This window comes from Synechococcus sp. CS-1332 (genome assembly GCF_025127995.1).
In the GTDB taxonomy this organism is placed as follows: domain Bacteria; phylum Cyanobacteriota; class Cyanobacteriia; order PCC-6307; family Cyanobiaceae; genus Cyanobium.
Window position 1 is genome coordinate 1 of sequence record NZ_JAHLYP010000043.1, and the last position, 45701, is coordinate 45701.

37 protein-coding genes are annotated in these 45701 nt (G+C 67.5%); 13 read left to right on the forward strand and 24 right to left on the reverse strand.

Annotated elements, in window-relative coordinates:
- Positions 1-116 precede the first annotated feature (116 nt).
- Positions 117-743 (forward strand): phytochelatin synthase family protein, encoded by a 627-nt coding sequence (locus tag KQ305_RS10725; RefSeq protein WP_399231343.1) that lies wholly within the window; start codon positions 117-119, stop codon positions 741-743.
- Here the strand turns inward: KQ305_RS10725 and KQ305_RS10730 are convergent.
- The 11 genes from KQ305_RS10730 to KQ305_RS10780 all read right to left on the reverse strand — a co-directional run bounded on the left by KQ305_RS10730 (position 715) and on the right by KQ305_RS10780 (position 15581).
- The gene (locus KQ305_RS10730; RefSeq protein ID WP_259725403.1) at positions 715-1671 is read right to left on the reverse strand and encodes a glycosyltransferase family 2 protein; all 957 of its coding nucleotides are present in this window, start codon (positions 1669-1671) and stop codon (positions 715-717) included. The genes KQ305_RS10725 and KQ305_RS10730 overlap by 29 nt on opposite strands.
- Positions 1672-3261, reverse strand: a complete 1590-nt coding sequence (locus tag KQ305_RS10735) for an alkaline phosphatase family protein (RefSeq protein WP_259725404.1) — start codon at positions 3259-3261, stop codon at positions 1672-1674.
- A gap of 59 nt (positions 3262-3320) precedes the next feature.
- Positions 3321-4436 (reverse strand): glycosyltransferase family 4 protein, encoded by a 1116-nt coding sequence (locus tag KQ305_RS10740; RefSeq protein WP_259725405.1) that lies wholly within the window; start codon positions 4434-4436, stop codon positions 3321-3323.
- A 16-nt stretch (positions 4437-4452) separates the two neighbouring features.
- A complete protein-coding gene (purF, locus tag KQ305_RS10745; protein ID WP_399231347.1) occupies positions 4453-5988 on the reverse strand; it encodes an amidophosphoribosyltransferase in 1536 nt (511 codons plus the stop codon).
- Complete coding sequence (gene purL, locus KQ305_RS10750) at positions 5988-8363, reverse strand: phosphoribosylformylglycinamidine synthase subunit PurL (protein ID WP_259725406.1); 2376 nt, start codon at positions 8361-8363, stop codon at positions 5988-5990. The genes purF and purL overlap by 1 nt, the downstream gene beginning before the upstream one ends.
- A 28-nt stretch (positions 8364-8391) precedes the next feature.
- On the reverse strand, positions 8392-9234 hold the full coding sequence (locus KQ305_RS10755) for an RNA methyltransferase (protein WP_259725407.1): 843 nt from the start codon (positions 9232-9234) through the stop codon (positions 8392-8394).
- A 4-nt stretch (positions 9235-9238) separates the two neighbouring features.
- The gene (dnaN, locus tag KQ305_RS10760; protein ID WP_259725434.1) at positions 9239-10411 is read right to left on the reverse strand and encodes a DNA polymerase III subunit beta; all 1173 of its coding nucleotides are present in this window, start codon (positions 10409-10411) and stop codon (positions 9239-9241) included.
- A 399-nt stretch (positions 10412-10810) separates the two neighbouring features.
- A complete protein-coding gene (locus KQ305_RS10765) occupies positions 10811-11779 on the reverse strand; it encodes a class I SAM-dependent methyltransferase (protein ID WP_259725408.1) in 969 nt (322 codons plus the stop codon).
- A 54-nt stretch (positions 11780-11833) separates the two neighbouring features.
- Positions 11834-12892, reverse strand: coding sequence for a threonine synthase (gene thrC, locus KQ305_RS10770; protein WP_259725435.1), 1059 nt, complete (start codon positions 12890-12892; stop codon positions 11834-11836).
- Positions 12893-12986: 94 nt separating this feature from the next.
- On the reverse strand, positions 12987-13622 hold the full coding sequence (locus tag KQ305_RS10775; RefSeq protein ID WP_259725409.1) for an alpha/beta hydrolase: 636 nt from the start codon (positions 13620-13622) through the stop codon (positions 12987-12989).
- Between the two features lie 18 nt (positions 13623-13640).
- On the reverse strand, positions 13641-15581 hold the full coding sequence (locus tag KQ305_RS10780) for an AarF/ABC1/UbiB kinase family protein (RefSeq protein WP_259725410.1): 1941 nt from the start codon (positions 15579-15581) through the stop codon (positions 13641-13643).
- A gap of 104 nt (positions 15582-15685) precedes the next feature.
- Here KQ305_RS10780 and recN point away from each other — a divergent pair, with 104 nt between their 5' ends.
- A complete protein-coding gene (gene recN / locus KQ305_RS10785) occupies positions 15686-17404 on the forward strand; it encodes a DNA repair protein RecN (RefSeq protein WP_259725411.1) in 1719 nt (572 codons plus the stop codon).
- Positions 17405-17530: 126 nt separating this feature from the next.
- Here the strand turns inward: recN and KQ305_RS10790 are convergent, their stop codons facing one another.
- Positions 17531-19129 carry a B12-binding domain-containing radical SAM protein gene (locus KQ305_RS10790; protein ID WP_259725436.1) on the reverse strand — a complete coding sequence of 533 codons (1599 nt, stop codon included), beginning with the start codon at positions 19127-19129 and terminating at the stop codon, positions 17531-17533.
- A gap of 469 nt (positions 19130-19598) precedes the next feature.
- Entirely contained in the window at positions 19599-21965 is a 2367-nt protein-coding gene (locus tag KQ305_RS10795; protein ID WP_259725412.1) for an HAD-IC family P-type ATPase, read from the reverse strand.
- A gap of 58 nt (positions 21966-22023) precedes the next feature.
- Here KQ305_RS10795 and KQ305_RS10800 point away from each other — a divergent pair, with 58 nt between their 5' ends.
- Positions 22024-23970 carry an amylo-alpha-1,6-glucosidase gene (locus KQ305_RS10800; protein WP_259725413.1) on the forward strand — a complete coding sequence of 649 codons (1947 nt, stop codon included), beginning with the start codon at positions 22024-22026 and terminating at the stop codon, positions 23968-23970.
- Here KQ305_RS10800 and KQ305_RS10805 read toward each other — a convergent pair.
- The gene (locus KQ305_RS10805) at positions 23936-25333 is read right to left on the reverse strand and encodes a glutamate decarboxylase (RefSeq protein ID WP_259725414.1); all 1398 of its coding nucleotides are present in this window, start codon (positions 25331-25333) and stop codon (positions 23936-23938) included. The two genes, KQ305_RS10800 and KQ305_RS10805, sit on opposite strands and share 35 nt — an antisense overlap.
- A gap of 71 nt (positions 25334-25404) precedes the next feature.
- Positions 25405-27192, reverse strand: a complete 1788-nt coding sequence (locus KQ305_RS10810) for an autotransporter outer membrane beta-barrel domain-containing protein (RefSeq protein ID WP_259725415.1) — start codon at positions 27190-27192, stop codon at positions 25405-25407.
- Between the two features lie 279 nt (positions 27193-27471).
- On the opposite strand from KQ305_RS10810, the gene KQ305_RS10815 reads away from it, so the two are divergent.
- Genes KQ305_RS10815 through KQ305_RS10835 form a run of 5 tightly spaced genes read left to right on the forward strand, consistent with a single transcriptional unit; the run spans position 27472 to position 33532 of the window.
- Positions 27472-28425, forward strand: a complete 954-nt coding sequence (locus KQ305_RS10815) for an AraC family transcriptional regulator (RefSeq protein ID WP_259725416.1) — start codon at positions 27472-27474, stop codon at positions 28423-28425.
- A gap of 14 nt (positions 28426-28439) precedes the next feature.
- Complete coding sequence (locus KQ305_RS10820) at positions 28440-29000, forward strand: DUF4334 domain-containing protein (protein ID WP_259725417.1); 561 nt, start codon at positions 28440-28442, stop codon at positions 28998-29000.
- A gap of 59 nt (positions 29001-29059) precedes the next feature.
- Entirely contained in the window at positions 29060-29995 is a 936-nt protein-coding gene (locus tag KQ305_RS10825) for an oxidoreductase (protein ID WP_259725418.1), read from the forward strand.
- Positions 29996-30046: 51 nt separating this feature from the next.
- Positions 30047-33037 carry an excinuclease ABC subunit UvrA gene (gene uvrA / locus KQ305_RS10830; protein ID WP_259725419.1) on the forward strand — a complete coding sequence of 997 codons (2991 nt, stop codon included), beginning with the start codon at positions 30047-30049 and terminating at the stop codon, positions 33035-33037.
- A 3-nt stretch (positions 33038-33040) separates the two neighbouring features.
- On the forward strand, positions 33041-33532 hold the full coding sequence (locus KQ305_RS10835) for a TerB family tellurite resistance protein (RefSeq protein WP_259725420.1): 492 nt from the start codon (positions 33041-33043) through the stop codon (positions 33530-33532).
- A gap of 4 nt (positions 33533-33536) precedes the next feature.
- On the opposite strand, the gene KQ305_RS10840 is transcribed toward KQ305_RS10835, so the two are convergent.
- Together KQ305_RS10840 and purT are read right to left on the reverse strand one after the other, a co-directional pair.
- Positions 33537-34466 carry an LCP family protein gene (locus tag KQ305_RS10840; RefSeq protein ID WP_259725421.1) on the reverse strand — a complete coding sequence of 310 codons (930 nt, stop codon included), beginning with the start codon at positions 34464-34466 and terminating at the stop codon, positions 33537-33539.
- Positions 34467-34601: 135 nt separating this feature from the next.
- The gene (purT, locus tag KQ305_RS10845) at positions 34602-35807 is read right to left on the reverse strand and encodes a formate-dependent phosphoribosylglycinamide formyltransferase (RefSeq protein WP_259725422.1); all 1206 of its coding nucleotides are present in this window, start codon (positions 35805-35807) and stop codon (positions 34602-34604) included.
- A gap of 68 nt (positions 35808-35875) precedes the next feature.
- On the opposite strand from purT, the gene KQ305_RS10850 reads away from it, so the two are divergent.
- Complete coding sequence (locus tag KQ305_RS10850) at positions 35876-36082, forward strand: 5'-phosphoribosylglycinamide transformylase (RefSeq protein ID WP_311134346.1); 207 nt, start codon at positions 35876-35878, stop codon at positions 36080-36082.
- Between the two features lie 53 nt (positions 36083-36135).
- On the opposite strand, the gene KQ305_RS10855 is transcribed toward KQ305_RS10850, so the two are convergent.
- The 3 genes from KQ305_RS10855 to KQ305_RS10865 form a co-directional block, all read right to left on the reverse strand.
- On the reverse strand, positions 36136-36384 hold the full coding sequence (locus KQ305_RS10855; RefSeq protein ID WP_259725423.1) for a hypothetical protein: 249 nt from the start codon (positions 36382-36384) through the stop codon (positions 36136-36138).
- A 62-nt stretch (positions 36385-36446) separates the two neighbouring features.
- A complete protein-coding gene (gene mraY, locus KQ305_RS10860) occupies positions 36447-37523 on the reverse strand; it encodes a phospho-N-acetylmuramoyl-pentapeptide-transferase (protein WP_259725424.1) in 1077 nt (358 codons plus the stop codon).
- Between the two features lie 34 nt (positions 37524-37557).
- Positions 37558-37809, reverse strand: a complete 252-nt coding sequence (locus tag KQ305_RS10865; protein ID WP_216907275.1) for a DUF3134 family protein — start codon at positions 37807-37809, stop codon at positions 37558-37560.
- A gap of 51 nt (positions 37810-37860) precedes the next feature.
- On the opposite strand from KQ305_RS10865, the gene KQ305_RS10870 reads away from it, so the two are divergent.
- Together KQ305_RS10870 and KQ305_RS10875 are read left to right on the forward strand one after the other, a co-directional pair.
- Positions 37861-38118, forward strand: a complete 258-nt coding sequence (locus KQ305_RS10870) for a hypothetical protein (RefSeq protein WP_259725425.1) — start codon at positions 37861-37863, stop codon at positions 38116-38118.
- A complete protein-coding gene (locus KQ305_RS10875) occupies positions 38118-39374 on the forward strand; it encodes an argininosuccinate synthase (RefSeq protein WP_259725426.1) in 1257 nt (418 codons plus the stop codon). Before KQ305_RS10870 ends, KQ305_RS10875 begins: the two co-directional genes overlap by 1 nt.
- Here KQ305_RS10875 and KQ305_RS10880 read toward each other — a convergent pair.
- From KQ305_RS10880 to KQ305_RS10895, 4 genes are all read right to left on the reverse strand, one after another.
- Positions 39337-40071, reverse strand: coding sequence for a hypothetical protein (locus KQ305_RS10880; RefSeq protein WP_259725427.1), 735 nt, complete (start codon positions 40069-40071; stop codon positions 39337-39339). The two genes, KQ305_RS10875 and KQ305_RS10880, sit on opposite strands and share 38 nt — an antisense overlap.
- 57 nt (positions 40072-40128) lie before the next feature.
- On the reverse strand, positions 40129-40491 hold the full coding sequence (gene rpsF, locus KQ305_RS10885) for a 30S ribosomal protein S6 (protein WP_259725428.1): 363 nt from the start codon (positions 40489-40491) through the stop codon (positions 40129-40131).
- A gap of 93 nt (positions 40492-40584) precedes the next feature.
- Positions 40585-41052, reverse strand: coding sequence for a Tic20 family protein (locus tag KQ305_RS10890; protein ID WP_259725429.1), 468 nt, complete (start codon positions 41050-41052; stop codon positions 40585-40587).
- 36 nt (positions 41053-41088) lie between these two features.
- Entirely contained in the window at positions 41089-42003 is a 915-nt protein-coding gene (locus KQ305_RS10895) for a shikimate dehydrogenase (protein WP_259725430.1), read from the reverse strand.
- Between the two features lie 176 nt (positions 42004-42179).
- Between KQ305_RS10895 and dnaK the strand changes: the two genes are divergently transcribed.
- Both dnaK and KQ305_RS10905 read left to right on the forward strand, forming a co-directional pair.
- A complete protein-coding gene (gene dnaK, locus KQ305_RS10900) occupies positions 42180-44084 on the forward strand; it encodes a molecular chaperone DnaK (RefSeq protein ID WP_259725431.1) in 1905 nt (634 codons plus the stop codon).
- A 120-nt stretch (positions 44085-44204) separates the two neighbouring features.
- Complete coding sequence (locus KQ305_RS10905) at positions 44205-45545, forward strand: hypothetical protein (protein ID WP_259725432.1); 1341 nt, start codon at positions 44205-44207, stop codon at positions 45543-45545.
- The last annotated feature ends 156 nt before the right edge of the window (positions 45546-45701 follow it).

Sequence of the window (45701 nt, forward strand, 5' to 3'; positions counted from 1 at the left end):
CCACACCGCAGTAGGCGAGGTTGGCCTGGGTGAGGAACTGCTCGGCCAGGGGGCCGTAGTCGGCCCTGGCGGCGCCGTTGGCGGCCGGGCGTCTGCGGGCGGCGCCGATCCCCCTGATGGAGCCGGCGGGCATGGACCTGCTGGTGGCCAACGGCGCCGCCAGGGCCGACTACGGCCCCCTGGCCGAGCAGTTCCTCACCCAGGCCAACCTCGCCTACTGCGGTGTGGCCAGCGCCGCCATGGTGCTCAACAGCCTCGCCGTACCCGCCCCGGCCGTGCCGGGCTACGGCCGTTACCGCTTCTGGACCCAGGACAACGTCTTCGAGGTGCCTGCCGGCAGCCAGGTGGTGAGCGCCGAGGTGGTGCGGCGCCAGGGCATGACCCTGGCCGAGCTGGCCGGTCTGCTGGGGGCCCACGGGGTGAAAGCCGAAGCGATCCACGGCGACCAGCTGAGCCTGGAGCAGTTCCGCGCCCTGCTGCGCGCCAACCTCAGCCAGCCCGGCGACCGCCTGCTGGCCAACTACCTACGCCCGACCCTCGGCCAGGCCGGCGGCGGCCACATCGCCCCCCTGGCCGCCTTCCATGCCCCCTCCGACCGGGTGCTGATCCTCGACGTGGCCCGCTACCGCTACCCCTCGGTGTGGGTCCCCGTCGCCGACCTCTGGGCCGCGATCCGCACCACGGACACCACCTCGGGCCGCAGCCGTGGCCTGATCACGATCCGGCGGACCCCCGGCACCTAAGGCGCTGCAGCCGGTGACGGACTCTTCGGGTGAATCGCTGCGTTGCCAGGACAACGGCACGGAGTGGAAGCCCATGGGAGGCCGCCAAGAGGCAGGACCTGAGCCCATCCACCACATCATTGGTGTCGAAATAAACCTCAGCGAATCGAAGCTGGTTGCAGGCATGGACCCGACGGATGGGAGGGATGAGATCCCGCCTCGCCGCCCCATAGCGAGCGTAGAAACCCTCCACGCGGGACATCACGCTTCGTTCACGGAGCCGGAGATTCCTAGGACTGGTGAGCTGATCGGGCGAACCCTCCTGCTTGATCACCAGGGGCAGCTCGGTGTAGACCGTGGTATAGCCGGCTCCCAGGCAACGGAGATACAGATCGATGTCGACGCCGACCCGGTGGCGCTCCTCGAACAGACCGACGTCGTCAAAGACACGACGGGGGAACAGCAGGGCCGAAGGACCCGAACGCAGGTAATGCCTGCCGATCAGCAGCATCTGATGGATCGGCGACATGTAACGCTTCAGATCAGGCGCCTGAGGCAGGACTTCGGATCGATCCTGCGAGCGCACCTCGACGCCGCTGAGGGCGATGGAAGTGGAGGGGTGCCTCTGCAGCGCTGACATCTGGACGCTCAGGTAGTCGGGCTTCCAGACATCGTCGGAATCAAGAAACGCAATGAAGTGGCCTCGCGCCGCGCGAAGGGCATGATTGCGAGCGGCGCCGTGACCGACATTGCTGGTCAGTTCGATCAGCCGGACATCGGGATAATGCTCCCGAACGAACGCGACGGTATCATCCTGCGAGCCGTCATCCACGACGATGATTTCCATCGTACCCCCATAGGTCTGGGAGTACACGGACTGGAGAGCGTCGTTGATCCAGTGGACGCGGTTAAAGGTTGGAATGATGACCGAGACATCAACGGCCGTCATTCACTCACCCCGATGGACGGATTGGTCCCCATGTCTGACGATGGCCTGATCAATGCAGGCAATGCACTCGCCTTCGGCCTCAGGGAGCGGAACATCCAGCAGGCGCGCCAGGGTGGGGGCGAAATCAAGAGCTGAGATGGGGTCACGCAGGCCTCCCGATGGCACCCCTGGACCCGAGATAAAGACAACACCCTCCGGCTTGTGATCCCCGGTGCGGACACCAGAATAGGAATTGTGGAGCAGACCAATCTTTTCGGAGGTAATCGAATGGGGAGACTCCCGTCGATTCCACTCCACGATCAGGTCCGGCAGATCGCTGAGGTGAGGGCCCCGATAAAAATCTGACGTGCGCAGGACCTCCCGCACCAACGGTTCGCCCGTATCGACATACACAATCGCCTTGAGATCGTCCTTCAGCTGCTGGCAGACCTGCTCGTACGGCTCCCCCCTTGTCACCTTCCCCTGCGGCTCTCGGCCCACAAGGTTGATGCGGATGGCGCCGCAAGCATCGTTGTTGCTGAGCACGAAGTGCCGGCGGTCCTCGACATGGAGCGTCACCGCGGCAGAGTCAGGGATGGGGAAGGCCAGGTCTGGTTGAAGCAGCTTTCGCAGGCGCCACACCAGCCAGTCGGGACGCCGGGAATACGACCGCACTTTCTTGGCAAGAGTGGAGCGCAGGCTCTTCCGCGCCGGCGTGGACCGCTTCGCGGCATCGTGCTGATCCAGGCGCAGGAGAATGCGCTCCAGAAAGGAGCCCACCCCATCCTGTGGCCCTATGCCATGACTGCTGTAGACAAAGACGTAGGTGTCCTTGTCGACTTCGGCGATCAGCCTGCCGATGGAAGCATCCAGCGCCCGGTAGGCCTCCAAGAGAGGATCGCCGAGGGAGTCGGCCAGTGGCCGATCATGAAGGGCATGTCTGGCGTCATGGAGATGCCAGCATTGGTGGCCCACACAATGGGGCTCTGTGAAGACGGTAAGAAACAGATCCCAGTTTCCCTGACGAAGATATTTCGCTGACAGCTGCTCCTTGGACGTCGTTCTGGCGATCATGGCGTCCATGAAGAAACGGAAGCCTTCGGGTGTTCGCGTGATGTCGTTACACCTGGGAATCGGGTTGACTCCAAACTCTGCCTTCACCTCAGAGACAAGCCCAGGAGGGTAGGCATGGAAGACATCCGATTGGTTGGCCTTGTGCACTCCCCAGTCAGTGATCTGGATCCCATTGATCGGCGCAGACGGGGGAGTCAAGGGGACGTCGATGATGGCCACCCGTCGTCCTGATGCACTCAGGATGTCCCAGAACCGATCGCCCTCGAGGTCGAAGCAGTTGTAGCGGTAGGTCTCATACGTTCCCGTTCTCAGCTGGCTGAAGTTGTAGCGACCATGGCTGGCGGGCGAGACACCTGTGGCGAAGGAAGGCCAGACGGCACCCACATAGAAACCGACAGGCACGGTGGTGAGGCCCCAGGCCGAATGCTCCAGCAATCCCGAGAAGGTTGGCAGCAGGCCCTCACGCGACCAGCGCAGGATCAGATCCTTGTCCGCCGAATCGATGCCGATGAACAGGATCCTGGTGGGGCTGACCACGGGAGCTGAATCCGCCTAAGACCACATGCAGCCATCATGCAGCGCTGTGGCAAGACAGCTCACCGTGGGGCCGGTGTCGGCGCCTCCGCAGCATTCACCGCCTCCAGGAACCGTTCCGCCACCCGGTCCCAGCTGAACGGCACCACATGAGCGCGGCCGTAGGCGCGGCAGCGCGCCTGCAAGGCCTCATCGGTGAGCAGATTCAGCAGGGCCCCGGCCAGTCCCGGCGGATCCCGCGGCGGCACCAGCAGCCCGGCCCGGCCGTGGGGCACCACCTCGGGGATCGCCGTGGCCGTGGTGCTCACCACCGGTAGGCCGCTCGCCATCGCCTCGAGGAACACGATCCCGAAGCCCTCCTGGATCGAGGGAAGGCAGAACACCGCACTGCGGCGGTACCACTCCCGCACGGCGCCGTCGTCGGCCAGGGCCCCCAGCAGCTGCACCACCGAAGCCAGCCCCAGCCGCTGCACCAGCTGCCGCAGCGCCCCGTGCTCCGGCCCATCGCCGATCACCACCAGCCGGGCACTCGGAAGCCGTTCGTGCACGCTCTGGAAGGCCGTGATCAGATCCCCCACCCGCTTGCGCGGGTACTGGCGCGCCACGCACAGAACCGTGTGCGGTTCGCGGGCGCCGTCGAGGGCGGCCAGGGCGGCGGCGTCTCCGCCCGCCGGATTCCAGAGCCCAGTGTCGATGCCCTCCGGCACCAGCCGCAGCCGCTCGGCCGGCACGCCGTAGTGGGCTTCGATGCGCTCGCAGCAGTAGCGGCTGGTGGAGAGCACCCGCGGCGCCCGCCGGGCGTTGAGGCGCTCCAAGCGGGACAGGCCCCACAGCATCAACCGCGGCCAGCCGTTCTCGCAGCGCGACTCCTCCGCCAGCACCCCCTTGATGCAGCACACATAGGGCACCGGGCAGCGGTGCGCCACCCGGAAGCCGTCGATGTCGAAGCCCACCACCAGGTCGTAGCGACCCGCCGCCGTCGCCAGGCGCCGGGGCAGGGTGAGGTTGAACCAGAGCCTGCGCAGCAGCAGGTTCCGGGGCCAGGCGCCCTGGGGCACCAGCCGCTCCACCGAGTGGCCCCGGGCGATCAGGGCCGCCGACAGGCCGCCGATGGCCGCCGCCGTGCCACTGCCCTCGGCCACATCCTGCAGCCAGGAATCAAGAAAGGCGATGCGCATGCTGCGGCCGCCGGGCCTACACCCGTACCGCCAGGCCGGTGGGCTCGAGCATCAGCTTGCTGTTGCGCACCTCCTCATCCATCTCGATCGGGTAATTGCCGTCGAAACAGGCGGTGCAGAAATGGCTGGAGTTGGCGTGGGCGGCCTCCACCATGCCCTCCTTGCTCAGGTAGCTGAGCGAGTCGACACCCAGGTGCCGCTCGATCTCCTCGAGCGTCAGCCGGGCGGCGATCAGGTGGTCCTGGGTGTCGGTGTCAATGCCGTAGAAGCAGGGGTGGGTAACGGGGGGCGAGCTGATCCGCATGTGCACCTCGGTGGCACCGGCATCCCGCAGGGCCGCCACCAGCTTGCGGCTGGTGGTGCCGCGCACGATCGAGTCATCGATCACCACCACCCGTTTGCCGCAGAGCACATCCGGCAGGGGGTTGAGCTTCACCCGGATGCCCGCCTCACGCATCGCCTGGGTGGGCTGGATGAAGGTGCGGCCCACATAGCGGTTCTTGATCAGACCATCGGCGAAGGGAATGCCGCTGGTGTGCGAATAGCCGATCGCCGCCGGGATGCCGGAATCGGGCACACCAATCACAATGTCGGCCTCCACCGGGTTCTCCCGGGCCAGCACCTCGCCGATCCGCACCCGGTAGCTGTAGAGCGATTCGCCGAAGAAACGGCTGTCGGGCCGGGCGAAATAGATCATCTCGAAGATGCACAGCTTGCTGGGCTCCTCGCTCCAGCGCTGCCGCTCAGGGATCGGATCGGCCTGGCGGAAGTGGATCAGTTCGCCGGGCTGGACATCGTCAACGAAGCGGGCGCCGATGATGTCGAGCCCGCAGCTCTCGCTGCTGGCCACCCACTGGCCCTGCTCCGGTTCGCCCAGCCTCCCGAACACCAAAGGCCGGATACCGTGGCCATCCCGCAGGGCGAAAAGGCCGTCGGGGGTGCCGATCACCAGGCTGAAGGCGCCGCGGCAACGGGCCGCCGCGGCCCGGATCGCCGCATTCCAGCCCAGGCCGGACCCCACCGCCTCCTGAAGAGCGAAGGCGATCAGCTCCGAATCGGTGGTGGAGGTGAATTCACCGGCCAGGTGATCGAGGGAGGCCCGCAGCTCCGACGCGTTGACCAGATTGCCGTTGTGGGCCAGGGCGAAGGGGCCCAGGCGGGTCATCAGCACCACCGGCTGGGCGTTGCAGACCTTGCTGCTGCCGGTGGTGGAATAGCGGTTGTGGCCGACCGCCAGCTGGCCCGGCATCCGCTCCAGCACCTCCTGGTCGAACACCTGGCTGACCAGGCCCATGTCCTTGTGCAGCCGCACTTTCACATCGTCGAAGACGGCGATGCCCGCCGACTCCTGGCCCCGGTGCTGCAGGGCGTACAGCCCGAAATAGGTGAGGTTGGCCACCGCCTGATCCGCCGCCAGCACGGCGAACAAGCCGCAGGCTTCCTCCGGCTTGTCGGGGCGGTCACTGTCGGTGAATCCCTGGTCATGCGCATCGCGTTGATCGGCGCAGGGCACAGGGCGTCTCACCAGGGACAGACGTTCATCTTGACCCATTACCTGTCGGGTGGGGGCCCGGCTTTCCGCAACCGGCCGGGGATCGCCTGCTCGTAGGTGTCGCGCAGCTTCTCCACCGCCAGCTCCAGCAGCGGCTGGCCGCCCCGGGCCACGCTGAGGCGCCCGTCAGACGTCACGCGGCCCAGTGCCTGGGCCGGCAACGGCTCACTGGCCTCGGCCGCCGCCGCCAGGGCCGCGCGCCAGGCCGCCTCCTGATCCGGCGCCACGCTCACCAGCAGCCGTGCCCCGCCTTCGGCGAACAGCAGCCGATCGGGCCGTCCTTCACCGGCGGGCAGCTCCAGACGGGCGCCCAGGCCGGAGGCGATGCAGGCTTCCGCCGCCGCCACCGCCAGACCCCCATCGGAAAGATCGTGGGCGGAGCGCACCAGGCCCGCGGCGATGGCCTGGCGCAGGAAGCCCTGCACCCGCCCCTCCAGGGCCAGATCCACCAGGGGTGGGCGGCCCGTGAGTCGGCCGTGCATCACCTCCAGATAGCTGCTGCCCCCCAGCCCCAGGCGGCCGTCGCCGCTTTCCTCCAGCGGCACCCCCAGCAGCCAGATGGCATCACCGGCCTGACGCCAGGCCAGCCCCGTCACGTGGGCCAGGTCGTGCACCAGCCCCACCATGCCCACCACCGGGGTGGGGTGGATCGGCTGCATGCGGCCGTCCGGCAGGCGGGTCTCGTTGTACAGCGAGACGTTGCCGCCGGTGACCGGCGTGGCCAGGGCGCTGCAGGCCTCTGACAGGCCCCGGCAGGCCATCGCCAGCTGCCAGTAGCCGATGGCGGTGTCGGGGGAGGGGAAATTGAGGTTATCGGTGACGGCCAGGGGCTCGGCGCCGGTGCAGGAGAGGTTGCGGGCTGCCTCCGCCACCGCCGCCATGGCACCACGCTCTGGATCCAGGGCCACCCAGCGGTTGGGGCAGTCCACCACCGCCGCCACGCCGCGCGTCGCCGCCGCCATCGCCCCCGGCCCCTGCTGGGGCCGCAGCCGGATCACGGCCGCATCGGCCCCCCCGGGCAGCACCACGGTGTTGGCCTGCACCTGGTGGTCGTACTGGCGGTACACCCAGCGCTTGCTGGCGATGGTGGGGTCATCCAGCAGGCGCAGCAGCACGTCACCCCAGCCCAGCAGACCTTCCGCCAGGGAAAGGCCGCTTGCCTCGGCCGCCGGCAGCTCGGCTTCGCTCCAGGTCCAGTGGGCCTGGATGTCGGCGGGGGGTTCGGCGAGCAGCTCGTGGTGGTTGATCGGCGTGTCGTCAGCCAGGGCGCTGGCGGGCACCTCGGCCGCCACTTCACCGTGCTGCAGCACCCGCACCACGTTCTCCTGCAGCACCCGGCCCACCACCGCCGCCTGCAGACCCCAGCGGCGGAAGCGGGCCATCAGGGGCTCCTCCCGCCCTGCCGCCACCACGAACAGCATCCGTTCCTGGGATTCCGACAGCAGGAATTCGTAGGCGCTCATGCCGCTTTCCCGCGCCGGCACCCGATCGAGGTCGAGTTCGATGCCCAGGCCCCCCTTGGCCGCCATCTCCGAGCAGCTGCAGGTGAGGCCGGCGGCGCCCATGTCCTGGGCCGCCACCACATCGCCGCTCTGGAAGGCCTCCAGGCAGGCCTCGATCAGCCCCTTCTCCAGGAACGGATCGCCCACCTGCACGGCGGGCCGGTTGTCGAGGGAGGCCTCGGTGAGCTCGGCACTGGCGAAGCTGGCACCGCCCATGCCGTCGCGGCCGGTGGTGCTGCCCACGTAGACCACCGGATTGCCCACGCCCACCGCCCCGGAGCAGACGATGTCGTCGGTCTCCATCAGGCCCAGGGCCATGGCGTTCACCAGTGGGTTGCCGCCGTAGCTGGGGTCGAAGGCCACCTCACCGCCCACCGTCGGCACGCCGACGCAGTTGCCGTAGTGGGCGATGCCGGCCACCACCCCCTCCATCAGCCCCACGTTGCGCTCGTCCTCCAGCGGCCCGAAGCGCAAGGCGTTGAGCAAGGCGATCGGGCGCGCCCCCATGGTGAAGATGTCCCGCAGGATGCCCCCCACCCCGGTGGCCGCCCCCTGGAAGGGCTCCACCGCCGAGGGGTGGTTGTGGCTCTCGATCTTGAAGGCCAGCCGCTGGCCCTCGCCCAGATCCACCACCCCGGCGTTCTCGCCCGGCCCCACCAGGATGCGGGGCCCGCTGGTGGGGAACTGGCCCAGCAGGGGTCGGGAGTTGCGGTAGCAGCAGTGCTCCGACCACATCACTCCGAACATGCCCAGTTCGGCCCGGTTGGGGGGCCGGCCGAGGCGACGCACGATCTCGTCGTAATCGCTCTGGCTCAGGCCCTCCTTGCGTAGGGCCTCCGGCACCGAGAAGGACGGGGTCGAGGCAGGAACCACCGGGGGGCGCGGCAACGGCCCTCCAGTATCAGATCCAGGGGTCGTCGGCTTCGCGGGGCTCCCGGCCCCGGTAGCGGTCGCGGCGGGGCGCCGGCTGCTCCGGCGGCGGCTGGCTGGGCGGTTCCGAAGGCTCCTCCGGTTCCTCCTCCTCGGGCCATTCCTCGAGCGGGTCCGGCTCGTCGCGGTCGCTGGCGTAGCGCTCGTCCGAATAGGGGTCCCGCTCACGTTCCGGCCAGGGGATCTCCTCGCGGAAGGCCTCCGGCCAGGGGGGCTCCTCCAGCCAGCCCTCCAGCCGCTCCTCGACGCGGCCACCCACCTCCTGCACCTGCTCCTTCCAGCGGCGCGAGCGGCGCAGCAGCTGCTGGCGCACGCTGGCCCGGGCCACCGGCAGGTCATCAAGGCCCCGCAGGGCGGTGAACACCCGGCCGGGCTGCTGGTCGACGATGCGGTCGGGGCTCAGGCGCCAGCGGCTGGTGCCTGGCAGGCGCGGATCGCTGCGGGCCACCAGATAGTGGAGGATGCGGCCGCTGCGCAGCTCCACAGCGGCATCGGCCACCAGGCCCAGGGGCACGTCATCGGCTCCGGTGAGGGCCGCATCGATCAGGGTGGGCAACCGTTCGAGGGTGGCCGCGTCGGTGTCCGCCGGCTCCCCCTTCACGAACACCTCCAGCTCCCCCAGCCCCCGCAGCTGGTCGAGCCGCCAGACCAGCCGCCGCTGGGCGAAGGCCGAGGGCCGGCTGGCCCAGCCCAGCAGGCGGTGCACCGGTGGATGCATCCAGGCCAGCACCCCCGATCCACGCTCAAGGCCCTGATCACAACGCACCTGCCGCCGCAGCAGATCGCTCAGCAGCAGCTGCTCGGGGAGAGTCACGCGCTCAGCTGGTGCGGATCTGGACCGGCATCACCAGGTAGGTGAAGGCCTCTTCAGCCCCCACCGGCGCCAGCACGGCCGGGGTGGTGGCGGCGTTGCACTGCAGCACCACCTGGTCGGAGCCCATGGCCTTGAGGCCATCGAGCAGGTAGCGGACGTTGAAGGCGATCTCGATCGCTTCCCCCTCGATCGTGGCCGCCAGGGACTCCGAGCCACTGCCCACGTCCTGGGCGTCCGCCCGGATCGTGGCCGTGCCGGCGGCGGGGTCAGCGCTGATCTTGACCACGTTGTTGTGCTGGTCGGCCAGAACCGCCACCCGCTCCAGGGCGGCGATGAAGGCGCGACGGTCGAGCACCAGGCGGCGCTGGAACGACGGGGGGATCAGCTGGCGATAGTTGGGGTAGGTGCCATCGAGGCTGCGGCTGGTGAGCACCTGGTCGGCGGAGAGCACCACCACCTGGCCCCGTTCGCAGAACAGGCTCAGGGGCTCCTGGGAGCCGCGCCCCGACAGGATCCGCTCCAGCTCCCGCAACGACCGGGCCGGCACCGTGACGGCGAAATCCTCGCCATCGGTGCCAGCGGCCTCCGCCTCGGGGCTGGCGGCGGCCTCCACCGCATGGGAAAGACGCTGCACGGCCAGCCGGTGGCCATCGGTGGCGGCGCATTCCAGGCCTTCGCCATCCAGGCGCAGGTGCACGCCGGTCAGGAGTTGCTTGTTCTCATCCGGGCTGCTGGCGAACAGGGTGGCCCGCAGCCCCTTCACCAGGGCCTCGGCATGGAAGCGAATCGGGGTGCCGCTCTGGGCCAGGGGCAGATCGGGATAGTCGTCGGCGGGCATTCCCCGCATCCGGTAGCTGCCCGAGAGGTTGGTGAGCTCCAGCTGCTCCTCACCTTCCGGGCAGCTCAGGCTGATCGGACTGTCGGTGGCCAGGCGGGCCACAATCTCGCCGAACATCTTCGCTGGCAGGGTGATGGCGCCGCTGGTCTCGACGGCGGCGGGCAGGCTCGTCTGGATGCCGAGGCTGAGGTCGAAGCCGGTGAGGCTGAGGCGGCCAGTGCCCGCATCGGCGGTGAGCAGCACGTTGGCCAGCACCGGGTGGGTGGGCCGCGTCGCCACCGCCCGGCTGACCAGTTGGAGGCTGGCGTTGAGTTCAGCCTGGGAGCAGACCAGCTTCATGGAGGGTGCCGGCGACGGCGGATCGGCGTTCTCGAGGCCCCACGGTTTCACAGGGCGCGGCAAAGCGCAACGGGTGGTCTCCCGACTGTCCAGAGGATCAATCAGGGTTGGAAGAGAAGAAAAACAGCCCGTCGCCGTAGGGGCGGGGGAAAACGGGCAAAGAGGCTGTCTTCCCTTGTCGCAACTGGGTTATTTCGGGCGGAGGGTTGGGGAATGGGCCGAACAAGCGAGCGGTTTTGAGGTGTTTTCCACCGAATCCCGGGCCTGGGGAATTCGCCGCCCGCCCAGGGGAGATCCCCATCCCCGCTCTCTCCCGGCAGCACGGGGGGAAAGTCCCAGGATTTCCCCAGACGGTTGGGCCACCGGCAGGCACCGATCTGTGCGGGCGCGTCGGCGAACTCAGTGGGCCGGCTTGTGGGTGGCCAGCAGCCGCAGGCAGGGGCCCTGGCACCAATGAAAATCAATGGTCTCGACCCTCAGATCCAGCACGTGCAGGTTCTTTTGAAGCACAAGGGCCTCGAGGGAGCGCGGTGTGTAGAGGTTGATGTGTTCGTGGGCTTTCAGACGCCGTTCATTGTTGATGACTTTCTGAATCAAATCCGCACTGTTAAACTCAATCGGAACCTCCAAATAGAGGACCCCACCTTTGTTCAGATGGGCTAAAGGCACTTCAAGGAATTGGAGCGGATCATAGATATGTTCAAGAACATGCATGATTTGAATATAGTCAAATTTTACAGATTCATCCATGGCGTTGAGCTTGGTTACGCCCTCAACGGCATCCCAACTAGAAATATCGTAGACATAGCGCCTTGCATTGAGGAAAACGTTTGGCAAAATCATGCCGTCGGAACCTCCCCAGTCTAAAATCGATTTAAAGGAGTCTAATGGTAGTGAGTGGTTCTGAAGAGACTGAACCAGATATGGATTGAGAGAGCTAAGACGACAGGCAGCCTCATCAGGGCCACCAATAAATTGTCCGACTGACTTGATATAGCCGGGATGGAAGCGTTCCCAGTCTTGCTGATAAGTCTCTAACCTGTAGTCGTGATACATGGTTGCGAGTTGTGAATCAGTCAGCTGGTGAAAGATTGAAAAAAACTCGCATGAGTGACAGATCATGGAATCGGTTGTGTTCCACGATGACACTTCAGTGTCAATGCAATGCCTTGCCACAAAGGAGAGAAATCCAAACAGAAAACGGTCGATGATCCGCATTTTCTTCCCTGCTCTCAGGCGCGTACTTGTGACGCGAGCAGTCGTCTGCAACCCGTAAACTCGATAGGAAAAGAAAGGGTCTAAATCACAACCACTTTCGATAACACTGACATGCGATGAACCGCAATTACGACAGATCTTTTCAAGCATCTGTGGCTCTCGTTGCGGGATAGGTGGATACGAGGGGCCGCCCATTGTGCCCACTCAGAAGCCCATCACCTTGGCCACGGTCTCGGTTTCGGGGGCGATGCCCGTGTGGAAGGTGGCGTCGTTGTTCTCGATCGCCGTCGTCGGGTCCTTGAGACCGTTGCCGGTCAGCACGCACACCACCGTGGCGCCGGCCGGCACTTCCTCCCGTCGTTTGAGCAGACCCGCCACCGAAGCGGCGCTGGCCGGTTCGCAGAAGATCCCTTCCCCCTGGCCCAGCAGCTTGTAGGCCTCGATGATCTCGGCGTCGGTGACGGCCATGAAATCGCCGTTGCTCTCTTTGCGGACGTTGAGCGCGTTCTCCTTGTTCACAGGGTTGCCGATGCGGATCGCCGTGGCGATGGTGTCCGGCTGCTCCACCGTGTGCCCCAGCACCATTGGTGCGGCACCGGCGGCCTGGAAGCCCATCATTCGCGGCAGGACCGTGCTGTGACCCGCCTGGCGGTACTCCTTGAAGCCCATCCAGTAGGCGCTGATGTTGCCGGCGTTGCCCACCGGGATGCAAAGCCAGTCGGGAGCCTCACCAAGGGCGTCGATCAGCTCGAAGGCGGCCGTCTTCTGCCCCTGGAGCCGGTAGGGGTTGAGCGAGTTCACCAGGGTCACCGGGTAGCGGTCGGCCACATCCCGCACGATCGCCAGGGCCCGGTCGAAGTTGCCCTGCACCGCCAGCACCTCAGCGCCGTAGAGCAGGGCCTGGGCCAGCTTCCCCTGGGCCACGTAGCCATCCGGAATCAGCACGAAGGCCCGCATGCCGCCCCGGCTGGCGTAGGCCGCCGCCGCCGCCGAGGTGTTGCCGGTGCTGGCGCAGATCACCGCCTCTGAGCCCGCTTCCTTGGCCTTGCTGATGGCCATCGTCATGCCCCGGTCCTTGAAGGAGCCGGTGGGGTTGAGGCCGTCGTACTTGAGAAACACCTTCACGCCCCGGCCCACCCGTTCGGCGATCACCGGCGCCGGAATCAGGGGCGTCGCCCCTTCACGCAGGGTCACCACCGGAGTGGCGTCACTGACGGGCAGCCAGGAGCGGTAGGCCTCGATCAGCCCTGGCCAGTCCTGCATGGTGGGCTGCCGGCCCAGGCGTCGCAGGGCTCGTAGCAGGGGCACAGGGGACAGCGGCGAAGCTGACGTCAATGTAAGGCTCCGGTCTGGGGCGTCAGGGGGCGGGTGTGGTCGGGCCGGGTGCCATGGGAACCGGCGTGGTGGGCGCCGCCTGGGGCTCGTTGCCCCGCAGACCGTCGAGGGGGGATTCGGAGAAGAAGCGCACCAGCTCGCTGATCGAGGAGGCCTTGGAAATCACACTCATCAGGGCTGGAATGCTCACCTCCAGTTCCCGGGTCGGGTAGGCCCGCAGGAAGGCGATGGCCGACAGCGACCCCTTGCCCTCATAGGTGCCCAGCACCATGGCGGCGCGCAGGGCGGGCACGCCGGCCTCCGGGGCCCTCAGGGGGAAGAGGATCCGGGCCAGGCGGGCCAGGATCGCCTCGCCGATGCGGGTGTTGAGCAGGCGGCTCATCAGGACGATCGGCAGCTGCACCGATTCATTCAGCAACTTGCTGACGTCCTTGGGGTTCTGGCGGCCGAGGCGCAGCACGTCTCTCAACAGGCCCCGGGCCTCGCCGGTGGTGGCCAGATGCTCCAGATCCGCGACCGGAATCGACCGGCGGAAGGCGCCACTGGTGAACACCAGATTCTCGGCGGCGATGGCCGCAGGCGTCGACCAGCACAGTCCCAGACCCAGGACAGCGGCCACAATCCTTCGCCGCTTGTTCACGACTGTCTCCCTTGTCATCGAGTAACTCTACGGATCTCAGGCGCCGGAGACACCGGCGGCCTGGCGCACCGCCGGTGTCACCAGCACATCCCGCAGCAGGTGCACGACACCCCGCTCGGCCAGACCCTTGGCCACCTGCAGCCCCATGCGGCGCAGATCCGGCTCCCCTAGGACCCGCGGCAGTCGCTTCAGCAGGAGGGATGGCTCGAAGCCGGGAAGGTCCCGCAGGATCGCCAGCAGCTCCTGGATCGGTTCGAGATCCAGCAGCGGCGCCGTTGACAGGGCGGGGGGCAGGGCCCGCAGCCCCGGCGGCAGGAAGCGGCTCGGCAGCCGCCGGCCAATGCGCAGGGTGGTGTTCCAGGCCAGGGCATCCATCTGCTGCACCACCGCATCGACGAGCTGCTGGCGCAGCAGGCCTCCGGTGGGGGAGAAGAGGAAGTCGAGCACCTGGTCGAGGAGGCCTTCCAGGTCCAGCTGGTCCTGGAGAGAGGCACTGGCCACCAGGCTCTCCAGCCGCTGCCAGCGGAATTCATCGCCGTCATAGAGCATCTCCCGCAGGCTGCGGCGCAGCTCCGGATCGGGATCCTCCATCAGCCGGCGGGCGAAGTAGGGGTAGGCGGCGCCGAGGATCTTGAAGTCGGAGTCGACACTCAGGGCGATGCCTTCGAGCGTCACCAACGAGCGGATGATCAGGGCGTAATAGGGGGGAACCTGGAAGGGGAAGCGGTACATCACCCCGGAGAGGTCGTCGGTGACCGCCTTGAAATCCATGCGGCTCACGCCCATTTCCAGGGCCTGGCCGAACACCTTTTCGAAGGCCGGCACGATCGGTTCGAGATCCACCGCTTCGCCCAGGAAGCCGAGCTGTACGAAGTCCTTGGACAGGGCCCCGAAATTGCGGTTCACCAGGTGCACAACCGCCTGGATCAGCCCGGTGCGCGCCTCCCGGGAGACCTCGCTCATCATGCCGAAATCCAGGTAGGCCAGGCGCCCGTCGGGAAGGGCCAGCAGGTTGCCGGGATGGGGATCGGCATGGAAGAACCCATGCTCAAGCAGCTGCTGCAGGCTGCAATTCACCCCCACCTCCACCATGTGGTCGGGGTCGACCCCAAGGGCGCGCACCGCCTCGAGATTGGTGAGCTTGACGCCGTCGATCCACTCCATTGTCAACACCCGGCGGCTGGTGGCCTGGCGGTAGATGGCGGGGACGGCGATGCGGGGATTGTGACGGTGCAGGCGGGCGAAGGTTTCGGCGTTGGAGGCCTCGTTGATGTAGTCCATCTCCTCGAAGACCCGCTTGCCGAGTTCATCGATCAGACCCACCAGATCGCTCTTGATCAGCACCACATTCCGGTTCAGCCAGGCGGCGATGTTGCGGACGATGTAGAGATCGAGGGTGATCTGTTCCCGCAGGCCGGGCCGCTGCACCTTCACCGCCACCCGTTCACCACTCAGCAACACGCCCCGGTGCACCTGGCCGAGGGAGGCGGCCGAAATCGGCTCCGTCTCCAGCGACGCGAAGATCGCCGCCACCGGCGCCTGGAGGTCCTCCTCAATGCAGGCCATGGCCAGCGAACTGTCGAAGCCCGGCAGCTGGTCCTGCAGCTGGGCCAGCTCCTCCAGCAGCACCGGCGGAATGATGTCCGGCCGGGTGGAGAGGGCCTGGCCGGCCTTGATGAAGGCCGGTCCAAGGGCCACCAGCAGCTCGGCGCACTCCCGGGCCCGCTGCCGCGCCCGGCCGGGGTTGGCCAGCTGGCCCGTGAACTTGTCGAAGCCCACGCCCAGCAGGTAGAGACCGATCGGCACGAGCGTCTGCCAGACACGGCGGACCAGCCGCATCGGGTGGCCGGCGTAGATGCGGGTGATGGCGGCCGGGTCGTAGCTGAGCAGGCCCGCCGCCTCCAGGAAGTCACCCATCTCGACCTCGGCGGTCACGCGCTCGGGGGTCGCGGTGGGGGCTGGGGGGGAGGAAACCATGGCGGGGATGCACCGCCGCGGCGCCGGCAGGCGAAACCCCCTTCTAAACGAAAGTCACAGCCGCTACGGTCGGGCCACGTACCGATCGATCGCCGGAGGCCTGGGTGCTCACGGGTCTGCGCCTCGAGAACATCGCCCTGATCGAGCGGCTGGAGCTGGTCTTTTCGGCCGGGTTCACTGTGCTCACCGGCGAGACCGGCGCTGGCAAGTCGATCCTGCTCGATGCCCTCGATGCCCTGCTCGGCGGCGCCCAGGGCAGCCAGGGGGCCCGTCTGCTGCGCCGTGGCACTGAGCGGGGCCGCATCGAAGCCAGCTTCAGCCTGTCTCCCCCGGTGCGCGATTGGCTGGAGCGCCAGGAGCTGGAGGCCGAGGAGGGCGAGCTGCTGCTCAGCCGTGACTGGCGGCTCCAGGAGGGCCGGCTCAGCAGCCGCCACCGGCTCAACGGCGTGGTGGTGGGCCGCGGCCAGGTGCTGGAACTGCGGCCCCTGCTGCTCGATCTCACCGTGCAGGGCCAGACCCAGCAGCTGGGCCGCCCCGGCCAGCAGCGCCGCTGGCTGGATCGCTTCGCCGGGGAGGACCTGGCGGCGGCACTCGAGGCCACCCGCTCCGCCTGGCAGCGGTGGAAGGGGGAGGCGGACGCCCTGGGGCGGGCCCGCGCCGACCGGGAGCGCTTCGCCCTGGAGCGGGACCGCCAGGAGGAACTGCTGGCGGAGCTGGAGGCCGCGGCGCTGGAGGATCCCGCCGAACGCCAGCGGCTCCAGGGGGAGCAGGACCGCCTGGCCCACGCGGTGCGGCTGCAGGAGGGGGTGATGGCCCTGATCGGCCGGCTGGTGGAGGGGGCCGAGGCCGCTCCGTCGGTGCTCGACCACCTGGCGGCCTGCGACCAGGAGCTGCAGACCATGGCCGCCCTCGACGCCGGCGTGGTGGCCCTGCACGGGGCCTGCGCCGATGCCCTGGCCGGGCTGCAGGATCTGGCCAGGGATCTGGATCGCTACGGCTCCCTGCTGGAGAGCGATCCGGAGAGTCTTGCCTTGCTGCAGGAGCGCATGGCCCAGCTCAAGGCCCTGGAGCGCCGTCACGGCCAGACTCTGCCGGAACTGATCGCCCGGCGCGACAGCCTGCGGGAGCAGCTGGCCGGGGCGGATGCCGAGGCGGCCCTGGCGGGCCTGGAGGCCGCCGAAGCCGCCGCCCGCCAGGGGCGTGATCGGGCCAATGCCGTGCTCACCCAGGCCCGCACTGCCGCCGCCCGCCGCCTCGAGGACCAGCTGATGGCGGCCCTGCGGCCCATGGGCCTGGCCAACGTGCGCTTTGCCGTGGCCCTCAGCGCCGCCGAGCCCGGAGAGGAGGGGGCCGATGCGGTGCAGTTCCTGTTCTCCGCCAACCCGGGCCAGCCACCGGCGCCCCTGGCGGAGGTGGCCTCGGGCGGCGAGATGAGCCGCTTCCTGCTGGCCCTGAAAACCTGCCTGGCGGCGGCCGACCCCCACGTCACGTTGCTCTTCGACGAGATCGATGCGGGCGTGAGCGGCCGCGTCAGCGGCGCCATGGCCCAGCTGCTGCGGCGCCTGGCGGAGCAGCGCCAGGTGTTCTGCATCACCCACCAGCCCCTGGTGGCCGCCGCGGCCCAGCACCACTTCCGGGTCAGCAAGAGCGTCGAGGCCGGCCTCACCCACACACGGGTGTCCCACCTGCGGGACACTCACGAGCGCCAGGCGGAGCTGGCGGAACTGGCCGGCGGCGACTCCGGCGAGGCCCACAGCTACGCAGCGAGCCTGTTGGGCCTCGAGGACACGAGCGAACCCACCAAGCTCAAACGGGCGGCCTGAGATCCCTTACCGGCAACACCGATCCAGCTGCCGCCAGAGGCGAGGGCCGGATGGCGCTCGCGTCCCACAGAATTGGATCAGAGGAGAGGCGCGAAGGCGTTTAGGCGCCGTCCGATGATTACATTTTTACGGCGATGTCCCTGTCGCGATCTCGATGCGCGGACGATCGATCAGCGCCTGGCGAGCCTGTTCCTGCCCATGGCAATAGGCGGCCAATTGATTTTCGATCTGCAGCCGCACGATGTCCCGATACTCCATGAAATGCTCGTTGTGGGCGCAGACGGCAAGGTATTGCTCCGCCACTTTGGGGTTGGCCCAGAGAATGTGGAACAGGTGGTGCCAGAAGGGCCAGCGGGTGGAGCGTTTGATGCCTTGGCGCCAGCAGACGATCAGCAATGCGCGGATTACAGCGAGTTCGGGAAGCTTGAAGGAGCTCTTCACTCTGGGGGGGCCGAGTTTCAGAAAGTAGCGATGGACCCGATCGAGATACTTCTGAGGTTCGTACAGTTGGCAGAAGGCCTCCACATACTCTTGGGCAATAGCTTCCACCGGCCGGGTTGGCACAAAGTTCATCAGGGTGGTCTGGTTGATGTTACCGACCTTGTCGATCAGCCGCCCTTCCTTCTCGAGTCTGTGCCACAGGGCGGTATGGGGAAGAGCCTGCAACATCGCGAAGGTGGTGGTGGGGATCGCTGCGGCCTCTGAGAAGGCCACGATCCGCTGGCCGGCGCCCTCCTTTTCGCCATCAAAGCCGATGATGAATCCCGCGATCACCCTCAGACCAGAGCGGGTCACCTTGTCGACAGATTCGAGCAGGGGTGAGCGCGTGTTCTGAAACTTCATCGTGGCCGCGAGGCTGTCGGTGTCCGGAGTCTCGATGCCCATGAAGACGGCAGCAAAGTTGCACGCCAGCATCTGATCGATCAGTTCCTGATCGTCAGCCAGATCAAGCGAGGCCTCGGTATCGAAGCGGAAGGGATATCCATGGGCCTTCTGCCATTGTTCAAGGGCCGTGAGCATCAGCTTGACGTTGCGCTTATTGCCAATGAAGTTGTCATCCACCATGAATACCCCACCGCGCCAGCCGATGTCGAAGAGGCAGTTGAGTTCGCTGATCAGTTGGTCCGGTGTTTTGGTGCGTGGTTTGCGGCCATAGAGCACGATGATGTCGCAGAATTCGCACTGAAAGGGACAGCCGCGCGAGAACTGCACACTCATTGAGTCGTAGGCACTGAGCTCGAGCAGGTCGTAGCGGGGGATGGGTGTTGTGGACACATCCGGCTTGACGCCATCGGAGCTGAAGCGGCCGCCTGTTTCGCCCCGTTGCCAGGCCTCAACGAACAGGGGCAGGGTGATCTCCCCTTCATCGAGGATCAGGTAGTCGGCCCCAGCGGCCACCAGTTCTTCGGGTGTGGAGCTTGGGTAGGGTCCCCCGACGGCCACTGGCTTGCCATGGCGCTTGGCCAGATTGATCTGGCGAACGATGTCGTCTTTCTGGACGATCATGGCCGACATGATCACGAGGTCGGCCCAAAGCCACTCCTGATCGGAGACCGGCCTGATATTGACGTCCACCAGCTTGAAGTTCCAATCCTGGGGCAGAATGGCGGCTACGGTGACAAGCCCTAGTGGCGGCAGCAGAACCTTACGGTTCACCAGCTCAAGAATCTTTTCGTAGCTCCAAAATGTTTTCGGGAATTCTGGGTAGACAAGCAGAACATTCAAGCGTTGGTATCTCTTCTTGGCGCTGAGTATCGGCATAATCTAACCAAATGTAATTTAGTATACACGAAGTGTCCCAACCCAATTCCAAAGGCGGAGGACTTGGGTCATCCGCCATGACGTTGTGCAGCAATCACGCTTCTTCATGCAGGTCTTGTCGCCGGAGCCCAGAGAAATGGCGACAGCAAAGGTCTTATCGGCGTAGAAGGCTTCCAGCATTCCGCTCTGCCGCTTTCAGCAGCGACAAACGAACGATGCATCAGTCCTTCCTTCCCCTGGTCGGGGACCGATCATGTGGTTGAGTCCGGCTTCTGCGGCTATCAGATCGGCAGCAACGCTCCAGCGAAGCGCGTTCGAACGGCCGAGGCCGCAGGCCGTCAGCGGCGCCATGGCCCAGCTGTTGCGGCGCCTGGCGGAACTGGCCGGCGGCGACTCCGGCGAGGCCCACAGCTACGCCGCCAGCCTGCTGGGTTCAGGGACGCCGCCGGAGCCGGGAGCGGTTCAGCAGGCCGGCCACCAGCAGGGCCGCCGCGGTGATGAGCAGCAGCGTGAGGACCAGGACGGGCGTCAGGGGCGCCAGTTGCAGGGCCCGCTGGAGAGCGGGGAACGCCATCAACAGCAGCCACAACCCCAGGCCGATGCCGGCTCCGGCGGCGGTGATGCGGCTGTGGGGATCCCCGTTCAGCCACACCAGCCCGCCGCCGGCGAGCAACAGCAGCGAGAACACCAGGCTGCGGCGTGATTCGGTGTCCGTGTCGGGCCAGAAGGCCAGCACCAGGGCGGCCACCATGACCACGGCCCCCTGGGTGAGGGAATGGCGCCAGGTGTCGGGGCCGAACAGGGGTGCTTCCGGCGGGCGGGGCGGCTGCCGCATCAGGCCTGGCGTGGCCGGCAGCGCCTCGAACACCACCGTGCAGGCCGGATCGATCACCAGGTGCAGCAGGGCGATGTGCACCGGCAGGAGGATCAGGGCCTGGCCCGGCAGCAGCAGCGGCATCAGGCCGAGGGCCGCGATCGGCAGGTGGATCGCCAGCGTGTAGCCCAGCGCCCTGTGCAGGTTGGCATCGACGCGCCGACCAAGTTCCAGGGCCTGCACCAGATCGCTGAAGGTGTCGTTGAGCAGCACCAGATCGGCGGATTCCCGCGCCACGGCGCTGCCGCGCTTGCCCATCGCCACACCGATGTCGGCGGCCTTGAGGGCCGGGGCGTCATTGACGCCATCGCCGGTCATCGCCACCACCTCCCCGGCGGCCTGCAGGGCGCGCACCAACTGCAGCTTCTGCTGGGGCATCACCCTGGCGAACACTGACACCGCGCCGATGCCGGCCGCCAGCGCCTGCGGGGAGAGGGCGTCCAGCTCGTGGCCGGAGAGCACCGGTCCCGGCGGCAAACCCGCCTGATCGGCGATCGAGCGGGCCGTCACCGGGCTGTCCCCCGTGATCATCACCACGCGCACGCCAGCCGCCTGGGCCGTGGCGATCGCCGCCGGCACATCCGGCCGCAGCGGATCCGCCAGGGCCAGGAAGCCCACCGGTTCGAACGGGTAGTCGTGCACGTCCTCGGGCAGGCCAGCACGGCTGGTGGGCGGTTGGCCCCCGTGCACCGGCACGCCATCGAGCCCACGGGCCACCGCCAGCACCCGCAGCCCCAGGGTGGCGAGGCCATCGGCGGCGGCCAGCAGGGCGGCGCTCCGCTCCCCATCCAGGTGGCAGAGATCGGCGATGGCCTCGGGTGCCCCCTTGGCGGCCAGTTGCAGCTCCCCGTCGCCGTCCCGCCAGAGGCGGGAGAACACCAGCAGATCGCTCTGCAACGGGTACTCCCGTTCCAGGGGCCAGTCGGGATGCAGGTGCTCGGTGTCGTCCAGCTGGTCGGCGGCCAGGCGCTGAATCGCCTGTTCCATGGCATCCACCGGATCGCCCCGGCTGGCCAGCACCGCCAGCTCCAGCAGAGGGTGGAAGGGCTCCTCCAGGGGCGTGCCGGCCTGCCAGGCCTCCAGATCCGGCCAGGTGAGCAGCTGCTGCACCCCCATGCGGTTCTCGGTGAGGGTGCCGGTCTTATCGACGGCGAGCACCGTGGCGCTGCCGAGGCTCTCCACCGCCGCCGGCCAGCGGGCCAGCACGCCGATCCGGGCCAGGCGCAGGGCGCCGAGGGCCAGGAACAGGGCCAGCACCACGGGAATCTCGTTGGGCAGCACCGCCAGGGCCAGGGCCAGGGCGGCCAGCAGGGCCCGGGGCCAGTCGCCGCTCGAGGCTCCCTGGATCACGGCCAGGGCGGCGCAGAGGGCCAGGGCCGCCAGCGAGAGCCGGGTGGTCAGCTGCCGGGTCTGGCGCTGCAGCCGGGTCAGAGGCGGCGTCACCGTGGCCAGGCTCTGGCCGAGTCGGCCCAGCTCCGTGGCTTCGGCCACGGCCACCACCGTGCCCCAGCCCCGTCCTCCCGCCACCAGCGACCCCGCCAGCACCCGTTCGCCAGGGTCCGTGCGGGCCACCGGCAGGGATTCCCCCGTCAGCAGGGACTCATCCAGCCACAGCCCCACCGCCTCGGTGATCGCGGCATCGGCCGCCACCCGATCCCCCTCCTCCAGGCGCAGCAGATCGCCCAGGCGTACCTGATCGGTCGCGAGCTCCAGGTCCTGGCCATCGCGGCGCACATGGGCGCGGGGTGCCGACAGGCGGGCCAGTTCCGCCAGGGCGTGGTTGCTGCGTTGCTGCTGGACGGCATCGAGCAGGCTGATGCCCAGCACGAACGCCAGCAGGATCGCCGCATCGATCCATTCCCCCATCAGGCCGTAGAGGAGGGCGCAGGCCAGCAGCAGCAGATTGGTGGGCTCGAGCCAGGACATCGGCTTTGGTCGTTGTGTCCTTCCTCAAGCTGAGCCGTCCGCCAGCAACGGAGTGCCGATGACACCAACCTCAACGCCAACGCCGCCGCCGCCGGCTGAGCGGGAGTGGCTGGTCACCAATGGCCTGGGCGGTTACGCCATGGGCACGGTGTCAGGGGCGCCGAGTCGCGGCTACCACGGCTTGCTGATTGCGGCCCTCTCGCCGCCGGTGGAGCGCACCCTGCTGGTGAGCCAGCTGCAGGAGTCGGTGGATGGCGACCCGGGCGCTTGCGGGCCCCTGCAGATCGTGTCTTTTGCCCTCGAGGGCACCGTGCCCCGCTGGCGCTTCGCCTGGGGGGAGACCCTGCTGGAGAAGCGGATCTGGATGGCCCAGGGGGCCAATACCACCCATGTGAGCTACCGGCTGGTGCGCGGCGGCCCGCTCGAACTCCGCCTGACGGCCTTCGTACAGCACCGCTCGCACCACGGCGGCGAGCGACCGGTGCTGGACCTGGCGCCCCTGGCCAGGGGGGTGGAGGTGCGCCCGCTGGCGGCGGCGCCGTTCGTACTGGTCAGCGACCGCGGCGATTGGTGCCTGGAGGAGCCACCGCTCTGGCAGGAGGGCCTCCCCCTGGCGGCGGAGGCCGAGCGTGGGCTGGCGAGCACGGCCGAGCACCTAAGGGCAGCCACGCTCACGCTGAGCCTGGGTCCGCTGGATCCCGTCGTCACCGTTGTGGCCAGCACCCAAAGGGATGTCGGCAGCGATGGCCAGCGGGCGCAGGCCGAGCGCCGCGACCATGAGGACGGTCTGTTGCGCTCCTGGGCAGCCGCCCAGCCCGCCCTGGCGCCCGAGGCACCCGCCTGGATCCGTCAGCTGGTGCTGGCGGCCGATGCCTTCGTGGTGGAGCGCCTGCCGTCGGGGGCTTCGCTGATCGCCGGTTACCCCTGGTTCAACGACTGGGGTCGCGACACGATGATCAGCGTGGCGGGCCTCACCCTGGTGACGGGCCGCTGCGGCTGGGCCGAGCGGATCCTGCGCACCTACGCAGCCCATAGCAGCCACGGGCTGATTCCCAACAGCTTCCCCGACCGGGCCGACCAAGCCCTGGATCAGCGCTCATACAACACGGTGGACGCCACGCTGTGGTTCTTTCAGGCCCTGGCGGAGCATCGGGCCGCCAGCGGCAGCGACGCCCTGGTGCGGGAGCTCTTTCCCCAGCTGGAGGAGATCCTTGACCACCACGTGGCGGGCACCTGGTTCGGGATCCGCATGGATCCTGCCGACGGGCTGCTGAGCGCCGGTGAGGGGGAAACCCAGCTCACCTGGATGGATGCCAAGCCCCGCGACCGGGCCATCACCCCCCGCCACGGCAAGGCCGTGGAGGTGAATGCCCTCTGGGTGAACGCCCTGCGTGCGATGGCGGGCTTCTCCCGGCTCACCGGGGCCGATCCAGGCCGCTGGCAGGCCCTGGCGGATCGGGCCGCGGCGGGCTTCCAGCGTTTCTGGAACCCGCGGCTCGGCTGTTGTTTCGATGTCATCGACGGACCTTCGGGACGCCCCGATGAGCGGCTGCGGCCCAACCAGCTGCTGGCCCTGTCGCTGCCGGAGACGCTGCTGAACCAGGAGCAGGCCGCCAGCGTGCTGGCGCTCTGCGGCAAGAGGCTGCTGACCCGCCACGGGCTGCGCACGCTGGATCCGGCCGATCCTGAGTATTGCGGCCACTACGGCGGCGACGCTCAGCGGCGGGATGGGGCCTACCACCAGGGCACGGTGTGGGCCTGGTGGCTGGGGCCCTTCGCCCGGGCCCATTTCCGTCTGCATGGCGATGGGCCCCTGGCGCTGTCGTACCTGGAGCCCATGGCCGATCACCTGGGCGCGGCGGGACTGGGCAGCCTCAGCGAGATCTTCGACGGCGACGCCCCCCATGCCCCTCGCGGCTGCATCGCCCAGGCCTGGTCGGTGGCCCAGGTGCTGGCGGCCTGGACGGCGATCAGTGGTGGAAGCCCGAGAGTTCCGGGCCATTGAGGGCGCTGTGGCTGGGGTGGCTCGTGAAGCCATCGAGCGACTGGCGGATGTTCTCCAGCAGCAGATCGGCCAGGTCCCGGCTGACGCCATGGCGCACCAGGATGCGTTGCACGGTGATGTCCTGGCAGTGGGCGGGAAGGGTGTAGGCCGGCACCTGCCAGCCGCGGACCCGCAGGCGGTCGGCGAGGGCGTAGAGGGTGAAGTTCACGTCGCTTCCCTCCCGGATCGTCCAGCAGAGGGCGGGGATGCCGGATTGATCATCCCCGCCGTAGAGGATCTCGAACGGCCCCAGCTTGGCGATCTCCCGGGCCAGGTACTGGGCCGTGGCGTAACAGGCGGCATGCACCTTGCGGTAGCCCTCCCGGCCCAGGCGCAGAAAGTTGTAGTACTGGCAGACCACCTGGCCCCCGGGCCTGGAGAAGTTGAGGGTGAGGTCGCGCATGTTGCCCCCCAGGTAATTCACCCAGAACACCATCTCCTCGGGTAGATCGGTGGTCTGGCGCCACAGCACCCAGCCCACCCCCAGGGGCGCCAGGCCGAACTTGTGGCCGGAGGCATTGATCGAGCGCACCCGCGGCAGGCGGAAATCCCAGACCAGATCGGGGGCGCAGAAAGGAGCCAGAAATCCGCCACTGGCGGCGTCCACGTGGATGGGGATGTCCAGGCCGGTGCGGGCCTCCAGGTCATCGAGGGCGGCCGCCAGGGCCTGCACCGGTTCGTACTGGCCGGTGAAGGTGACCCCCAGGGTGGGCACCACGCCGATGGTGTTCTCGTCGCAGAGCCCGAGGGCCGCCTCGGGGGTCAGCAGCAACTGATCCGGCTGCATCGGGATTTCGCGGTGCTCGATGTCCCAGTAGCGGCAGAACTTGTGCCAGCAGATCTGCACCGGTCCGGTCACCAGGTTGGGCCGGTCGCTGGGCTTCCCCTGCCCCTGGCGCTGGGCTTCCCAGCGGCGCTTCATCGCCAGGCCCCCGAGCATGGCCGCTTCGCTGGAGCCGGTGGTGGAGCAGCCGATGGCTCCCTCGATCGCGGGGGCGTGCCAGAGGTCGGCCACCATGCGGGCGCAGCGGGCTTCGATCTCCGCGGTCTGGGGATATTCGTCCTTGTCCTCGATGTTCTTGTCGATGCACAGATCCATCAGGGCGTGCACTTCGTCCTCCACCCAGGTCTGGCAGAAGGTGGCAAGGTTCTGGCGGGAATTGCCATCCAGCATCAGCTCGTCGCGGATGGCGGCGAACACGGCACGGGGATTGTGCTCCCTGCTGGGGAAATGGCTCTTCGGCAGGGTGACCGAGAGATCGGAGGAGGAATAAATGTCGTCCTCCAGGGAGTACCTGGCCGCCGGCTTTTCGTGGAGGGTCATCGATCGCAACGGCGCTCACCTAGCCCATTCAGGCTAGGAGCGCGCTGGGCCCGTGCCGCCGGATTCGTCCTTCAGGGGGCGGCGGTGCCCCCGCCCCCGGGAGCTCCCCCGAACCGCCAGCGCAGCCCACCGCCGTAGGAGATCTCGTTGCCGTTGCTCCAGAAGGAGCCGCCCACATCGGCGTACAGCGACAGGCTTTCTGAGGCTTCGTACTCGACATTCAGCCCCACATCCAAGGCACTGGCGCCGCGGTTCTGACCCAGGAGGGTCAGCGATCCGGGTTCCGGAACCTGGGCGAAGGAGGCCGTGAGCTGGTGCTCCTCGTCGGCATTCCCCATCACGTCGTACTCGTAGCCGATGCTGAGCCGTGGAATCAGCCGCGACTGATTCGACAGCCTGATCGGCACTTCCAGGGTTCCCCCAAGGCCCAGCACGAGCGAATCAGCCGTGTGACTGTTGACAGTCAGATTCAGGGAGTTGGCGCCGGTTTCGTTGATGGCACCCTGGCTGTATTTGGCGTAGGAAACGAGAGCCCGTGGCTTGAGCCTGAGGGCGTCGCGCTGGGGGGCCGGTGGGTTGTCGCCGGTGGCTGGTCGGGTCGGGTTCAGCACCCAGTCGTATTCAGAGGTCAAGGCCAGGTTGAAGCCATGGCCAGACCATCGCGCCTGGGCGGTGCGATCGATCGTCCCGAACTGAATCGGGCGATTGGATCGGTTCTGGAAACTGCTGTAGCCAGCCAGGGCGGCAATCTTCCAGGACGGTCCAGGTGTGTACAGGCTGTACATGGCACCCGAATAGGTGTCCGCATCGATGGTCACGTTGCTGAACTGGTAGTTGGACAGTCCACTGGTTCCATAGCCGAAGACGCCACCCAGGCGCCAATCGGGGGAGAGGCGATACTCCAGGCCATAGGTGGACTGGAAGATCTGATAATCCAGGGAGGCAAGGCCGCCGGTTCCCCTCAGTGACGCCTTGCTGTTGGAGGCATCCAGCAGCAAGGCCCAGCGGTGACCCTCCCGTCCGGTGCACGCGGGGGAGGGGGCGGAGGGACCGGAGGCGGCTGGCTGGTCGGCACGCTCGTCCTCGGGTGGACGGGGCGGGCAGGTCCCGGCCCCGGAGCCGAAGGACACCTTCTGGGTGGACAGAGCCAGTTCCAGGGCGTCCTGGCGGAAGCGTTCCAGGGTCTCCAGACCAATCGACACCTGGCTTGCATAGGGCTCCGCGATCACCTGCTGAAAGGATTGATTGACGGCCGCCTGGCTGGGTAGGGCGTTCACGGCGGCCAGGACACCATTGAAGTCGGCGTTGCTGGTGGCGCCCACCACGGTCGGCTGACCCCCCTGGCCGCTGATGACATACCCGGCCACCCCCTGGCCCAGGCCCGTGGCCACCGGCTGCTGGGGGCCGGAGGAATTGGCCAGGATGCTCAAGGCGGCGCCACTCACATTCGGGTTCGTCGAGGTCGGCACGGCCTGATAGTTCAGGATCAGCAGATCAACGGTTCGGCCGATGCATCGGGAACCGGACGCCGCAGATTCCCAGTAGCAGAGGTCCCAGGTGCCGCTCACAAACAGGGGCCGGTAGGCATAGGCGGCGCCGAGGGGCGTCTGCAGCAGTGCGGCCGTGCTTTCGGCGGCCTGTTGCCGTCCCCACCAGGCCGTGTTCTGCAGGCGCGGATCGATGCCTCTGGACGAATCCGGTGCCTGGAAAAGTTCGTAATTGATCTGATACTGAACACCGTTGGAGCCGATCGAGAGACTGGTGTCCGCCATGGCCGGGCCTGGGCTGCCGATCAGGGCACCCACCGAAAGCAGACCACCGATCATGCGGACAGATGGGCGCTTCTGTTCGATGACCATGCCTTGAAAAGTCACTTCCAAATACTCTATGGGCAGGGCTCTAAAGAAGCACGATTATAGGGACTCTTATTCATATTTCTAGGGCTAAATTGTCGGCAAATGTAAGAGAAACGCAAGCTTTCATGGTCAAGGCGATGCGGCCAAGGCCGCGGCTGACTGGCGTGGGCATCGGGCAGTGCCCCGAAAGGACACAACGTTCAACCTCTTTGCAGCAACGCTTGTGATGAGGCACCGGCTGATCTGCGGCCGCGGTACAAAGGTTTCAGCCGCACCGGTGTCTTGGCCGGTTTGAAACCGCTGCAGTTGTTCGAGGCCCCGGGCCTGAGCACAGTTTTGCGCAGCGACGATTTCGGCGCCTGGGACAGCCTCGTCGCCGGTACCCTCGGCCATCACCGCAGCCGGCTGCTGCCGGGTTCACCCCCCTTCAAGGCCCACATCCGTTGGGGGGCTGTCGCGGAATTTGAGGTGCTGCTGCTTCACGGAAGTGGCCGGGTGGAGCTGCAGCGCCAGCAGGGCGGCCACGGGGTGCTCTGGTTGCCACTCCAGGGACTGACGCAGGAATGGGTCAATGGGGTCGAGCGGGTGGCCGAACCGGGCATGGCCTTGCTGTTCCGTCCCGGCGATGCCATGCAGGGTTTCACCAGCGACACCATCACCGGCCTCTCGATCCTGATTCCCGAGGCCTGCCTGCAAGGTGCCGCACCACCCTCACCCCTGCTCGACCAGGGGCCGGTTCCTCGCCGGCTGATCGCGGCAGGCCTGCAGCTGGCTATGGCCGCCGCCTGGCGACCGGAGGGGTCCGAGCACGCCGCCGCGGCCCTGGAGGAGGCGTTACAGCACTGGAGCCATCCTCCCGATTCCGTTCGGCGCCGGGAACGCCTCACCGGCTGCCGCCACCGCGAGACCGTGGCCGAGGCCTGCCGCTGGATGGAGGCCCACCTCTGCCGCCGCTTCAGCCTTGAGGAGCTGGGTCTGGCCATGGATCTGTCCGTTCGGACCCTGCAGTACGGCTTCCGGGAGCAGCTGGGCCGTTCGCCGATGGCGGAGCTGAAGCGGCGGCGTCTGCGGCGCCTGCGGCAGCTCCTGCAGGTGGCCGACCACGACCACCACAGCGTCGCCGAACTGATGCAGGCCGCCGGACTGCTGGCCTGCGGGGCCACCGCGGCGGACTACGGCCGCTGCTGGGGGGAGTCCCCACGCCGCACGCGCCAGCGACGGACAATGGGCCTCTGACCCGCGAACCCGCCGTGGGTTCTCCCACCCCCATCCCCATAGCCACCACTGCCGAGGCCTTCGCCCGCTTCGACGGGCTCCCCCCCGTGGAGATCCCCTTCATGCTTGGTGCCTGGACGGGGGAGAGCCTCCCCACCGGCCATCCCCTCGACGGCGCCCTGGAGGCCTTCCACTGGCATGGCAAACGCTTCGACAGCGCCGAGGCGGTGCATCCGCTGGTGTTCACCACCCTCGGCGGCGGCCTGGCCTGCCTGGACCCCAAGGCGCTGGGGCCCGGGCTGCGGCTGAGCGACCGGTTCCCCGTCCCCAAATCAGCCCTGGCCGGCCGCCTCTTCCAGTTGCTGATGCCCCTGCTCAGCACTGCCCACTCCGGCGCCCGGCTGCGCATGACCAGCTACCGCGGCGTGGTCAGCGCCACCATGGTCTACGACCACCTCCCCATCAACGACGTCTTCCGCCGGCTGGACGACGCCAGCGTGCTGGGGGTGATGGACTTCAAGGGCATGGAGACGCCGTTCTTCTTCCTGCTGCGCCGCGAAGGACCGGGTCCGTCACATTCCGTTACGATTTCTTGAGAGAGGCCCGCTCCGGGTGATGGCTTTCTCCGCAACGCTCTGCCTTTCTGCCGATCACCATGCGCTGGACCGCCGCCGACATCCCTGATCAGTCCGGGCGCATCGCCTTGGTCACCGGCGCCAACAGCGGGCTGGGTCTGGAAACCGCCCGGGCGCTGGCCGCCAGGGGTGCCACGGTCCTGCTGGCCTGCCGATCGCTGGTGAAGGCGGAGCAGGCCCGCGAGGAGCTGCTCACCGCCGCCGCTTTCACCGGCGCCCTCGACGTGCTGCACCTCGACCTGGCCGACCTGGCCAGCGTGGCCGCCGTCGCCGGGACCGTTGCCGAGAGCTACGGGCGCCTCGATCTGCTGATCAACAACGCCGGCGTGATGGCGCCGCCCCGCCGGCTCACCCACCAGGGCTTCGAACTGCAGTTCGGCACCAACCACCTGGGCCACTTCGCCCTCACCCTCGCCCTGCTGCCGCTGTTGCGGGATCGCCCCGGTGCCCGGGTGGTCACGGTCACCTCCGGGGCTCAGTACTTCGGTCGCATCGCCTTCGATGACCTCCAGGGCGAGCGCCGCTACGACCGCTGGGGCGCCTATGGCCAGAGCAAGCTGGCCAATGTGATGTTCGCGCTGGAACTGCAGCGCCGCCTCACTGAGCAGGGCAGCCCCGTCCTCTCCCTGGCTGCCCACCCCGGCGTGGCCCGCACCAACCTCCAGCCCGCCTCCATCGCCGCCACCGGATCCCGGCTTGAGCCCCTCGCCTACCGGCTGATGGACCCCCTGTTCCAGAGCGCGGCCATGGGGGCCCTGCCCCAGCTGTTCGCTGCGACCGCCCCTGGGGCCAGGCCCGGTGGTCACTACGGCCCCGACCAGTGGGGCGGTATGCGTGGATGGCCCACGGAAGTGCGTATCGCCCCGGCCGCCCTCGACGCCGATCAGTGCCGACGCCTCTGGGATGTCAGCCAGGACCTCTGCGCCGAGGCTGCGCCATTGCCCGCCCTGGCCTGAGCCTCTCCAAGGGCCGTCCCCCGTAGACTCATCGGCTGCCGACCACCCCCCATGCCCCGCGCCCGCGCCGGATCCACCAGCAAGGCCGAGGCGGACACCCCCGTGGTGGAGAACGCTCTGCGAACCCTGAACGGCGGCAGCCTTGAGGACGTGATCCGGGTCCGGGGTGCCCGCCAGCACAACCTGCGCAACGTGGATCTCACCATCCCGCGTAACCGCATGGTGGTGTTCACCGGGGTGAGCGGCAGCGGCAAGAGCTCCCTCGCCTTCGACACGATCTTCGCCGAGGGTCAGCGGCGCTATGTGGAGAGCCTCTCCGCCTACGCCCGCCAGTTCCTCGGCCAGGTGGATAAGCCGGATGTGGATGCGATCGAGGGGCTCTCGCCCGCCATCTCGATCGACCAGAAATCCACCAGCCACAACCCCCGCTCCACGGTCGGCACGGTCACGGAGATCCAGGACTACCTGCGCCTGCTCTACGGCCGTGCCGGCGAACCCCACTGCCCCCAGTGCAGCCGCTCGATCCGTCCCCAGTCCATCGACGAGATGGTGGACCAGATCCTCACCCTGCCCGAAGGCACCCGCTACCAGCTGCTCGCCCCCGTGGTGCGTGGCAAGAAGGGCACCCACGTGAAGCTGCTGGCGGGTCTGGTGTCCGAGGGCTTCGCCCGGGTGCGGATCAACGGTGAGGTGCGCGAGTTGGCCGACAACATCGAGCTGGACAAGAACCATGCGCACCACATCGAGGTGGTGGTCGACCGGCTGGTGGCCCGTGAGGGCATCAACGAACGCCTCACCGATTCCCTGCGCACCGCCCTGAAGCGCGGCGAGGGCCTGGCCCTGGTGGAGGTGGTGCCCAAGGCCAACGAGCCCCTGCCCGAGGGCGTGGAGCGTGAACGGCTCTACTCCGAAAACTTTGCCTGCCCGGTGCACGGCGCCGTGATGGAGGAGCTGTCCCCCCGCCTCTTCTCCTTCAACAGTCCCTACGGTGCTTGCCCCGATTGCCACGGCATCGGCCACCTGCGCAGGTTCACGGTGGAGCGGGTGGTGCCCGACCCCTCCCTGCCGGTGTACGCCGCCATCGCCCCCTGGAGCGACAAGGAGAACAGCTACTACTTCTCCCTGCTGTTCAGCGTCGGTGAGGCCTTCGGCTTCGAGCTCAAGACCCCCTGGAATCTGCTCACCGAGGAGCAGCGCCAGGTGTTGCTGCAGGGCAGCCAGGAGCCGATCGCCATCAAGGCCGACAGCCGCTATCGCAAGAGCGAGGGTTACGTGCGGCCCTTCGAGGGGATCCTGCCGATCCTGGAGCGCCAGCTGCGCGACGCCAGTGGCGAATCCGTGCGTCAGAAGCTGGAGAAGTACCTGGAGCTGGTGCCCTGCGAAAGCTGCCACGGTCTGCGGCTGCGGCCCGAAGCCCTGGCGGTGCGGGTGGGTCCCTACGCCATCCATGAGCTCACCTCGGTGAGCGTGTCCGACACCTTGGAGCGCATCGAGGCCCTGATGGGGGTGGGGGCCAGCGAGGGGGCGGAGCCCCTGCTCAACAGTCGCCAGATCCAGATCGGTGATCTGGTGCTGCGGGAGATCCGCATGCGTCTGCGCTTCCTGCTCGATGTGGGCCTCGATTACCTGAGCCTCGATCGTCCCGCCATGACCCTCTCCGGTGGGGAGGCCCAGCGGATCCGCCTGGCCACCCAGATCGGCGCCGGCCTCACCGGCGTCCTCTACGTGCTCGACGAGCCCAGCATCGGCCTGCACCAGCGTGACAACGACCGCCTGCTCGCCACCCTCACGAAGCTGCGGGACCTGGGCAACACCCTGATCGTGGTGGAGCACGACGAGGACACGATCCGCGCCGCCGACTACCTGGTGGACATCGGCCCCGGTGCCGGCGTCCATGGCGGCCACATCGTGGCCGAGGGATCCCTCGACGACCTCCTCAATGCCGAGGACTCCCTCACCGGGGCCTACCTGAGCGGCCGCCGCTCCATCCCCACCCCCGCCGAGCGGCGCGATGCCGGCAGCCGCCGGCTCACCCTGTCCAACTGCACCCGCAACAACCTCCAGGGCATCGACGTGGAGATCCCCCTCGGCCGGCTGGTGTGTGTCACCGGGGTGAGCGGCAGCGGCAAGAGCACCCTGGTGAACGAGTTGCTGCACCCGGCCCTGGAGAACCGCCTCGGCATGAAGGTGCCCTTCCCCTCCGGGCTTGAAGAGCTGCGGGGCATCAAAGCGATCGACAAGGTGATCGTCATCGACCAGTCGCCGATCGGCCGCACCCCCCGTTCCAACCCCGCCACCTACACCGGTGCCTTCGATCCGATCCGCCAGGTGTTCGCCGCCACGGTGGAGGCCAAAGCCCGCGGCTATCAGGTGGGCCAGTTCAGTTTCAACGTCAAAGGGGGACGCTGCGAGTCCTGCAGCGGCCAGGGCGTGAACGTGATCGAGATGAACTTCCTCCCTGACGTCTATGTCCAGTGCGACGTCTGCAAGGGGGCCCGCTACAACCGCGAGACCCTGCAGGTCACCTTCCGGGGCCACACCATCGCCGATGTGCTGGAGATGACGGTGGAGCAGGCCGCCGAGGTGTTCGCCGCCATCCCCCAGGCCGGCGACCGGCTCAGCACCCTGGTGGACGTGGGGCTCGGTTACATCAAGCTGGGCCAGCCCGCACCCACCCTCTCCGGCGGTGAGGCCCAGCGGGTGAAGCTGGCCACCGAGCTCTCCCGCCGCGCCACCGGCAAGACCCTCTACCTGATCGATGAGCCCACCACGGGCCTCAGCTTCTATGACGTCCACAAGCTGATGGACGTGATGCAGCGCCTGGTGGACAAGGGCAACTCGATCCTGGTGATCGAGCACAATCTCGATGTGATCCGCTGCGCCGACTGGCTGATCGACCTGGGGCCGGAGGGCGGCGACAAGGGGGGGCACATCGTCGCCATCGGCACCCCCGAGTCCGTGGCTGAGAACGCCGACAGCCACACCGGCCGCTACCTGCGGCACGTGCTGGAGCAACATCCCCCCATTCCCCTCGCGGCCTGACCCATGGCTGAACTCACCCCTGCCCAGGCGGCCCTGCTGCGCATCGTCTGCACCGTCGCCTGGGCCGACGGCGAATGCTCCACCGCCGAGCGGGAGCTGCTCGCGGAGCTGGTGGCCCGCCATCTGCACGGCGGCAGCCCCGATGGCCTCGGCGAAGCGGAGCTGGAGGCCTTTCTGGCCGAGCGGCTGCCTGTGGCGGGTCTGGATGCTCTGGTGGCCCAGCTCAGCGGCAGCGACGCCCGCCAGCTGGCCCTGAAGCTCAGCTACATGATGGTGCGGGTGGGCCGGCGCTCACCGGCCGAGCCCAGCATCAACGCCCAGGAGCGGGTGGCCTACCGCCACCTGGTGGAGCTGCTGGGCCTCGATGACGCCAAGAGCCAGGAGATCGAATGGGCGGCGGAGGCCGACCTGCCGAAAAAGGAGGGTCTGGCCCAGCTCCTGGCCGAGCTCACCGCCGGCTGGCGCAGCTCCGACGACGGCCGGGGCCCCGCCTGAAGCTTCAGGGGAGTGGCTCTTCGCCGCTGCCGGAGGGGTGGACCTGGTTGCTGTCGGGCATCCAGTAGCTGAGGTCGTTGTGCCAGTACAGACGGCCAGGCACCCGCTGGGTGCTCAGCTTGGTCCTGCCGAGGGCGGACATCAGCTGGGTCATCTCGATCGGGGAGAGGTCGGTGACCATGTCATTGCCGGCGATCTCCAGCAGGGCCGGCAGCTTGGCAATCGTGGCCGGTTCGGCCAGCTTGCGGAACACCTGGGCCATCACCAGCCGCTGGCGCTCCATCCGGCCCAGGTCGCCTTGTTCGTCGTGGCGGAAGCGCAGGAAACCCTCCAGATTGTTGCCCTTCAGCAGTTGTTTGCCGGGATACAGGTCGATGTAGAGCCCCTGGGCGTTGTCGACGTAATACATCCGCTTGGGCACGTCCACTTCGACGCCACCGAGGGCCTCGGCCAGCTTGCTGACGGCGTCCAGGTTCACCTTCAGGTAGCGGTCGATGGGAGCCGACAGCAGGCTGCCCACCTCGTCCTTGGTGGTCTGGATGCCGCCGAGGGCGAACAGGGAATTGGCCTTCACCACCCCCAGCTGGGGGGACTCGATGAAGGTGTCCCGCGGCACCTGGGTGATGTGGGTGATGTCACCGTCGAGCCGAACGGTGAACATCACGTCGGTGTTCTCGCCCACCGTGTCGCGACCGAGCACGAGGATGCGGCGGTTTTCGACGGAGAGGGGATTGAGCACCGCCCCGATGCCGCGGGGGGCGGGAATCAGGCCGGCCAGGAACGGGGCGATGCGGGCCGGCAGAGGACCGGCCAGAACGGCACCCACGACGATGCCCAGCCCGAAGGTCACCAGGGGGCGGCGCCGGGACCGGTGCTGGGTCGCGGGCCGGTGCTTCGGATCAGTCTTGGTGCTGGTCTTCTCAGGGAGCGCCACGGCCCCCAGTTCCCGCCTCTCCCGTGCCTTCCGGGAGCGCGCGAGCCTTGAGGGTGAATGGGCCTGAGTCATTGTGCTACCCGCAGGGACGCACCCTAAGGCTCAAAGCGCTGAAAAACCAGTGGTGGCGACGGTTTATCGGCTGGTCTGCATCACAACGAGGGCGGCGGCTCGATCGGCGCGCCCGCGGGCGTCCGCCTCATCGGCGCCGCGGGCCAGGGCCACCCCCATGCGCCGCCAGGGCCGGACGTCGGGTTTGCCGAAAATGAGCACCTGGGTGTCCGGCACCGCCAGGGCGTGCTCCAGCCCCAGGTAGGTGGGTGTGCCTGGCCCGCTGGGGGCTTCGGGTCCGGCCAGGATCACCCGGGAGGCCGCCGCTCCGAGGCTGCGGATCGCAGGGATCGGCAGACCCAGAACCGCCCGCAGGTGCAGCTCGAATTCGCTCAGGTTCTGGCCCACCAGCGTCACCAGGCCCGTGTCGTGGGGCCGGGGGGAGAGCTCCGAGAACACCACCTCCTCTGCACCGGGCTCGCCGCAGAGGAAGAACTCCACCCCGAACAGGCCGGCGCCGCCCAGATCGTCGGTGACGGCCTTCGCCATCGCCTGGGCCGCGGCCAGCTGCCCTTCCCCCAGCCGGGCCGGCTGCCAGCTGCACTGGTAGTCGCCCCGTTCCTGGATGTGGCCGATCGGCGGGCAGAACAGGGTGGGCCCCTGCCATTGGCGCACCGTCAGCAGGGTGATCTCCAGGCTGAAGCGCAGGAACTCCTCCACGATCACCCGGGCACCGGTCCCCCGGGCTCCGGCCATGGCCCCGTCCCAGGCGGCTTTGATGTCGTCGGGGCCATGCACCACGCTCTGCCCCTTGCCGGAGGAGCTCATCACCGGTTTCACCACCACGGGCCAGCCCAGGGGGGGCGCCGCTGCCGCCAGTTCCGCAGCGCTTTCGGCATAGGCGAAACGGGCGGTGCGCAGCCCCAGATCCCGAGCGGCCAGGTCACGGATGCGGTCACGGTTCATGGTCACCGCCGTGGCCCGGGCGGTGGGAATCACGGTGAGGCCTTCCGCCTCCAGCTCCGCCAGGGCATCCACCGCCATGGCTTCGATTTCCGGGATCACCACGTCGGGGCGATGGCGCCGCACCACCGCCTTGAGGGCGTTGGGGTCGGCCATGGCCACCACCTCGCTCACCTGCGCCACCGCCATGGCGGGGGCACCGGCGTAGCGGTCGACGGCGATCACCCGGCAGCCCAGCCGCTGGGCGGCGATGGCCACCTCCTTGCCGAGCTCGCCGCTGCCCAGCAGCATCACCGTCCGCGGGAAGGGGGAGGGGGCTGGTGCCATGGCTGGGGGAGCGGATCGGGCGATCCTGACGCGGCGCGCGCCCCTTCCCCTAACGTGCCGCGATGCTTATGGCGCTCCCCCCCCTGCCCCCTGGCGCTGGCCCCCTGGCCCCTGGCCTTGGCCCACTTGGCTTCAGCACGGTGGGTGATGCGGCCAACGGGCTGCTCCCCTTCGGCTGGGATGTGGCGGGTTTCCAGAAATGGACGCTGATTTACCTGGGCGTCTCCTCCCTGGCCTTCGTGGTGGTGTGGCTGGTGGGCTATCTGCGCCGCTGAGCGTCCTGGCCCCCCATGCGCCTGGCTGAGCTCAGGGGTGGCCGCTGCCAGGGTCAGGGGCCGGGCTCGTCCAGCAGCGTGAGCTGGCTCTCGGCCGACTCCTCGCTCACGAACCCGTAGGCCCCGAACACCGCCGGATCGGGGTGGGTGATGCGCTGCCCCTCCGGGTGGCGCTCCACCTTGAAGCCTTCGCCGGCCATGCGACGCATCAGGGCCGCCGCCTCCTCGAAGCGTGCCGCCATGGCCTCCAGGCTGGCGCAGTCGGCGGTGAGGCCCGTTTCCTTCCAGGTGAAAAAGGCCATGGGCCCGGGGTGCGACGGAGCGGTTGGCGGGGGGCCGCCGCGATCGACGACAGGGGGGCTACTCAGGGCAGCAGCACCAGACCCAGCAACACCAGTATCAGGCTGACGCCCCACAGGCCGAGCACCACGCGCTGCTCCGGCAGTCCACCCAGTTCGAAATGGTGGTGCAGCGGGGCCATGCGGAACAGTCGCCGCCCCTGGCCGTCGGGACCCTTGGTGGCCTTGAACACGCCCACCTGAAGGATCACCGAGAGAGATTCGGCCAGAAACACCCCTCCCATCAGCAGCAGAGGCCAGAGGCTGTCGCTGAGCAGGGCCACCGAGGAAAGGGCGGCCCCCATGGCCAGGGAGCCCGTGTCTCCCATGAACACCTTGGCCGGGTGCCGGTTCTGGCTGAGGAAGCCGAGCCAGCAGCCCGCCATGGCCGTGCAGAAGGCGGCCAGCACCGGATCGCCCCCATGTCCCCGCAGCATCAGCTGCAGCCCCATTCCGGTGAACACGACGGCGCCGCAGCCGGCGGCCAGGCCATCGAGCCCATCGGTGAGGTTGGTGGCGTTGCTCTCGGCCAGAAACACGAACAGGGCCAGCGGCCAGATCAGCAACCCGAGGGTGAGCACCCGGCCGAAGGGCAGGCCCAGATCGCCGGGCACGCCGCCCCCCAGCCAGCCGCCCTGGTGGGCCCAGACAAGGAAGCCCACCGCAGCGAGGGCCTGGAGCAGCAGCTTGCCCCTGGGGCTCAGGCCTGTGTTGGTGCGGCGGGTGAGGCTGCGCCAGTCGTCGACGGCGCCGATCGCCATGTAGGCCAGGGTGACCGCCGCCACCGCCAGCAGGCGGGGATACTGCGGGCTGATCAGCCCCCCCACCAGTACCCCCACGGGCACCACCAGCAGACCCCCCATCGTGGGGGTGCCCGCCTTGCTGTGGTGGCCCTGGGGACCCTCATCGCGAATCACCTGGCCCAGCTTCAGGGCCCGCAGGCGGGGCACCCCGAGGGCCGCCACCCCAGCGCTGACCAGGGCCGCCACCACCAGGGGCAGGGTCAGCATGGAATTGGCCACCAGGGCGTCGCTGGCCAGGCAGGCGGTCAGCAGGATCAGGGCGAGCAGGGCCGCAGGCGTGCGGCCGTCGCGGGAGGCCATCGGAGGGGCTGCAGGGTGGTGACGGATCGGACCGTCAGTCCTCCCAGTCTTCCTCCGAGGGCTCGTCGGCCGGGCTGTAATCCTCTTTCTCGCCCATCAGTGCCGACAGCTCCTCCTCTTCCACCGTGCTCACATCGGTGCTGGCCGTTTCCTCATCGGCCACCAGCCGGCCGCTGGCTTCCAGCAGGCTCAGCAGATCGGGCTCATCCCGCAATGGCAGCACCGGCGCCGGTTCGTTGCGCCGGTAGCGGGTCAGGGAAGGATTGATCGTGTCGAGAATGCTCATGCCGTCAGGCTGGGTCGTCAAGGACCGACTCATCACCTTACCGCGCCGCCCATGTCCACCGCCAAGATCCTGGAAGTGGCCCGCCTCTGGTCGGCGGCCCTCGTGCTCAGCACCCTGCTGGCCGCGGCCGCCGTCCGCTGGCCCCTGCCCCTGCCGATCGTGCCAGCGCTGGTGGCGGCCCTGGTGCTCGGGCCTCCCCTGCTGCTGGCCCTGGTTGTTCTGCTCCGCTGGCGGCTGCCGGCGGCGGACCAGGGGGGAGAATGGCCCGAGGCGACAGAATCGGTCGCCACAGAGCAGGAGCGTCACTGATGGCGGAGTTGGGGCAGCAGGCGGCGGGCGGTGCACCGCGTCCGGGAACGCCGCGTGCCGAGAAGGTGGTGCTGGCCTACTCCGGTGGAGTCGACACCAGCGTCTGCATCCCCTACCTGCTGCGGGAGTGGGGGGTGAAGGAGGTGATCACCTTTGCCGCCGACCTGGGGCAGGGCGACGAACTCGAGCCGATCCGGCTCAAGGCCCTGGCGGCCGGCGCCAGCCGCTCCCTGGTCGACGACCTGATCGATCCGTTCATCCGAGAGTTCGCCTTCCCTGCCATCCGGGCCAATGCCCTCTACGAGGGCCGCTATCCGCTCTCCACGGCCCTGGCCCGCCCCCTGATCGCCCGCCGTCTGGTGGAGGTGGCCCGGGAGGTGGGTGCCGATGCTGTGGCCCACGGCTGCACCGGCAAGGGCAACGACCAGGTGCGCTTCGATGTCGCCATCGGCGCCCTGGCCCCCGACCTCAAGGTGTTGGCGCCGGCGCGGGAATGGGGCATGAGCCGCCAGGAGACGATCGCCTATGGCGAGCGCTGTGACATTCCGGCACCGGTGAGCAAAAAATCCCCCTACTCGATCGACCTCAACTTGCTGGGCCGCAGCATCGAGGCCGGCCCTCTGGAGGATCCGATGGTGGAGCCGCCCGAAGAGGTTTTCGCCATGACCCGGTCCGTGGCGGACGCCCCGGCCGAGGGGCAGGTGGTGGAGATCGCCTTCGAGCAGGGCAATCCGGTGGCGATCGACGGCGAACGCCTTGATCCGGTGGCCCTGATCCGGCGGGCCAATGCCCTGGCCGGGGCCCATGGCTTCGGCCGCCTCGACATGATCGAGAACCGGGTGGTGGGCATCAAGAGTCGGGAGATCTACGAAACCCCCGGCCTGCTGCTGCTGATCCGCGCCCACCAGGAGCTCGAAAGCCTCACCCTGGCCGCTGACGTTCTCCGCTACAAGCGCCAGATCGAGATGAGCTGGGCTGACCTGGTGTACCAGGGCCTCTGGTTCGGCCCCCTCAAGGATGCCCTCGACGGTTTCCTCGACCGCACGCAGGCCACGGTGAACGGCCTGGTGCGGATCCGTCTGCAGAAGGGCAGCGCCACCGTGGTGGGGCGCTCCAGCTCCAGCGACAGCCTCTACGTGCCCGACATGGCCACCTACGGGGCCGAGGACCTGTTCGATCACCGGGCCGCCGAAGGCTTTATCTACGTGTGGGGGATGCCTACACGGTTATGGGCCGCCCGTCGTCGTGGCGACTGATCTTCTGGGTGGTTCCCTCGCCTGGTCGCCCATCGGCCTCCGGGTCGCCCAGCCGCAGGGCCCGCTTCAGGGCCTGGCCCCAGCCCTCCGTCTTTGCCACAGTTGGCAATAGGAGGGGCTGGGGGCGGCCTGAGCCGGGAGGAGGACCGTCGGCAGCGGCGGGGCTGAGGCTGTAAAGCCGCTCCCGCAGGGCCTGATTGTCGTCCAGCAGGTGTTTCTGGTGTTCCATCACCGTGGCCAGGCGCTGCTGAAACTTGCGCTCGAAGATCTCGGGAAGATCCTCCAGCATTTCGTGCAGGGCCTTGAGCTCATCCCGGGCGGCTGCCAACTCCATCTCGAGTTGCTGGGCATCGGGGCCGGTGGTGGTGATGGCCAGGCTGGAGGTTCCCACGGCAGTCGCCGAGGGAACCTCCCTGGGATCCGGTGGCAGCTCGGGGGCCAGGACGATCGGATCGTCGCCGTGTGGTTCCCGGGAGACGGCGGCAGGCTCTGCGAGCGAAGAGGAAACCTCCCCGAAGCTGAAGCTTGCGGCCGGTGGAGGCGCCACGGGTTTCCCGGTCGACAGGACGCTCGGCGCAGGAGGCACCTGGTTGGCGTTGGCGGGCCAGCCGGAAGGGATGTAAGCCGGCTGTGCCGGCACCGCACGCGGTGGGGTCTTTCCCTCCGGGTTGGCCTCCTCCTTGTCCGTTGCAGTCATCGCCTGGTACCCATTGGGCGGACTGTAGGCCCAGTCCTCAGCGATGAACAACCCGAATCAGACCGCCGCCGGTTCGGTGGGGGCCACCTCAACAGCAGCGCCAGGGACGCTGCGGGGAGGAGGCATGGGGCCATCCTGGATCACGGTCAGGTAGCGGATCACATCTTCCGAGAGGCGCATGGCCCGCTCAAGCACGGCCACCTGCTGGCCATCGCCGCTGTGGTTGAGCTGGACGTAGATGCCTTCGCGATGCTTGGCGATCGGATAGGCCAGCCGGCGCTTGCCACGCATCTGGGTGTCGAGCACTTCGGCACCGGCCTCGACCACGAGGTCGCGGTACTTGGCGACGTGGGTCTCAACCTCCTCTTCCGGAATGTCCGGCCGGAGGATGTACATGGTCTCGTAATAGGGCTGCGTCATGGTCGCCTGTAGAGGGGCTGAGGGGCTTGAAACCCATCAGCGACGGATCTGACAACCTATCCCAGCGCCGTCACTCCCCTGGGCTCAGCGGGCTCAGTAGAGCTGCATCCGCACCGCTTCGGAGACGGTGGGGATGTCGGCTTCCTTGCCCCGCAGGCTCTGAATCACCGAGAAGAGCACCAGCAGCAGGGTTCCGAGGAAGATCGTGTTGGAGAGGGTCCGAATGGCGAAGCCGGCGCCGAGGGGAGCCAGCACCGTGTCGAAGGCGAGGGTGAGCAGCACCAGCACGATGTCGATCAGGATCGCCTGCAGCACGTTGAAGCGGATCGGGTAGGGCACCTTGGGGTTACGCACCACCAGCAGGAACAGCACCAGGAACAGCACCAGTCCTCCGAAAGGAACGGCCTGCTCCAGCACCACCAGGGGCAGGGCCGGTACGGCAACCCACTGCAGCAGAGGGAACATGTCGAACAGGGCCTGGCCGAAGCGCAGGGCGTCGCTCAGGGGCAGCAGGTAGGCCAGGGCGCCCAGCAGCCGCTGCCAGATCGGAGGACCTTCCATGGGGGCTCTTGGGGGACACGGGAACGTTTCCGCAGGCTAGGGGCCCTCCAACCTGGCCAGAGCTGCGGCCCGCATGGCGATGACCGGCATCTCCTTGAGCCCGCTCCAGAGCCGCAGGGAGGCGGCCCCTTGCTGCACCAGCATCTCCAGGCCGTCGATGGTGCGGCAGCCCTGGTGGCGGGCCAGGCGCAACAGGGCCGTGGGTCTCGGGGTGTAGATGAGGTCGTAGACGATGGCCTCCGGCGACAGGGCCGCCACCTGGACGGGGCGCAGGGGCGAGCGTTCCGCTGCGGTGGGATCGCTGCCGGAGGCCATGCCCACCGGTGTGGTGTTCACGACCAGATCGGTGCTCGCCAACGCCGCTCCCAGGGGGTCCGCTGAGCCGGTGCTGTCGGGTCCCCAGGCCAGGGGGACCAGGCCGGGGGCCCAGCCGGCGCAGGAGCGGATGAACGGGTCCAGGCGCGTGGCGTCGCGGCCCGCCACCCGGATGCAGTCCAGGCCCAGGTCCACCAGGCCCGCCACCACCGCCCGGGCACTGCCGCCGCAGCCCAGCACCAGCGCTTCACGGGCGGCCAGGGGCCGCAGCGGCGCCAGAAACCCCTCCACATCGGTGTTGGTGCCGAGCCAGCCGCCGCCGTCGCGCCGCACCAGGGTGTTCACGGCCCCCAGCCGCTGGGCCAGCGGCGTCAGCTCATCCGCCAGTTCGGCGGCGGCCTGTTTGTGGGGCAGCGTGACATTGAGGCCGCGGCAGTCGATCGCCGCCAGGGCCCGCAGCACCACGGCCAGGTCGGCGGCCGCCACCGGCAGGGCCAGGTAGGCCCAGTCGAGGCCCAGCTCCGCGATGGCCGCGTTGTGCATCGCCGGCGAGAGGGAGTGGCGCACCGGATCCCCCAGCACCCCCACCAGGGCGGTGCCGCCACCGATCGCCGGTGCTCTCGGGGGGGTCGCCATGGGCTTGCGCGATCAGCTGCCGCCCGACCGTAGAACCGCCGGATCCCAGGCTCCGACAGGCCGCCGCTTCCGTCCTGGTACGGCACCGGTTCGGGAACCACACCTCGCCTGGGTCAACCCCAGGTGCAGAAGATGGCAGAAGCCAGAAATTCATCCACACCAGGAGGTGGTCATCCATGGGCAAGGTTGTCGGTATTGACCTCGGCACCACGAACAGTTGCGTCGCCGTGATGGAGGGCGGCAAGCCCACGGTGATCGCCAACGCTGAGGGCTTCCGCACGACGCCTTCGGTGGTCGCTTACACGAAGAATCAGGACAAACTGGTGGGGCAGATCGCCAAACGCCAGGCGGTCATGAATCCGGAGAACACCTTTTATTCCGTCAAGCGTTTCATCGGTCGCCGGGTCGATGAGGTGAATGAGGAATCGAAGGAAGTCAGCTACGGCGTCGAGAAGGCTGGCTCCAACGTCAAGATCAAGTGCCCGGTGCTCAGCAAGCAGTTCGCCCCCGAGGAGATCTCGGCCGAAGTGCTCCGCAAGCTGGCCGAGGATGCCGGCAAGTACCTGGGTGAAACCGTCACCCAGGCGGTGATCACTGTCCCGGCCTACTTCAACGACTCCCAGCGTCAGGCCACCAAGGACGCAGGCAAGATCGCCGGCCTCGAGGTGCTGCGGATCATCAACGAGCCAACGGCTGCAGCCCTGGCCTACGGACTGGATCGCAAGAGCAATGAGCGCATCCTGGTGTTCGACCTCGGCGGCGGCACCTTCGACGTCTCCGTGCTGGAAGTGGGCGACGGCGTCTTCGAGGTGCTCTCCACCAGCGGCGACACCCACCTGGGTGGTGACGACTTCGACAAGGTGATCGTCGATCACCTGGCCGATAACTTCAAGGCCAACGAAGGCATCGATCTGCGTCAGGACAAGCAGGCTCTGCAGCGCCTCACCGAGGCGGCTGAGAAGGCCAAGATCGAACTCTCCAGCGCCACCCAGGCCGAGATCAATCTGCCCTTCATCACCGCCACCCCCGAAGGTCCCAAGCACCTCGACCTCACCCTCACCCGGGCCAAGTTCGAGGAGCTCGCCTCCAAGCTGATCGACCGCTGCCGGGTGCCGGTGGAGCAGGCCCTCAAGGACGCCAAGCTCTCCACCAGTGAGCTCGACGAGATTGTGATGGTGGGTGGCTCCACCCGCATCCCCGCGGTGCTTGAGCTGGTCAAGCGGATCACCAACAAGACCCCCAACCAGACGGTCAACCCCGATGAGGTGGTGGCCGTGGGTGCCGCCATCCAAGGTGGTGTGCTGGCCGGCGAGGTCAAGGACATCCTGCTGCTCGACGTCACCCCGCTCTCCCTGGGCGTCGAGACTCTCGGTGGCGTGATGACCAAGATGATCACCCGTAACACCACCATCCCCACCAAGAAGTCGGAGGTGTATTCCACTGCCGTCGACGGCCAGACCAACGTGGAGATCCACGTGCTCCAAGGCGAGCGCGAGATGGCCTCCGACAACAAGTCGCTGGGCACCTTCCGCCTCGACGGCATTCCCCCGGCCCCCCGTGGCGTGCCCCAGATCGAGGTCACCTTCGACATCGACGCCAACGGCATCCTCAGCGTCACCGCCAAGGACAAGGGCAGCGGCAAGGAGCAGAGCATCTCCATCACCGGGGCCTCCACCCTCAGCGACAACGAAGTCGACAAGATGGTGAAGGACGCGGAGGCGAACTCCACCGCCGACAAGGAGAAGCGCGAGAAGATCGACCTGAAGAACCAGGCCGAGACCCTCATCTACCAAGCCGAGAAGCAGCTGGGCGAACTGGGCGACAAGGTGGGCGCCGAGGACAAGGCCAAGGTGGAGGGATTCTCCACCGACCTCAAGGAAGCCCTTGAGAAGGACGACAGCCCGGCCATCAAGGCCAGCCTGGAGCAGCTCCAGCAAGCCCTCTATGCCGCCGGTGCCTCCGTGTACCAGCAGGCCGGTGCGGAGGGTGCACCCGCCGGCGCCGCCCCCGGCGGCAATGGCAACGGCACCGCCGCCGCTGCCGATGACGTCATCGACGCGGAGTTCACAGAGAGCAAGTGAGTCCACGCAGCGGTACGCCACCTCTGCGGGTGCCTTAGCCACCAAACGCCCCCTAGGGGGCGTTTTTTTTGACGGATTGCCATCTCCCCTTAGCCTTCTGCAGGTTGGCGATTGACTGCTATGGGGAAAGAAGTCCCTGAGAGATTTCTGGATCGTGTAGGTCTGGCACGACGACGCGAAAGGATCCTCTTCATTCTCTTTGCCATTCCCTATCTATTGGCCGTGATCCGACGGTTGATTTATGTCGGCCGGAATTCGCCTCTGACGAACTACGGCATCACGGAGTGGTTGGTCGATTTCAGTGCTGGTTTTGTCCGCAGAGGCTTGCCGGGCACCCTCATTCGGTTCGCCTATGACGGTTTTGGTGTGCCACCAAGTCTTGTGGCGATCATGGCGTCGCTCCTTCTGCTGCTCTGTTTCTCTATCTACCTCTGGCGAAGGTCAACAGGGGTGCTCCCTCGCTGGGCTTTGTTGACAACTCCGCTGCTTGGATTTCCGATTTATGTGGACTGGGTACTGATGAAGAAAGATATCTTGATTCTGCTGATCTTTGCCCTCTGCGTCCGCCTGGTCATGGTTCTGCCGCGGCGTCCCGTACTGGCAATTGGATTTTCGATTCTGCTGTCCATAGGCATCTTGAGTCATGAACTGATCATTTTCTTTGGCTTGCCCTCTCTGGCCCTGATGCTTTTCTTTTCAGTTCGGGAGAACCCTGGAAGCAGCGTTCAAGCCGGCGCTCGTGCTGGGTCTCTGCCAATGTTCAGGCCAGGTCTTCTTCTGTCGTGTCTGATGCTTCCACTCGGCAGTGCAATGGCGGTTCTGCTCCGCAGTGGCACGATCCAGCAGGGGAAACAGATCTCCCTGGCTTGGCGCAACACCATTCCATTCACTGGTACATACTTGCCGCCGGAGGGCCCGAGTGGAGCGATCAGCTACATCGGTCAGCCCAGCAGTGTGTTCATCAAGGAGAACATGGCCTTCCTTTCCTCTGATGTTCTTGGGGTTCCCAGCTGGATTTACATTGTTTTGATGGGACTTGCAGGAGTCTTTCTTCTGGCCTGTGTTCTTGGAACGAAGGACAAGCAGCGTGCCTGGTTCTTCGTGGTTGTATCCAGCGTTCAGTTCATCTGCATGGGACCGATTTTCTACATGGCAATGGATGTGGGTCGATGGGTGAGCATCTGCTTGCTTTCTGCCATGATTGTTACCGTGGAGTCGAACTCGGAGCTTAGAAGTTCCGTGCTTTGTCGCATTCGCTTACCCCACTGGCTGGAGCGTGTTGTGGTTCCTGCCTGGGTGGCACCTCTGGGTCTTGCTTTCTGGGGGATGCCGATCATCTTCTACAAGATTGGGCAGATCTTCGACTCCTCTCCTGTTGGAGGCGGCCTCCAGGCTTACCACTACCTGAGGTTGGCGGGAATGCCCGGACCACGGCAGTGGCTTGGAGGCCTGGGGCTCTGAGCGAAACGGGACCGCTGGAGGTTTTCCATCAGGCGCCGAGGGGGCCGGCCTCGATTCGGTCGGCCACCCAGGCGGCGCTGGCCGGTGCCAGCAGCAGGCCGTTGCGGTAGTGCCCCGCCGCCAGCAGCAGCCCCGCGGCCGGCTGCTCCAGCAGGG

Bases quoted from the DNA above. Each gene is read 5' to 3' on its own strand.
- KQ305_RS10725 (WP_399231343.1), top strand. From the start codon at position 117: ATGGAGCCGGCGGGCATGGACCTGCTGGTGGCCAACGGCGCCGCCAGG.
- KQ305_RS10730 (WP_259725403.1), bottom strand. From the start codon at position 1,671: ATGACGGCCGTTGATGTCTCGGTCATCATTCCAACCTTTAACCGCGTC.
- KQ305_RS10740 (WP_259725405.1), bottom strand. From the start codon at position 4,436: ATGCGCATCGCCTTTCTTGATTCCTGGCTGCAGGATGTGGCCGAGGGC.
- purF (WP_399231347.1), bottom strand. From the start codon at position 5,988: ATGGGTCAAGATGAACGTCTGTCCCTGGTGAGACGCCCTGTGCCCTGC.
- dnaN (WP_259725434.1), bottom strand. From the start codon at position 10,411: ATGAAGCTGGTCTGCTCCCAGGCTGAACTCAACGCCAGCCTCCAACTG.
- KQ305_RS10765 (WP_259725408.1), bottom strand. From the start codon at position 11,779: ATGCTTGAAAAGATCTGTCGTAATTGCGGTTCATCGCATGTCAGTGTT.
- thrC (WP_259725435.1), bottom strand. From the start codon at position 12,892: ATGCAGGACTGGCCAGGGCTGATCGAGGCCTACCGCTCCTGGCTGCCC.
- KQ305_RS10775 (WP_259725409.1), bottom strand. From the start codon at position 13,622: ATGACAAGGGAGACAGTCGTGAACAAGCGGCGAAGGATTGTGGCCGCT.
- KQ305_RS10780 (WP_259725410.1), bottom strand. From the start codon at position 15,581: ATGGTTTCCTCCCCCCCAGCCCCCACCGCGACCCCCGAGCGCGTGACC.
- KQ305_RS10795 (WP_259725412.1), bottom strand. From the start codon at position 21,965: ATGTCCTGGCTCGAGCCCACCAATCTGCTGCTGCTGGCCTGCGCCCTC.
- KQ305_RS10800 (WP_259725413.1), top strand. From the start codon at position 22,024: ATGACACCAACCTCAACGCCAACGCCGCCGCCGCCGGCTGAGCGGGAG.
- KQ305_RS10805 (WP_259725414.1), bottom strand. From the start codon at position 25,333: ATGACCCTCCACGAAAAGCCGGCGGCCAGGTACTCCCTGGAGGACGAC.
- KQ305_RS10810 (WP_259725415.1), bottom strand. From the start codon at position 27,192: ATGGTCATCGAACAGAAGCGCCCATCTGTCCGCATGATCGGTGGTCTG.
- KQ305_RS10825 (WP_259725418.1), top strand. From the start codon at position 29,060: ATGCGCTGGACCGCCGCCGACATCCCTGATCAGTCCGGGCGCATCGCC.
- uvrA (WP_259725419.1), top strand. From the start codon at position 30,047: ATGCCCCGCGCCCGCGCCGGATCCACCAGCAAGGCCGAGGCGGACACC.
- KQ305_RS10835 (WP_259725420.1), top strand. From the start codon at position 33,041: ATGGCTGAACTCACCCCTGCCCAGGCGGCCCTGCTGCGCATCGTCTGC.
- purT (WP_259725422.1), bottom strand. From the start codon at position 35,807: ATGGCACCAGCCCCCTCCCCCTTCCCGCGGACGGTGATGCTGCTGGGC.
- KQ305_RS10850 (WP_311134346.1), top strand. From the start codon at position 35,876: ATGGCGCTCCCCCCCCTGCCCCCTGGCGCTGGCCCCCTGGCCCCTGGC.
- KQ305_RS10855 (WP_259725423.1), bottom strand. From the start codon at position 36,384: ATGGCCTTTTTCACCTGGAAGGAAACGGGCCTCACCGCCGACTGCGCC.
- mraY (WP_259725424.1), bottom strand. From the start codon at position 37,523: ATGGCCTCCCGCGACGGCCGCACGCCTGCGGCCCTGCTCGCCCTGATC.
- KQ305_RS10865 (WP_216907275.1), bottom strand. From the start codon at position 37,809: ATGAGCATTCTCGACACGATCAATCCTTCCCTGACCCGCTACCGGCGC.
- KQ305_RS10870 (WP_259725425.1), top strand. From the start codon at position 37,861: ATGTCCACCGCCAAGATCCTGGAAGTGGCCCGCCTCTGGTCGGCGGCC.
- KQ305_RS10875 (WP_259725426.1), top strand. From the start codon at position 38,118: ATGGCGGAGTTGGGGCAGCAGGCGGCGGGCGGTGCACCGCGTCCGGGA.
- KQ305_RS10880 (WP_259725427.1), bottom strand. From the start codon at position 40,071: ATGACTGCAACGGACAAGGAGGAGGCCAACCCGGAGGGAAAGACCCCA.
- rpsF (WP_259725428.1), bottom strand. From the start codon at position 40,491: ATGACGCAGCCCTATTACGAGACCATGTACATCCTCCGGCCGGACATT.
- KQ305_RS10890 (WP_259725429.1), bottom strand. From the start codon at position 41,052: ATGGAAGGTCCTCCGATCTGGCAGCGGCTGCTGGGCGCCCTGGCCTAC.
- KQ305_RS10895 (WP_259725430.1), bottom strand. From the start codon at position 42,003: ATGGCGACCCCCCCGAGAGCACCGGCGATCGGTGGCGGCACCGCCCTG.
- dnaK (WP_259725431.1), top strand. From the start codon at position 42,180: ATGGGCAAGGTTGTCGGTATTGACCTCGGCACCACGAACAGTTGCGTC.
- KQ305_RS10905 (WP_259725432.1), top strand. From the start codon at position 44,205: ATGGGGAAAGAAGTCCCTGAGAGATTTCTGGATCGTGTAGGTCTGGCA.